The sequence below is a fragment of the Bacillus sp. 0209A genome, from assembly GCF_036765095.1.
Classification (GTDB): domain Bacteria; phylum Bacillota; class Bacilli; order Bacillales; family Bacillaceae; genus Bacillus; species Bacillus subtilis_G.
Window position 1 is genome coordinate 689792 of the sequence record NZ_JBAIZV010000003.1, and the last position, 56680, is coordinate 746471.

Here is a 56680-nt window from a genome sequence, read left to right on the forward strand (position 1 = left end):
TAATCTAAGCATGTAGCTCACCTCCTATATTATGTTTGTGGTCACACGCAAGTTATCTTTGTAATCCCGTTCAATTGTCTCCAACGAAACAATCATGCCTTCAATCAGCAGCTGAGCTTTTTGGCGCGCCTCCGGATCAAGTGATTCAGGGAATTCAAAGTAAAAATAACCCCCGTCCTCCCCTATATCAAGAAGCGGCTCGAAGCCCGCGAGCACAATGACTGCGTTAACAGCTCCAAACACAACGGCTGTTACTCCGGCACAAACAAGATCTTGTCCATGTTCAGCAAAATTCGCATGGCCTGTCATTTCAAAAGACAATATGCCTTTATCATGAGACCTTCTGATTGTTGCCTGAATCATGCTTACGCGTTGATTTTTTCGATCGTCACTTTAGTGTAAGGCTGACGATGACCTTGTTTTTTATGAACGTTTTTCTTTGCTTTGTATCTGAAAACAGTGATTTTTTTCGCGCGGCCTTGTTTTTCAACTTTAGCCGTTACTGTCGCGCCTTCAACTGTAGGGTTGCCGACTTTCACGTTGTCTCCGCCAACAAACAAAACGTCTTCAAAAGTAACTGTTTCACCTGCTTCAACAGCAAGTTTTTCGATGAAAACAGTTTGGCCTTCTTCAACTTTGATTTGTTTACCGCCTGTTTTAATGATTGCGTACATTCTCTGCACCTCCTATTAGACTAAGACTCGCCAGATACCAGGGGGCTTTAAGCTCTTAACACCTGTACTGAGCGGTTGTAGCAATGGTGCTACATCCATAACATTAAAAAATATACCAAAACACAAGACGTTTGTCAAACCATTTTAGTAAGGCAGCAGCAGTTCTTCCATGGAGGAATTCGTCCGCTTATCGGCAAAATAAGCATGCAGCACTTCATTCTCGTCAAGCTGACTGAGTTTCTGCCCTGATTTCTCTATAATAATCGGATGTTTGCAGCCGCGCTTGAACTCGGCCATCACATGATAGACTTTGTCCTCTGCCTTTACATTGAGCGGCAGCAGTTTTTCGAGCTCACGGTTTTTTCCGTAATACCGTTCAAGCAGAAATCTCACATGGATATAGTGCCTTTGCCTGTATTCCTCAAACAAAGAAACAGCCAGAAAGACAAACAAAATCCATGCACTGATTTGCAGAGGAACCACAAATAAAACCCAACACCCAAGCAGCAGGCAGAAGCAGAGCGATGTTTTTAAATTCAGCCTGTGAGCTCTTTGAAAGGGAAGCTGCTTGGAAAACAACAAAAATAACAGCTTTCCGCCATCAAGAGGCCAGATCGGCAGCAGATTGACAAATAAAATAGAAAGGTTATAAAAGGTGAAGAGTTCAAAGGTATGCTGATGAATCAATGAGAATTCTGCAAACATCCAGGCTGCAAACTGAAGCCAGATGTGCTGAAGAGGACCGGCAATAATCACCGCAAACTCTTCCTTTAACGGCCGATTCCCGTGCTCTTCCACTTCAACCGTCCCGCCAAACGGCAGCAAAAAAACTCGCTTGATTCTCCAAGAAAAAAACACGGCCAGAGCAGCATGCCCCAGCTCATGGATCAGCACAATCAGAAGCAGGCATAACAATGCTTTCATATGGCCTGTGACTAGCCCCAGCGCAGCGATAATCCAAAGAAAAGGATGCACATGAATTTTCAAGATAAGGTCGAGCCATTTATTCAAATGAAATCACCTGAATCGGATCAATAAATTTATCGCCGTCTTTCATGGCGAAATAATAGACCCCTTTATTATGATCATCCAGTTTAATCGAACCGAGCTTTTTGCCTTTATCTACAAAATCATATAACGCAACTTCGACATCTTTGAGCTTGCCATAAATACTATAGGTGTTGTCAGCATGCTGCACCTTAACTGTCAGTCCCGTCTGGCTGTCTTTGCTGACTTCAACTACATAGCCTTCTTTTATGCTATCAATTGTATCGCTGCTTGTTTCAACTTTAATCCCTTCCCCATTGTCCTGAAAATCCTGCTGCACTTTCCCGGATGCAGGCGCGATCAGATCTTGTCCCACTGCGATCTGCTGTTCCTTATTTTTATGTTCAGGAGCCAGAAAAGCAAGCGGATTGCCAAATTTCGTTTCAAACCAATGGCTTGCTGAGGCAAATTGAAATTCAGTTTCGAAGGTTTTGGCAACGACGGGTTTAATCTGGCTGACGGGTCCCATATTCGTTTTATAGACTATGGCGGAAACGAGAACAAGGCAGGCCGACAGAAGACATTTTAGGATAATTGAATCTGTTTTAACCAAAGGGTGTTTTCCGTGGAATTTCGAAATGTTATCTTCATAGACCGGAAGAGTTCCATGCTTTTCCTGATCCGTTACCATTACCCAAGACGGGGGTTTCTGTTTTTCAGAAACTGTCTGAGTAGAGAAACGTTTTGAGCCGGAAAACTGTTTTCTTCTTTTCTCTAATCGTTTTCTGATTTCATCTGCTCTGTGACTCATTGCCATCATCCTTTGCATTCGTTGGGTTTGTACATCATATGTCTTGTCCAGGGCAAATATTCATTTTACTCTTACTCAAGCACAAAGCAGACAAAAACAAAAAAATCTGACACAGCATTTGCTTTGTCAGATTCTTCTCTTTGATTCTATCACATTAAGATCTTACTCCGAAAAACGACTTAATCTTAGCCATCATTCCTTTGTTTTGCTCTTCAAGCACCTGCAAAGGAACAGATTCGCCTAAAATGCGGCGGGCAATATTGCGATATGCAATGGAAGCGCGGTTTTTCGGGTCCATTGCAATCGGTTCGCCATGGTTGGAAGCTTTAATGACTTCATCATCATCAGCCACGATTCCGAGCAAATCGATCGACAAATGCTGTGCAATTTCGTCGATATCCATCGTATCACCGTTTTTCATCAGGTGATTTCTGATTCTGTTTACAACGAGCCGCGGCGGTTCAATGTTTTCCTCTTGCTCCAGCAGCCCTATAATACGGTCAGCATCACGAACAGCTGAGATTTCAGGCGTTGTGACCACAATTGCTTTATCAGCTCCGGAAACGGCATTTTTGTATCCTTGTTCAATTCCGGCAGGACAGTCTATGATGACATAATCAAATTCCTGTTTGAGCTGTTGGACCATATTTTTAATTTGTTCAGGAGCAACAGCCGTCTTATCGCTCGTTTGAGCAGCAGGCATTAAATAGAGCAGATCATCGAAACGTTTGTCTTTTACGAGCGCCTGATGCATTTTGCATCTTTCCTCTACAACGTCTACAAGATCGTAAATAATTCTATTTTCAAGCCCCATTACAACATCTAGGTTGCGCAGCCCTATATCAGTATCTACTAAGCATACACGCTTCCCTAAAATGGCTAAGGCGGTACCGAGATTCGCAGATGTTGTCGTTTTACCTACTCCGCCTTTTCCCGAAGTTATTACGATAGCCTCACCCAATTCACATTCCTCCCTCAAGCCTTGTTAGATCAGGTCTTAAATGAGCCAAATGTTGAAGGCGTTCAATGACCATATTTCCGTCTGTATCTAAGTAAGCACATTCCATTTCGTTCCCTTTTTGAATGTGGTCTGGGGAGCGATTTAACACGTGATTGATTCTTAATTGTGTCGGCAGCATTTCAGAGGCAGCGATGACCGCTTGATTATTTCCGTTAAATCCCGCGTGCGCGACACCTTTCAGTGAGCCCAGAACAAAAATGTTCCCTCCGGCCCTGACTGTTCCGCCGGGATTCACATCACCGATCAGGAGCAAGTCGCCTTTCACCTGCAGCACTTGGCCTGATCGGACAATTTTTGAAACAGAAATAATTTCAGCTTCCTCTTTCATACGCTGTGCTTCTTTTTTAGTAATGACTTCACTGTCAATAGAATGAACAAACAAATCCTTCTTTGACGCGATCAACTCGGTCAGCTGTTCCTCTTGCTCTTTATATAAAAAGCGATTTCCCAGCTTAACATGGACGCTGATTTTCTGGCCTTTACCATCCGTATATTGTTCAATTGACAGCATATTCTGAAGACCATCGAGAAGCTCATCAAAAGAACACGCATCATCCAGATGCAATGTTAACCCGTTCTTTGTTCCTTTTATTGTTACATATTGCTGCTTTTTGGTCTTCACAATATCACCTCAACAACATACTTATTTCGTCAAAAAAAGATAAAATCCTTTTTACTCATCTCTCAATTCTTTCTTTAGACTCATAAAAAATAATCTAAATGGCAGAACCAGAATAAGAGCGGCTGCAATATTTAATAAAACTGTCGGTATAAACCGGTCAAGCACAAATCCGTTAAACGTCATGATGTCTTTATGAATCAAAGACTGGATGCCGAACACGAAAAACTCGAGCACGCAGACAGCGAGAACAGCTATTAATATTACCACAAATGCGTTTGTATGCAGTACTTTAAACGCTTTTGAAGCCAAATAGCATAACCCGGCAAACCCAAACATATAAACGCCTAATAGACTTGTATAGTTCATGTCATATAGAAGGCCAAAAATAAATCCGTAAATCATCGCGTGTTTTTGATTGATGAAAGCCGACATGAATATCAATACTAGCATCAGAAAACGCGGGACAAGCACCTGATCATCTGTAACGAACGGAAAATGCACCAGATCTGTAAAAATGCTTTCCGCAGAAAAAACAAGCATCATAACGAAAGGGAGAAGGAAACGTTTCACGATCCTTCCTCCTCTGTATCGACTGTCGGCACATCACGGTTAACAACGATCACATTATTTAAATCGGTAAGATCAGCCGCAGGTTTTACATAAGCAACTTTCGTTAATCCATAGGAATCTGACTCAATATCCGTCACTTCACCGATTGTCAGCCCCTCTGGGAAAACTCCGCCTGTTCCAGATGTTTCAATAAGATCGCCTTTTTTCACGTCTTGTTTATCCTTGCGCTCAATAATTGACATCTTAAGCCGTTTCTTGTCTCTGTCATAGCCTTCGATCAATCCGTAGCCTTTGCCGCCTTTTTTTCCGGAAATTTTCGTCGCGACTCTGTTATTGCGGTCAGTATCGCTTAAAAGCTGAACAGCAGACGTAAAATTGTTAAGTCCGGAGCTTTTGATCTTGCCGATTAATGCGCCTTTTTCGTTTGTAACAGCCATATCTTTCGCTACGTTTTGCTGAGTCCCCTTATTAATGGTGACCTGTTTCGCCCAATTGTCTGGGCTTCTGGCAATGACCGTCGCTAAAATCGGCTTGTAATCTTTAATCGAATTGACATGGCCAAGCTCGTCACGCAAGGATTTGTTTTCTTCTTCAAGTTCTTGAAGTTTGGCTTCATATTGTGTCTGTCCGTCAAGCTTCTCTCTCAGACGCTCGTTTTCTTTGTATGTGTTTTTTAAATCATTAATGTTCTCAAATATCCCTGCAAAAAATTCGGCAGGCGTATGAAAAATATTTTGAAATACTCCCGTCGTATCGCCGATCACTTTCTCAGGCCAGGTGGTATTGCGGCCGCCCTTCAGCGAAAATCCAATCATAGCCACCAATATGATAATACACAGAAGTAATAGCATTAACCGTTTATTCGGCATCGTGTTACACCTCTTCTATTGAACTCCCGATTATCTAGTTTTCCCTTTGAAAAGATGGATGTGCTCCAGTGCTTTTCCTGTTCCGATCGCTACACAATCAAGCGGGTCTTCGGCGATAAGGACCGGCATTTTTGTTTCTTCGCTGATGACTTTGTCCAAGTTGCGAAGAAGCGCTCCGCCGCCGGTTAACACAATGCCTCTGTCCATAATATCAGCTGCAAGCTCAGGCGGTGTTTTTTCAAGTGTGCTCTTCACCGCTTCCACAATTGTAGATACAGTGTCGCGCAGAGCACCAGAAATTTCTTTTCCTGTAATTTCGATTGTTTTCGGCAGACCTGTCAATAAATCGCGTCCGCGGATTTCCATTTTATCGGATTCTTCAGGAGCTTCTGCAGATCCGATCTCCATTTTAATCGCTTCAGCCGTACGGTCACCAATCATCAGGTTGTACGTTTTTCTGATGTAGTTGATAATCGCATCATCCATCTCATCACCGGCTACGCGGATTGACTGTGACGTTACAATGCCGCCAAGGGAAATAATCGCAACCTCTGTCGTACCGCCTCCGATATCAACTACCATGCTTCCAGTCGGTTCCCAAACCGGCAGATTGGCTCCGATTGCTGCGGCAAACGGCTCTTCAATCGGATACGCGTCACGCGCTCCGGCCTGTCTTGTCGCATCGATGACAGCGCGTTCTTCAACAGCTGTAATGCCTGATGGGACACAAACCATGACATATGGTTTTCTGGCAAACATGCCTTTATTTTTAATGGCTTGATTGATGTAATATTTCATCATTGTAGCCGTTGTTTCATAATCAGCGATAACGCCGTCTTTCATCGGGCGAAGGGCCACCACGTTGCCCGGTGTCCGTCCGATCATATTTTTCGCATCATTTCCGACAGCAACAATCGACTTCGTATCCGTTTGCAAAGCGACTACTGACGGCTCTCTCACGACAATTCCTTTTCCTTTTACAAAAACAAGCGTATTCGCAGTTCCAAGATCTATACCAAGGTCTCTTGCACCAATTCCAAACATATGTATGTATCTTCCTTTCTTAAAGCAAAAATACCCTAAAGGGAAAAACTCATAAACTCTATTATAGCTTAATTCGACGAAAAAAAAAGTGTTACAAATATCCTTTTTCCTTTAAACTCACAAATTTTTTATCCCCGATCACCAAATGGTCAAGCAGCTCGATGCCAATCAGGTTTCCGCATTCAAACAGGCGTCTTGTCACTTCAATATCTTCCCTGCTCGGCGTCGGATCTCCAGAAGGATGATTATGAACACAGATAAAGGAAGCGGCAGATCGTTTAAACGCTTCTTTAAACACCTCCCGCGGGTGGACAATAGATGAATTCAGGCTTCCGATAAATACGGTGCGTTTATGGATGACTTGGTTTTTTGTATTTAAGTATAAACATGTAAAATAGACATAAATACAGAAATTATCTAAGGATACGTATGTTAGACGCACAGCTGCACAAAATGTTTCAAAAAAATTTTTCTGATTTTAAAAAAGGTTTATAATTTAAGTAGAAATAACCAGGGAGGCACTTATGAACATTAATAAAATAAGATCAGCGCTCTACAAGTCGGCTAAAATTTTAGGGGATGTTAATGCTGCTAAAAACGGCACTCTCGGGAAACGTATTGCCCGCCGTGCGGCCGGTAAAGCAACAAATAAACTATTACGGAATCTATTTAAATAAAAAAGGAGAATTTGGGAAGATGCAGTATTTGTTATTCATAGAGAGGAGTGATCAAGATGAAAATTCAACGTGAGTTACCTGTAGGAACACATCATGACCCACCTGTAGGAATGGAGTTAGGTCGCGAAATAAGAGTAGGCGCATAAGTAAAAAGGCCTTTCGTATGACGAGAGGCCTTTTGTTTATTGATGGACACGGCAGCCGCAATCACAATGGAAATGCACATGCCTGTTACCGTACCAATCGCAAACATAATTAGTCGATTCTTTACGGCATGATGGGCAAGTGATAGCCGGCTTTTCTGCTGGCTCTCCTTCGTGCTGCTCGTATATCTCTATAACTTCATTAATTAGGAAGGTAGTTCTTTCAAGTTCTTCAAGTAGCTCTTTTGGCAGCTCTTTCACACCTATCACCTCAAAAAGAAGATAACAGAACATTTGTTCCTAAACAATTAAAAAACCCTCAGTTCGAGATAAAGGGGAGAAAAGTACCATGTGATTCCTAGATAAGTAAAAAAGCCCTGCTCATATGAGTGGGCTCAATTATTATGGGGGCGATATTTTTTATTTGCTTCAAGTTCTTCTTTTAAAGCCTCCGCATCCTGGCGTAAAAACAAACTTGTGTTCCCTATCTTCTTTACAGCTTCGATGCGCTTATCACTTATCAATTTACTCATGCGTTGCTTATTTACCCCTAAAATCCCGGCAACTTCGGAAGTGCTGAGGACCTCAGTTTTTACGAAGCCCTCAACCTCCTGGCGACCTCTTAAATGAAATTCCATGTTATTTTCTCCTTAGAGCCATGTCTTTGAGAACAGCATAAATTGTCAACGCTACAATTATAGCCATTACAGACGTTGTAAATGCGTTTGTCCAAAAGGAGCGCACGCCTATCGCTGCCGCACTCAAAAGAATTAATGAAAAGATGAACTTTTGGTTTTTCTTCATTTTTTATGCTAGACTGATTATAATGTTATTGAGAAGCGAGCTCCCACTCGCTTCCCTGCAATCGTTAATCCTTCTTATTATCTTTCTTGTTACTATCGTGGGACTGCTGAAAAATCCAACCGATAGAAACAACATAGAAGATAATTTGAAGGATTTTTATTATGTTGTCTAGCATTTCCTCACCTCCTTATATATTTATTATAGCATATGTGTAGACATAAGTCTATACATATTATAAAAAATTTCCCTCCCTTGGTAATAAGAGAGGGATTTTCTATTATAGTAGGGCTTCCAATTTTGCTTTTGTTTTCGACCCATAGATTCCGTCAGGCGTCAATCCGTTCATCTTTTGGAATCTTTCTACTGCATTTGCTGTTTTCGGACCATACACACCGTCAATACCGTTATTCTTCGCCCCTTTGTCTGGGTAGAAATAAAGAGCCGCCAGAGCATTTTGCACCTGTCTTACTTTCGTGCCTTTCGTCATCGGACGTGTCACTTTAATAACTCCGGAAGGCAGAGCATATGACGTTTTTTTACTGCTTGGTTTAGTGCTGGAAGTGCTTGAGCCTTCAAACTTTAACTTTTGGCCAACCGTGATTTTATTTGGATCCTTAATGTTATTCCATTTCTGAAGGTTTGACACAGTTATCCCTTTAGCCTTTGCGATTCCGGAAAGTGTATCACCTTTTTTCACTGTATATGTTATTCCGGATCCTGAAGAACCGCCTGAAGATGCTGAATTTTCACCGCCGATGTTGTGTAATTCATCAGCAATAGCATCTTTTACTTCATTCCAACGTCCCTCATCTAAAATACGGTGTGGGCAATACTTGCCGTTCCAATCCTGATGCTTGCGGACACGATCAATTCCCCAGCCGCGTTCTTTAAGCAGCTGCGCCACAAACTTGATTGCCAGTTTTTCTGCCGCCTCATATTTAGCACCTCCTGACTTGCTGTAACAGATTTCAACGCCGATAGACTTACGGTTCCCGGTGCCGTTTGTGCCGTCTCCTGTGTGCCATGCATTGCGATTTGTAGGGATGCCCTGCCGCACCTCTTTGTCATCGACTGCAAAGTGAAAGCTTGTCGAGCTTGTGTTATTGATCATGTAACTGATCTCATTGGCAGCTGACGCGTCATTGGCTGTATTGTGGATGGTAATGTACTTCGCCGTCATTGCGTTCGGGCATTTCAAACCGTATTTAGATTTTGATACAAGATTCTTTTTCACTGTAATTGTCATAAGTGATCTCTCCTATTCTGTTTTTGATATAGAAAAAGCCGCCGGTTTATCCAGCAGCCTGTTCATCCTTTTCATTTGTTTGTTCGTTGTCATTTTCGATTACATGAAGCCGGTCAGTAATGGCAACCGGAATCTTAACACCGATCTGTGCAAGGTTCTCCGTAATGGAAAGCCCCTCATTGGCGATATAAAAAAGAACGGTCCCAAATGTCAGGACGCCGTTCAGATTGAGGATTGTATCTATGATATTTGCCACAATGACCACCGAAAAACTAAGCATTTTCCGGACATAACCAAACCAAGCGCTTCGGCTCCGCAGCTTCTTAAATTTCCAAGCCTTGATGACGCCTGTTATGACGTCAAGAATACTAAGAACCAGCAGTAAATCAAGATATTTAACACCTCCAAACAGGTAAACTCTCGCTAAATCCAACGTTTCAAAGTTAATAAACACACTTGTTTCCTCCATTTCGTTTGTTCCCCTCCTTAGAGGCAAAATAAAAACGCCTATTAAGCGCTTATCCTTCTTTATTCAATTCAACCCCAGCAGGCTCGTCAGTCTCCCCAGTAGGGACGTCACTGGGAGAAGGGTAATCCTTTCCGGTAATTTCTTTGTATTGTTCTGTGGTAATCCATTCAATCTCAACATATTCCTGTACCTTTTCGTCTGTATAGCATTTCCACTCATAAAACTGTTTAATGTCAGCTACTTCTGGATAACGAGTCATTTAGTTTGCCCCCTTCAAATCTTCAATTTGTTTTTGCATCTGTGCAATGGCTAAAGCCTGTTCGGCTTCCCTCATACGTCTTTCTTCGTTTTCCTTCTCTGACTTTGCAATTTGCAAGGAAAGTGCTGCATTCTGCTGCTTCAAAAGGTCAACTACTGAGATTTCTTTACCGCCTGAATTTAAAATAGCCTCGATCTCTTCCTGTGTGGCTGTCTCTGTCCATTCCTGCTTTTCTGCATCAAACTTTGGTTTGAATAAAGAAGGAGAGTCCGGCAGCGCCACTGTCGTACAATCAGCAGGGATAGCATAATTCCCTGTATCGTCCATTTCTGTGACTAGAACTGGCTCAACAAATAGATAATTTTCATCATATCTATAAACCTGTAACATTCTTTACCTCCTTAATTTAATGGGATAACAGCATCCATATAATAACCTGTAACAGCACTGTCATTATTTGAATGAATGCCGGTTAACTTCATATCGCCACTTGAATAAACAAATAGCTTACTGTAGCCCGTTGTGCCAGAAACCAGAACCATCGCAACCGCACCATTTGTCGGCAATCCGTCAGACGGGATAGAACCGCACACAACCTCACGTGTTGCTGTGATATGCCCGCGCAGTAAAAGAAGGTTTCCCCATTTCGCATACTGAAATGTTCTGTCTCCTGTAGATGCGCCGTTTTTCAGGGTAACATTTTGCCAGATTGCATTTTCAAAATTTTTGCTTGTATCCAGCTGTTTCCACCCTGTCCAGCCCGAAGAATTACCATCATAATAATTTGTAAAAACATTATTTCTGTAGTCCATCGCATAAACCCAGCCATACATACCCTTGCCATCAGTTGATTGACTTGTCATTTGATAAAACCCTCTTGTAGAGGCGCTAGAAGGAGAATTTACTGCTTTTCCATTTGCATAAAAGGTGCCCATGCTCCTACCTCTATTTACAATTGCCTGAAGCATGTCTTCGCCTTCATTTACTGCAAAAGCTACACCCCCAACATCATTTGTGATTTTCGTTAATTGACCGCCGTTCCATTTCTCTCTCTCAATTTGTGTGATGTGACGAATAGGATTGTAATTATGGGCGTTAAACTCCGTTAAAGGTGCCTGCTGAACATTATCCACCTTATCCAAGCCTACTTGCGCTTTTGTTACGGCGTGCGGGTTGTCCTTTCTATTTGCGTGAGCATCTACCTTCGACTGAGCACCTGTGATGGACTCTGCAGGAAACCAATTGATCTTGGTATGGCTCGAATTGTAATAGAACCACCAAGCATTCCCATTCACGTCCACGGCGTACCCCATGCCAATCCCTGGCTGTCCTACAATCTGCATACCGCGCAAGCTTGATGATGACGGGTTATCTGTGACAGCGTTGGTCCCGTAAAAAGAGACAGTCCCGACATCTTTAAGCGAATCATAAAAAGAGCCTTGTGTGAGGTTGTATTTCTGTGTCCCGTTCTCTGCCGTTATCCTGAAAGTTTGGCCGTTATTCCACTTTGTTCTCTCGCTAGAAGAAATGTGTTTGGCTGCATCTGATACATGCAGGTCAAAATCTTGTTTAGAAGCTTGCTGCACATTGTCCACATTGCCCAACCCTATTTGACTTTTTGTAACGCCGTGAGGGTTGGACTTGTCTCTTGTGTGAGTGTCTAGGTTCGTCTGGACAGCGTCGGCTTTCTCTTGTGAGCCCGCCTTTGTCTCAACATTATCTAAGTCTTTAAATTTTTCCTGAAGGTCCGCCACTATTGCCTCAACCGACTGCCTCAACGTCTCAAAATCCTCAATATAATACTCGGCAATTGGTACAATATCCGAGTCAATGAGGTTTTTGTCTATCTGGAAAGTAAACTGAGTAATGCCCAGAGACTGTTTATTGTCATAATACAGATTAAGAGACGCCTGGACCTTGCCGTAATGCTTGATTTCCTCACTTGTCAAAACGTATTCCGCAATGCCTTTCAGCCTATCGACGATCGTAATATTCTTGATGAACTTACTGCCGTCGGTCATCACCATAACAAGTTTCCCAGTAACCGCGGACAAAGGTAAAGGGACGCCATCTTTGAACACTTTAAAGATCAATTTGGCCGTCCCTATGTCTTGCGTACTAAAATGTATGTTTGTTGTCCTGCTGCTTGAGCTAGTGCCTACATTGGCACTTATCGCAGCATCTTTATAGATCATGAATCTCCCTCCTTACCCTATCGGAAAGCTGACATTGACGTATGTGTAAGTGACCGAGTCCATACTGTTTACCGCAAAGCCATAGGCAACAACTTCCCCGTTTGCACGCACGTCTATTTTGCGCTCTCCTGTTGTTCCAGCCACCTGACAGCCATCATACCAAGCTTTACTTGGTCTAGCTCCTGCCGGTAAAACTGCAAATATTACCCCGTCTGTCACCGGAATTTTAACCCTTCCGCGCAAATGAACGAGCCCGCCGTTTATGGCATATTGCAATTTATCATTAGAATCAGGATTCGAAGCCCCGTTTTTCAAGGGAAGATTCGTCCAATCCAAATCTTGACTGGACATAAGCTCCGCCCATTCCCCGGCAACCCCCGAGCCAGTTACAACCCGAGTGAAAATTTTAATTGATCGCCCTGTGGAATTTCGTGTAAGCGTCTGAATAACAGAACCGGAACCGTCGGCCGGTGCAACTTGAAGCCACCATCCCGCATCGCCGCCGGCCGGATGATCCGTCATCTTGTTTGCTTCTGCTGTTTTCATGTAATAGTAACCCACTTGGCGAAAGTCTTTGAGTTTTGTCAGTCCATCAGGCAGGCTCTTTGCGAATCCATTGTTTTTGGTCAATGGATAGCCTTGAAACCCTTGTGATAAGTCTGTGGCAAATGTAGCCGCATTATCTTTGGAATGATACGCATAGACTTTTGCCAGGCGCTTTCCCACTGTACCGGTTGCAATTGCCGCGAATAACGATTTCTTCCCGGTCTTCGGGTCCTTATAAAGAAAAATGGATTCCGGCTCACGAAAATCCCCCTCGTATTTCCCATCAGGTCCCCGGCCAAAATCACATGTAATTCGTTTCTTGAGCTTTCCATCTTTGAAGCTGAACAAAGACAATTCAGCCGGATAGGTGACGCTGTTAGTGTCTCCTGTGTACCAATACAAGTCGTATCCGTCGATAGTAAAGCCCTGCAGGTAATGCAAATCGTTTGGAACTGTCACTTCTCCCAGCAGTTTATCAATACCGTTTTTCACATCATTCAATTTACGCAGCTGCACAACGCTGTCATCGTTGCTGTCTTTTAAACGCAAGGCAATCAAACCGTTTTGTTGATCAATAACTGGAATCGCATATAGATCAGTGAATTTATTAAACCGTTTGATGCCGCCATTTCCTCCGTTAATCGTTGCCCCGGCTGTGTAGGGAAACCGAACTAGGTCATGACCGATTGAGCTACCATGTGAATCAACCACCTCATAATTTGACCAGATATACATTCTGTCGTTTTCTCGTTCAAGCCCGATTGTGGTGCCATGCCCGCCGTGAACGACTGTCATGCTATCAAGCATTACGCCATTTTTATTCATCCGGGTAATGACATAGTTTTGACTTTGATCTGTGTTGCCACTTCCCACCTGCGTCGCGTATATATCGCCTGTTTTCTCGTCGATTACGAAACACTGCAGCACCGTTTTATCTGCAAGGTTCAAACTCGTATGATAAACGGGCGGGATTGTCGTGTAATCGAACCCATATTCTTTTTGAACAGAGGCATCAAGGTCAGAGAGTGATTTTTCAATCTCCACAACACGCTCATTTGCCGTGTCAAATTCTTTACCTTCTCGGTTTATACGGAGGTCCAGAACCTCTTTTACATTTGTGCCGTCTGCTTTGGTAATCACGTTGGCGAAACGCTTTTTCATCGTTTCTAATTCTGTAGAAACAGAAAGACCACCGTGATCAATTTGACTTGATTTGTGGGCGGTCTGTGAACTTTCATGATATTTAAGTTTATTATTTATCAGATTGACTTCTGTCTCCGTTGCCTTGGCGTTGTCATCCAACTGAGTGAACAGTTTGGCATTCGGTGCATCCCCATGCCTCTTATTAAGATAAAGCGTCATGTTTTCACCTCTATTTCTGTCCTACTATGAGGATTTTTACTTTTGAACCTTCTGGAACATCCAGAGGATCACTTATTTTTCCGTCTTTATAAAGGGTTATATTAATGATGTTTGTGTCTACATCTTCCGCGTACAACGTATAGCCCGCCTCTTTCATAATAGAATTGGCATCGCCGGTCACATACTGGATCGCATAATCATCATCCGTATTCAATGAAAGAATGCTCGCCGCCAAGGAAACAAAACCATCGCCAAAAGAGACAGACCATTCACCGTTTAAAAATTGCAAAGAAAACGTATATGTGGTCTGCTGTGAAGCCTGCGTATTCGCCAGACTTTGCTTTATTTGATTGATCTCAGCAAGCCCTGAAGCCAATTTATTTTGATAATTCTTGATGGCCTGCTCCTGATTCTTCGCACGCTTTTTCTCTTCGATTTCCATGTCTACACGGCTTTTTCGTTTCCCGTCAATTGTCAGGTCAGAGGGCTGTTCTGGTCTTAATGGGTTGTATGAGGCCCCTGTAGCTCTCAGCTTCCCATCAAATGTGATCCCGTTCAAAGGCGTATCAGCATATACACGAATAGTGTCCCCCGCCATAACCGGCTCTTCTATGTCAGCCAGGGCCTGATCTAGCAATTCCACATAGTCGGCATCATAGGACACCTCTGCATAAGGATTGACTTTAGTTTTAAGCAGTTTAATCATGTCATCCTTTGTCGTGATTGAATCATCCGTGACCGGTTCCGCCCAAGATGGCTGCCCGTTTATGAGAAACTTTTTTTCCTCTGGATGAACATAGGTAACCGGAGGAAAGACATACTTTTCATCCTCATTCTTGAAAGTCCTGTACACCCCGATAATGTTGCCGCGCAGAAGGTACATGACCGGATCGGCTTTCTTTGCGCCTTTGGTATTTGGGTTATTGCTGTCCCTGCCTTTAAAAGTAGCAACTACCTTATAAGTCTTGCTGTCCAGGCCGCGAATGATATCAAACTCTTTTTCTGTCGGGGCTGAATCTTTATAGACAGAAATGGCTTTCGTCTGATCGCCTATTTTAAATTCCCATTTACCGCCCAGCTTCGACACTAGGGTTTTAAATTTAAAACCTGTCCCTGTGAAGGAGAAAGAAAACGTGGCTCCTATTTTCTTCGTATAATCAGCTTTTAATGAGCTATCATACGCCCAGGTTCCTGTTTTGGAATCGTAGGGGATCGACTGATCACCCAAGATGTCCTTATCTTCTTTGAGCTTCCCGTATCCTTTCACCCGTGTTGTCGTGTTATCTTCGCTTGTTGTGATCTGTAAAGACGTAAGATTCGAAAGGTTATCCAGCCTTTTTACAATCTCTTTGCCAGCTTTTTTGTAGATATATAAATGCGTGTTATCCGGTATGATTTCAACCCCAAAGGTAGAAATGATTTCATCCATCAGTTCAGAGGTCTTTTTATTGCCGAATCCCTCCAGTTTTTTAGCTCCGATTCCCTTCGCATCCGGCATAATTGTAAATGTGATTTCACTGCCTTTTACTGCGTGCTTAAGTGCTTCATTGAGAGTTTTTGTACCTTCTATCGTCTCGTGAACAACATGCTTGATCGCCCTAAAGGAATAGATATGCGTGGCTGTAATGTCTTTCGTTAGCAGGGCGCCTTCCTGTTTGATCGTGGGCGTGTTAATGAAATACTGCTGCTTTTTATACCGCACCTCGTCGATAATAATAAAATTTCTTCCGACTAAAGCATTGAAAGGAATCTGATTGTATTCTGTTAAAGTAATTGAGAAAGACAAATCCTTTTTCCCAGTGATATCATCATTCACTTTGGGCTCAACGTGAATCAACTCATGCTGTTGCCCTGTGTTAATATCATGTACAAACATCTGATTCAAAGAGCATCACCCCCTATTTATAATAAAAGTGTGTAATGAATCGGATATCGCTGTAGGTAGCGCCGGCAATCCTAAATTGATTCTGGCCGGCTGCAAGAGTCGGGAATCGCCCACTTCTATCGGAAATAGGCGCAGAGTTCTTCAAAATGTGATGCTTCAAAAGCGTTATCTTATCCGTTTTTGAAAATTTCCCGTTCAGTGTCAGGGTTTCGTTTGTCGTGATATTTGTAATTGAAATATCCGTACCCTGCAGGTACATTTCAACGTTGTAATTGTAGTTAATCGGATCCAGTTTTACGTCCCCTATGTTATCCACTACAAAAGAGTTTTTATTTTGAAAGTGAAACACAGGTGTTGAGTCCCGTCGGATATTCATGCCCAAGTGAAACTTTTCGTCCTTCAATTCCATAGATGCAGTGCTGTCATTTAAAGACTCAGCAAGCCCCTGAATAGCCGTTAATGTAATATCCACTTCCTGATACTTTTTGCCGTTTTCTTGATAGATGGAAAATGCGTCATCACACGTAACAAGCCATCGTTTATAAGGCTGCTGAGTATTAATTACATAGTAGGGGTCCTCTCTAACAAAAAGATTGTAAACGGCATCCCTTTTGATCTGGAACTGAAAAGAGCTATTCGCCTCCACAAGCACTTTTGTGTTGATTTTTCGTTCTGTGTATCTCCCAGCGTTCCCCTGCTTAAGCATCATCGTCCCGTTAATGAGCGCGCTTGTTCCTGCCGTCTGCCTTTCAAACACTGGCGCCTCCGGTCTAAATGAAGAAAGCGAGACACCTGAAAGAGTCTCGCTTAAATACTTGCCGTCTATTATTAGATCATAATTTATCAACCTACCACTCTCCTAAGAGAAGCTTACATTGTTCAGCAATCCCTTTTGATTCCTTTCTTTGTTGTAAACATCGTCTTGGACTTTGTTTAATTCTTGTACGCTTAAAACCATCTTAGGGTCCTTTGCCACAAGCTGCGTTAATAGTCTCACCGTTTGGCTTAACAGATTAATCTCGGCTTGCTGATTGCTGTTTTGTTGCTGCAGCAGAGTGACCATCTTTTGCAATGCGTTTGCATCGCTTGTGTTTGACCGATTTTCCGGCTCATACCCGACCATTTTACCCGCCTGACTGAGAACCTTATGAGCTTGGCTGCGCCTAAATTGACGCAACGGCAGCAGCATTTCCCCTTTATGGACCTCGGCCATGTGATCTCGTGTAATCAATCCGCCTTTATCGTATCCGACATAACGGCCGCCGCGCGCCATAGACTTCAAGCCGGGATGATTTAAGATTCCGCCGTATCTGCTGTTCAGATAGTTAATAGAGGCAAGGATCTGGTCAACTGGATTTTTGATATTTCCGTGCCCTGGTTCCTTATTGGCGTTGAAGGTACTCGGGATAAACTGCATCAATCCTTGTGATGGGTGACCGGCTTTCGCGTTTGAATCCCATGTGTTAACGACATTTGGATTGCCGCCTGATTCCTTCATCGCTATTGTCTCAAGCGCCGAGGCATACTCTGATCCCAGCCCTTTTATCTTTAAGGCTTTAGCAACCCACTTTTTGACGGCTTCCGTGCCGCCCTCACCAAAGTTGCTTGATTCTCCAAACTTATCTTTGATGAAATTGACAAAATTCTTTTTAATAAGGGAGAATGAACCCTTTAAGACATCGCCGGTAATGCCTTTCACCTTAGGCAGTTTCAGCCCTAGCTTTTCAATAACCTTTTTGACGAGTTTTGACGGGTTGCTGATATAGTCAAACACATCTAAAGCAAGGTCCTTCACTTTCCCAACGGCTGCCTTTGCTCCATTCCACATCTTTGAAATAAAGCCTTCTTTCTTCTTTGTTCCGTTTGCATAAGCCGGAACCCCTGAAAGAAAAGCTTTAGTGTCAATCGCTGACATGACTTGTGTTCCTTGAGGAAGGTTCATCAGCGTATCAGTCGCAGGGCTCAGTCCCATGTGACCCGAAGGGGTTATAAAAGCTTCTGGCCCAGCATTTGAGCCTCTACCATCACCAAGAATGGCTAGGCCTCCTGGATGCCCGCCTGTACCATTTGCATACTGCGGAACTTCCCATTTAGGGATTTTAGTATCAACCCCAATTTTTCCTAGAATCCAGTTGATACCCTGCTGAGTAAAGCCGTTGATGATTTTACCGAATCCGCGAAGCGTTCGGTTACCAAACGCTTTAATTCCGTCCCATGCTTTGCCTGCCATGCTCTTAATTCCGTCACCCATTTTCTTAGGCAGCGCCTTCGCTCCATCTACAATGTCAGTGAATTTTTTAGAAATACTAGTTTTCATGTCAGTGACAATTTTTAGAGCTTTATCTTTCAAGAAACTAAACATTTTTCCCGCATTTGTGGCGCCATCCTTAAACAAACTTTTGATCCAGCCCCACATTTTTGGGAAAATGCCTTTTAAACCAGCGCCAAGAGCCTTTGCCCCGCCGAGAATCTTGCCGAAAAATGAAAGTTGGATTGCATTCCAGACCACTTTTATCGCGCCAGAGAATATTTTTTTAATCCCTTCCCACATTTTTGAGAAATTCCCTGTCAGTAACCCAGAGAAAACGAGGATAACGCCCTGAATTACAGACATTGCGCCAGTAATTACGCCCTTTATGTTGCCCCATACAGATTTAATAATCGCAAGTACGGCCGGCATGACAAATTGGACAACGGACCACACATTTTGAAGGGCCTGAGAGATCACAGAACCGTTTTGCTCCCAGAAAGACTTCCACTGCCCAGTGAGTTGACCAATGAACGACATCACGCCGCCTAGTGCCTGTTTGACCAGAGGACCAAGAGTTCCAAAAACTTGGGATGCAATAGTGCCGAGAGTCGAAAAGGTCGGCTTCATGGCGTCAAAGCTTGCTTTCATGTTGGATATGATAGGCTGTGCCTGCTGCTTAAAGCCGGAAAAAGCAGTCTTGATATTGTTTATCCCGTCGATAATGGTTTGGACCGTTAACACCGGGAAAAAGTCCATCAGTTTATCGGCACCTTTTGACGTATCACCATTGAAAACGTCCATTATGCCAGAAAAAATAGTCTTTAGATTCTTTCCGGCATTCGCGATATTGTTAAAAGTCGGTTCAAGGCTTTTCATGCCAGACTCTAAGCCAGACATGACCGGCTCCAATACGTCTAAAAGGCCGTTGCCGATCGGAAGGAGAGCCGACAAGGCGGAACGACCTATCTTTTTCAGCCGTGCCCCGAAGTTATCTTGGAGAGCTTTTCCGGCCTCTTTCGTTTTCCCGTTCACATCGCCAATCTTTCCATTAATGCCGCCGAGGGCATACATCGCGTCAGCCTCAAGGTCTTCCCATTTGGTGCCGTACAAAGCTACCCCGATATTATTCGCCTTGACTTGGTCTTTCATCCCTTTCAGCTCACCCAGAACTGCGTTAGAAACGTCTTTAACCGTCCCTTTTCCTTTTAGAAATTGGCTCCATACTTTCTGAGTGCTTCCGGAAAGCTGCGCCATCGCTCCGGACGTCGAATCGGAGCCGTCTTTCACTCTGATCTGAAATTCTTTCATGACGTCATTAATGTAGTCGAGATTATAAACCCCTGCTTGGCTGCCCTTCGTTAAGAGCTGGAAGTATTCTTCCGCAGAAAAACCCATTTTGCCGAATAAAGGCGCGTACTCGCTCAGGTTATCAAACATTTCGTTTGAAAAGTTTAGCCCCTTTTGGGCACCGTACGTCATCAAATCAAAAGCCTTTTGGCTCTCAACACCGAAACCTTTCATGATATTGTTGCCAGCTCGGGTGACTTCATTTACATCTGCGTCAAAGGTTTCTGAAAGAGTAATAGCCCCTTTGGTTACATCCTTTAAATCCTTGTCGCTGAGCCCCCTGATATTCTGACGGACCTGTTTCAGGGCGTCTTTGACTACATCCATATTTTCGCCAAAACCGTCTTTCCAAACGCTTGTAGCTGCTTTCGTCAAATCTTTCGCTTCATCTTTGGTAAGGCCCAATTGAGCCCTGAATTCACCCTGTGATTTTTGAGTATCAAGCGCCATTTTAGCGCCCATTGCTCCGACTGCGGCAGTTAACCCGGTTACTCCCGCAATCCCGGCAGTCAACGCGCCCACTAGCCCCACTTTGATAAAAGAACTGAATTTGGATACTTTCCCGCCAGCGTCTCCACTTGCATCGCCAATCTCCCTTTGGCTGTCCGTCAACTCATCAGCGCTCTCGCTTGCTTGGCTTTGGGCTTGTTCCAGCCGTTGGTATTGCATCTGTGCGCGCCCCAGAGACCCTTCAAGAGAATGATATGATTGAATCTGAGTATTGAGCCTCTGGGCGTATTTCTGGGCCTCCTGTGAGCCTTCGCCGTATAGCTCAACCTGTTTCTCGTAAGATTTCCGATACTCTTCCACAATCCTCTCTTGAATGGAAAGCTCATTTGATAAACCTTCAACCTGCTTTTTGCTGGCCGTGAGTTCGTCACCCATCGCTTTAAACTCTTGAACAGTTGCTTTTGTGGCTGTCCGCGCTGTTTTGAGGTTATTTCTCAGACCGGTTATCCCTCTGTTTACTCCTGCATCGTTTAGCGTGGTATTAATGACTAAATTTCCTATCGGTCTACCTTCTGTCGCCAAATAGTTACCTCCCTTCTATCGTTTTTTAGAAACACAAAAAGAGCGCCTTTACAGACACCCTTCTACAAAGTTGCACCGAATATTTGATAAGCCGGGACCAATTTGTTCTCTTCCTCATGCTTGTAAGCTGCAAGATCAAAGAATCGTTGTATATCCATATCATCTATTTCATGAAGCTTGTAACCATTTTCCATCAAGTCAAGATACATTTGCTTCATCCTGTTAAGGTAGTCCCTGTAGGTCATTGGCTTCCCTGTTATTTTTGAGCTTTCTCGGCCTTCTTCTTCAATTGAGCCTTTTTTTTATCTTTAACCATAACCTGATCAATAATATCTCTGAGCCAGTCAAATAAATCATCAGATTGGACACCGTCTAAAATATCATCAAAGGTAAATTGATTTTGGAATATGTCTAAAACAAGAGTCATCATGTCATCCATCACATCATGCTCTGTCATGCCAGATTCTTCATCCATTGCCTTTGCATGTATTTCTAAAGCTCTATACGTATATCTTGCTGTAACAAGTGGCTGAACAAATGTTTTTTCTGGGACAGATAAAATTTCTCCGTTTTCATCTAATTCAGCAAGGGCATAATCTCTCAAAACTGCTTTAACCATTGTAAAACCCACCTTTTAATTTTTATAGAAAAAGCAGCCTCTGTCAGGCTGCCGGTTTTATTTTCCTAAATCTGCGCTCACTTCTTCTGTTGTCATTCCATCTGGAAGCACCCCGTAAGCACGTTGATAGAACTTTTCTAATGTGAACCCATCGTTCTGATCATAACCAATTAGGAACACAAGTCCGTCCGATTTACGCGGCAAGAATTGTCCTTCGATTGCATCTGTTTGATAGTCCACTTTATCTTCTTTCGTTTTTCCTTCCACTGAAGGGATTCCAAATTTACCTTTTAACAGGGCATAGTACACATAGCCTTTTTCATGGTGTTTCTGCCGCCATGTGATGCACACGTAAGGAGGCTCCATATCCTTATGGTACTCCTCAATGCCATCAACAACCGGCACACCTAAAAGAGTTCTTTTCATTTCTGTGGTAAGGTCTGCGACATTTAATTCGAGTTTTGTTTCACTAACTCCTGAACTCTTTACCGCATAAATGCCGTCATCCGCATAAAGAGGTGTTAATTCAGAAGAAACATCTAACTTGGCTTCAATTGCCCCTGGCATATCTACGATCCCAGAGGCTTTTTCATCAACAAGTTCGGCATATTTAATGCCACTTAGCCCCGTCTTAGCCATTCATATCATCCTTTTCCATGTTTATTTTTTGTATATCAATTAATTTCGTGGCCCTGTATCTCCGGGCGTACCGGTACAGAGCAATATCTGGGTCACGGTCAAAGGCTGACGCATATTGCTTGTAGTCGTTCTCTGCCATGATCTGATCAATCACAGGCTGAATAGCCTGGGCGTCCTTTATTGTTTTGGTCCATAAATCTATTTGAATATCAACCTCAAATGTTAGGGCCCTATCATCCGCATAGTCTTTTCTGTGACTCTCAAGCTCGTTAATGCGAATCATTGGGGCCTTTTCTATATCTCGGTCTTCTTCCGGAACAAAGACCAGGAATATCCGGTCAATGTCCACAAGAGAAGTAAGGGTTTCGTTTTCACTTAAAAGCTTTTCAACTTCCTGAATGGGAAGCATCATAGTCCCAGCTCCCTCATGTAAACTTGCTGCACGATCTGTAAAACCGTCTGCTCCATCTCGTTTGATGTCCTCTCAATGAAATGCTGCGGGGGCTGCTTGATCGTTCCAAAGTTAGAGAAGTGTAGGCGGGATGCTGTTTCTTTCCCATAACCCACACTTGCATATATCTCCCCGTCTTCCTTCGCCTTTGTGTACACCACATTATCTTTCATGTGTACTTTGTGGGGGTCGTGGTCGCTTTCTCTGCCTCGGGGCGTATTACGTTCCAGAGCCTCAGCAAAAACCTGAGCGCCTGCCTGCACGGCTGTTTTGGCAGCCCTGGTATTTTTTCTTGCAAGTTTATCAAGCTCTTTTTCTATACCGCTGATACCGTCATCTTGTCGGGCCATCAGCTCACCTTCTCCGCAAAAACATTGATCAGGTTTTTATCCTGAGAGTTTGGGAGAATATCTTTTATTTCGTAAAGCTCATCATCATGAAGAACGTGCATGTTATTGGTCGCCTTCTTAACTTGCTGATAGCGAATAATGAACGTAATGCTGTTCTCTAAGAAGGTGCCAGCTGTCGTGAGCTTTTCCCTTAACTTCTGTTCTCTTATCTCAGCCCAGCAAGAAAATAAGGGCTCATTTACCACAATATTCTCCCTAGTTTCTGGATCCTTCCCATTCTTTCGTGTAACAAAAGTGATGCGTGTATTGAGTCGGCTAAATTCCATCTGTATACGCCCCTCTGAATTGCTGAATAAAGTTTGTTACGCCGAAAGGTATTTCTTGCAATGCTTTGTCCATTGAGGATACGCGCTGTTCATACCAGGCACCTACCAGAAACATGACAGCCGTATCAAACTTAGAGTTGTTTTGAAAGAAAGCATCCCTGTTTGGCGAAAGCGTTACGGCATCTTTTATATATTCTTCCGCAGCATCTTTCAGCTGCTGGATAAACCCATCATCAAAATTGTGATCTATACGCATCGCAAGCTTTAATTCTTCAAGCGTCATTCCAACACTCCTTTACAAACAAAAAGGGACGCCGGTATGCGCCCCATTATGCATTATTCTGTTGGTGTTCCTTTCAATTCATCAATTTGTTTTTGCATACCGTCAAGTAGTGACTTTACTTCACTGTTCAGGTTATCCAATTTCACGCTGCCCTTTCCGATGTGATTACTTCTAACTGAGCCGTCGGCCAACATTTCATACGTGATACTTCCCTTTTCAATAACTGCCGGGTCGCCTTTTTCACCCTTTGGTCCGGCCGGTCCGGTTTCTCCTCGCAACCCCTTAATGTACAAAGGATTTTCTTCACTGTTTCCGCCAAGGTAAACCCGTGTTGTCGGTTTACCGTCCGTGTCCATTTCCGATGCTGTCCAAACGTTTCCGCTTTTATTTAGAAATTCTTTCTCCATTTTTAATCATCCTTTTCAATTATTTTTTATTGGCCCACGTCTACCGCTGACTGATCTTCTGTGCTAGGTGTCGGTTGATTGATAGTGACATAATAGCCAGCTTTATCATCAGCTTTCTTCACGTCGAAACGAATCGCCAGAGAAAGGACCTGTCCATAAAGGTCATTTTCCACCCATTTTGCTGTGGCTTTTAATCGGTTCGCAAAAAGAACAGCACGTTTTAAATCTCCAATAAACATAACCGCGTCGCCATCTTTTTCACCTAAGACAGGATCATCTACAACTGTGTTCGGTCTTCCAAACAATACTTTTCCAGATGGGGATGAAATATTTTGCTGTAAAATGTATTGCCCGTTTTTATCTTTGAGCGTATCTAAGAATTGAAACGCCGAAGAAGTTGCGACAATATCACGCTTATAAGCCTGTTTTAAATACACATTGAAAATCTTTTTAAGCTCGTCAGTTCCTGATACTGTCATCGTTGTGAATGTGCGTAGAACTGCAGCAATTCTAGAATTTCGTGTATTGCGTTCAATCTGTTGCAAATAATTTGCTACAAGGGCCGTTAAGTCAACGCCTGAATCGTCAATGGCCTCCTGAGAAATTGGCAATTGACCGCGGTATGTTACAACCTTCCACTCCACCTTCTTAAATTTTGGTTTCGCTAACTCTGGATTTTTCTCTAGTTCTTCCACAGAGTTTAGTTGAGTGCTAGCGTTCTCCAGAACTGGATAAGTACCAGATGAAGTTGTAACAGAAACGTTATTTACCATTGTGCCAAGGTCAACAACGTCTTCCAGTTCCTGTTGTGGCTTAGTGATTACATCAATTGGAATTAGCACTTCTGCACCATCAGATTTCAGCCCGTCGCGCTTTTCCCCTTTTGAACGCAGAAACTCTTCAAAGGCTCTTACTTCTTCTGTCTTCCCAGGTTTAATAATTGTACGGAAGCTAGCTCCATGCATTGATCTTTTTTCATCATCGTCTTCATTACCACCAGCCGGTGCAGGATTTTCCGGCTTAAGCCCCGCTAACTCTTCATACTCCGCAAGCTTTTTCTGCAGGCCGTCAAGTTCTTCTTTCAAGGAGGTAATTTCACCTTTCAGAGCTGTAGCTTCATCCAGCTTGTCTTCCTCTGCTCGTTTTTGGGCATCTGTGATTTTTGTATTAATGGCCGTTTGTTTTTTTGTAATCTGTGATCGTAGTTCCTTAATTTTTTCAGTTAACATGTGTTTGCTCCTTTTCAAATAAAATAAGCACCCGATTTTCGAGTGCTTTTACAATCCCATTTTTAATAAATCCAGCTGTAGCAGCAGCTTTTCTTTTTCCGGATTCCGGTTTCTTTCCTCATACTGCTGTAAATTCCGTTTGGCAATTGTTACGTCAGTGTCTTCATAAGCCGGATAAGTAACGACTGACACATCTGTAAGCTTTGAAATGTTTCTCAAGCTCCGCAACGGCAGGCCGGTTTCCTGGTCACGAGTAAAACTATCCCCATCCTTCCCCAGCATGAAGCCGAAAGAACAATTTGAGATATTACCAACCCGCAGATTTTCGTATAAATCTGTTGCGTACTGCGTATTCGGTAAAGTAACGTCGAATCTTAAGCCGATGTCATCAACTTCAAGCTTAAGCGTGCCGGCAGACGTACGCCCGAGAATCTTGGACGGGTCATGATCAATTAATGCCCGCACATCGCTCATGTCTGTCTGATCCAGAGCCCTTTTATCAATCATTTCAATAAAACCGCCCAAATTGTGGCTGCGGGTGCCGAATTTTAAAGCATAACCGCTAATTACTTTTGGGCCGTTATCGTCTGAATGAGCTTTTAAGGCCCCTTCCTGCCACGTTCTAATCTCTACTTCCTTAGACATTCCCCTCACCTCCTTCACCTGCTGACGAGATCGGCAGGCTCTTTGCTTTTGCTTTCTGAATCTCGTCCATTGAATCAATGTTCACATAGTTCAAACTCATGTAACGCTTGTCCCCATTTGGTATTGGCTCGTAACCATACTCAGCCAGCGCATTGTTGAGAGAGAAAATGCCGTTTTGTAGCAAGGCAATGACATTTTCACGCTTCGTTTTTGCGTCCGTTTCCCTAAACCTCCGCGTATCGAATTGAAATTTCCGTTGCAGGTTTAAAGGATACGGCAACATTTTGAAATTAAGCTCTGAGGCGATGGCCGCAAAATAGTTGGATAGTGTATTTGTCAGATAGTCCAAGTTAGCTTGTTCAAGTGACGTGTTGACTTGCTCAATGCCCAGCTTGTGCGCCGGCAGCCCGAACACTTTGGCTATCTGTTTCGTTGAATGCGTGTAGTTATTCACGATCTCAAGCACTTTCGTATTGATTTCTAACTGGCTAAACTCCATGTTTTCATCGAGCACAACAACCCGCTGTTGATTCTTTATGCCAGAGTTTGCTTTTTCAAATTCATTACGGATTTTGTCCTTTGCCTCAGGAGACAAATGACCTTTTTTCATGTTTACAATACCGCTTAAGTTGACGCCTCTTCTGAAAAAGTCTGTAACAAGGCGCTTCCCAGCCTCCTGGCTTTCAATCTCATGCTTAAGGCTAGAAAGAGGACTCATACCCGTTATTCCGTCCACGCTGAAAAATTTAATGTGCAGTACATTTTCCGGCTTCAAGACTCTTTCTTTGCCGCCAGACGGATAATACCTATACAGTATTTCATTTCGGTCCTGTAGCTGCTCAGCATAGACTTCACTATTCAATAAATGAATAAGCTCTAATGGTGTTCCCTCTTTGTCCCGGACTATTTCCGCATAAGACTGGCCATTCATTAGAGCGTTGGCCACAAGAATGAATTTAAAAAAGTAACCCGAATAATAATCATTGGGCTTCTCATTCAGTAACCTGAACAGATCGGAATCCTTTTCCTCAACACCACTTTGGTGAACCATAATTGGCGATGCTGCAATATCAGAGGAAAGAGTAAGAACCGCCGTGAACACGTCGCTATTTTTGATCGCACTGACAGACGTGTAAGATAGCCCGTCCAAGCCAAGAATGATTTCATTGAACTCTCGGGCCCCTGGGCTCTGCTTATCTAATGATCGAAAGAATGCCACTTAATCACCCCCCTTCCTCTTCTTTTGGATTCAGCAAGAAGGCAATAAGAACGAGAAAAAGACCTGTCACAATAAAGCCGGCTACAGGGTGAAGATAGAAAACCCCATAGTCGATAACAAACAGCCCCGCTAAAAATAAAAGAGTATGCAAGTTCAACTGAATAAACTGACATACTCCCAACAAAAATGTATTTATTTTTCCGATTTTCATGGCTCCCCCTCCTTCCCTAAAGAGTAAATTCTTCGCTTTCATAATAAGAGTTCCAATCAAATTCCTCTTGTTTGTAATGGTACATAGCGCCCGTGTGTGCGTTCATCATTGCCGCTGCAGGGTCAATCTTTTCCCTGTATAGCGCTTTGTCAATCTGAATCGTATCATTCACTTTTTTCAGCATTGCATTGTGCATCGCCGTATCAAGTAATGGATTCTTACTGTGTATGATTTTCCCGTCGAATACATTCAAACGAAAATCTTTTGTTGGTTCAGATAATGTGCGAGGACCTTGTCGGACTTCAATCAGCACATCCTCATAGCCGTATTTCTCAATTTCATTTAAGAATAAAGAGATATTGTAAGGGTCAAAGAAGATTCCTTTTACTTGTAAATCAAATTCTTTAATATGATTAATCATATAATCCACAACCTGCTGCAGATTAATGATCCCAGATTTTTTGTCAGTAATTGTACAGTATCCGGCTTTCGCAAGAGTGCGATAGTCCAGTTTGTCACGCTCAATTTTATTATCCAGTCCGCCTTTTGTTCCAACAAACGAGTGACTGTCCACATAAAATGTCTCTTGTTCATCCTCTAACGGATAAATGAAGCCAAGGGCTGATAAATCATCAGTTCGTGATAAGTCAATCCCTATGTAAACCGGCTTCCCTGTAATGTCAGGCGCAGCATCCACACCGCGCTTTTTCCAATCGTTCCCGTTGATAAAACTTTCAGAGGAAGCAGACTGCCATATATTAAAGTTTTTTACGAGTGTACCGTTTAGATCATCTTTATCAAGGGCCTCTTTCAATTTCTTGCGGAGGTTTTTCAAGATTTTCTTTTGTAGACCCTCCACCTCAAGCAATGGATTGCTTTTTATCCAAGTGCTTTCGTCGTAAATTTCCTCTTCGTCATCTTGTTCGTAGACAATTGCAAAATAGTTTTCATTTTCCTTACGGCCACTGAGAATATCATCAACATAAGGATACTCCTGCGAATACATGGGACCGTTCAGCTTAAAGCCAGCAGTACTGATGATTAAGATAAGGCCCTGGTCCTGCTGACCTTGGGAAGACTCCAGGACTTCCATCATTTTTGTGTTGGACGCCGTGTGGTACTCGTCGAGAATTCCAATAAGAACATTCAAGCTGTCCAAGTTATCGGTATCCCTTGATAAAGGCATAATCACACAATCATCTTTCAGGTACCGAATTTCATTTTGTATGAGCTTTGTCCATTTTCTCATGAATTTCGATTTACTTCGTATCTTCTTAAGCTGCATCGAGATCATTTTAAAGACGGTTTTCGCTTGGCCTCTTGAATTAGCTGTTGCATAAATTTGCCTGTCAAACTTAGGCGCTTCGCCGTAAATCAGCTCATACAGTGATAGACCCGCAACGAGTACAGATTTACCACCCTTTCTCGCCATGCTTATATACGCTTTGGTGAATCGTCGGAAGCCGGTCTCTTTATTCCTCCAAGCATAGAGCATGTACACAATGAACTTTTGAAACAAAGCCAGTTTTGTGGGCTTTCCCGTTGATATATCTGGCAGCATCTCAAGAAACTTAATGACCTTTTTTGCCTTTTCTGGTCTGTATTCATATTCATAAGACGGGTCAGCTGCTCTTTCCAAATCTCTCAGGTGACGCTGACAAGCTTTTATGACTTTCTTGCATGCCGTTATTTCTCCGCTGACAACCTTTTTCGCATAAAGCGTGCCGGGGTCAAGATTTTCAATCGTCATCTATCGCCATTGCTCCAAACTCATCATGTTCCTCGCTGTCGCTGTCGAGGCCGACGATTCGCAGACGTGAATCCAGAGACAGACCAAGCTGGCCGGCAATGCCCCGGATCTCTTTAGACATGCTGTTCATTATATCCACAGATGGATTTTTCTTTTTTACCGTCTCACCCCGGCTGTTTTTTTCAAACATGACTTGGCCGTCTTTGGCTATATCGGCCATTGCTTCCCGATACTGTGCATAGCTGTTGCAATAGATCGCAAGCAATGTCGAATCTAATTCAGAGATTGGCAAATTGATAATGTGCGGGTAGATACGCCGCCATTCATTCTTCGCCATAGTGGACAGCCAGTATGGTGGCTTTTCTTGCAAGGGCGAAAAATCTTTCAGTTTTTCTTCCTGCTGCAGACGCTCTTCCCGCTCTTCGTTGGTAATTTGTCCTTTTAACGTTTCCGTTAATTGTTTTCGTCTCGCCAATCAAAACCACCACCTTTCGTCCAAAATACATCACATAAATTTCGGTAAAATCAGCGAACGACAAAAACGCCGATCAACTCATACGAGATAAGGGATCGCGCGTAATATTCCAGTATTCAAAATCCGGCTAAAATAGTAAATCTCAAAATTTCATTTCAACATTTTTTACAAAGTTGAGGGGGCGCCGATGCCCAGGAAAAATTTTTTGGTACCCGGTTAAAGTTCGGGGGGACTTAATTCATTTTCCCGTTAAAAATTTTTGATTCTCCACCCACAATTGGGGAAAGACCATGATACTCTCTAACTTCGTTTACTGTAAGTACGCCACACCGCATAAGACCTGCAAATTTATTTGGATTCATAGGCTCTTTTTTAGGAACCTTTGGTGCTCTAATGGTTGGTCTTGAAGCATATCCCATTTGTTATTCTCCTTTCCCAAACGTGACTTGGTTATGATGATACTGACATAACACCTCAAGATTATTTAAATCAGTACGTGCCTGATCATCGTTTAAAACGTCTCTAAGCTCTTTAAACTTATGATGGACTACTAACCTATTAGACTTATTTAAACGTCCCTGTGAGGCGCAGACGGCACAATGATAGTTACTTTCTCTTAGCTTCTGTTCTCGAAGAAGTTTCCACTCTCTCGAATGGTAGTAAGAATAGAGTTCATTGTTCTCCCTGTTGTACCTCACATCTTTGTTGTATTGCTTGTCAGCATAGCCCTCGTGCTTCTCACAATAGCGTTGTGTCCAGTCCACATAGTTGCGGCAGGCTGGTGCGTTACATCTTTTTAACGGCAGGACTATCACTTCCTTTCCTTTTATCAACTAGAAAAATATAACACTTCAATTCCCAAATACGATATAATTTAACCAGGAGGTGATAAATATGGCAGATATATCTACTAAACCGAGTCCAATTCAGCGTAATCAATATGATGTCGCTGTAGAATTAACCCAATTACACGTAGAAAAATATGGTGTCTCTAATCCAAACGATATAGCTGACGCATATGCAAAATATTATGCATTAGCTTTTATTTTGCATAGAGATCGAGGGTCCCAACTAGTAACGCTTCTTCCCGAAGAAATCAAAAGCAAATTAAAATATTAAACAGATATGATCGTGCCATCTATACTTTAATGTGTAGATGGTTTCTTTTTTTATTAATTCTACCCCTCCTATATATTCTTTCTAAACTGCCGCCGTACTCAAGCCGTTAACCGCCAATAGTCCTCCCTGAGATTTACCGGAAGCAGTTTACAAAAAATATCTCCCGATACCAAAGTCGCAAGACTAGCGCGATCCAGCTCAGAATGATCACTCATTCCTCAACGCTTTAATTTGAGTATCCGAATTCGCCTTGATAAGGGATAGGCGCTTTTCCCGTGCTATGAAGTTGTTCTTGATAAGTTTGAAAATCCACACTCCCACGAAGTTGATAAGAAAAGTTTATCGGTATTTCAAACATAAATAGTCTCCTTTTTTGGGCCCCTTTTTGTATCCTTAAAAGTCCGTTTTTTGTCCAAAAGAAAAAGCACTCAGATAATCCCAAGTGCTGTAGCAAGGCGGTATATCGCCCTTTTTTTCAGTTCATAATAAGTGTTTTTCTTGATACCTAAATCCATGTATATACTTATGTCCTTTACTGCAGATGCCGTAAGATACTTCTTCTCAATGATTAAACGTTCTAAGTCATCCAGGCTATTTTGTAACGCCCGTTCCATCTGCTTCACCTTTAGCTCATTGATATTATGCGAATCCCTAAGAGAAGGAAAGAGACTCATGCCCGCGCTTTCGCATTCTCTCTTGTTTTCAATTTGTACTTTTAAGGCTCTATAATCTTTTAGCTCTTTGATGACTATTTTTCTTACGGCTCTTGCATCCACTGGACTCATAAATGAAAGCTGTTCTGCTGTCATGTTAATTTCTCCAATCTTGCTTTGACTGCCTCCATTAAAGCATTTTGCCCGACGGCTTTACCCTCTAAAGCCCGCATAACATCTTCATCCACAGTGCCCTCTGTGACAAGATGGTTCACGATTACACTATGTTTTTGCCCTTGACGGTCAAGTCTTGCATTTGCTTGCTGATACAGTTCAAGACTCCAAGTCATCCCAAACCATACAATGATATGGCCTCCATCCTGTAAATTTAGTCCGTGCCCTGTAGATGCTGGATGTGCTAAAAGCATTTCAATTTTTCCTTTGTTCCAGTCAGCTATCTCTTTGCTGCTGTCTAACGTCTTTGCCTTCTTAAATTTTTGCTGAATGCGTTCAAGATCGTGCTTGTATGAATAAAAGACAAGAATAGGCTTGCCGTTGGCTGCTTCCACTATGTCCTCTAAAGCATTTAGTTTTTCATCATGAAGTTTTTGAATTTCTCCACTTTCGTCATATACGGCACCGTTCGCCAGCTGCAATAGTTTGTTTGAAAGAACTGCTGCAGTATCAGCCACAACATCGCCATCTAAAAATGGAAGAAGCAAATCCTTTTCAAGTTGTTTGTATTTCGCTTTAATTTTGTCAGGCATTCGTACTTTCACAACATTGTCTATTCGTTCAGGCAGTTCAAGCCAGTCTCTAGCCTGCATACTAATGCAAATGTCAGACACTTTTTTATGAATGGCTTCTTCGGCTCCTTCTCTAAGCTTCCAGCTGTATATAACAGTTCTATTTCTTTGATCAGGCTGAAAGTATTTCTCTCTATAACTGGTGACGGTTTTACCCAATCGCTCTCCCTGATCTAACAAATACATTTGCGGCCATAAATCAATCAAACTGTTTGGGGCGGGTGTTCCTGTCAGGCCCACAATTCTTTTTATAAAAGGCCTAACTTTCTTCAAGGCCCGGAACCGTTTTGCCTTAGATGATTTAAAGCTGGAAAGCTCATCTATCACCACCATGTCAAAGGGCCATTCTTTGCCATAAAAATTAACAAGCCATTCAACATTTTCACGGTTAATAACGTATATGTCAGCTTTAGTATCTAGGGCCATAATTCTGGATGATTCAGGGCCCAACACCTTCGATACTTTTAAATGGGAAGTGTGGTCCCATTTTTCTGTCTCTCTTGACCAAGTATCCTCTGCCACCCTTAAAGGCGCGATTACCAAGACCTTTGATACATCAAAATAGTCATATAGGAGGTCCGATACTGCTGTTAATGTACTTACGGTTTTCCCCATTCCCATATCAAGAAAAAGACCTGCTGCCTCAGTGTCAATTATGTGTTTGATTGCGTGCTCTTGATATTGATGCGGTTTGAACTCCATGAAATGCCCTCCTAACAAAAGCTTTTACTGTATCTGTAGAATCTAATACTCGAACCTCAAAGCCCAATGCTTCCAAATCTTTTTTACGTTTTACCTGTAAGGGCCTCAACTTTTCTCCCGGCGCTTTCATTTCCGCAAAGACAGCCCTTCCCCCAGGTAAAAGCACAAGCCTATCAGGCACCCCAGATAAACCTGGGGATACGAATTTCATCGCCTTGCCTCCATACCTTTCAACCTCCCGTTTGAGAAGTCGCTCTAATTGACTTTCCTTCAAAACTGCCTTCACTCCTTTTAACCGGTATCCATAGTTGCCTTAATTGCCATAGCCTATCTATGTTCATGAAATAAAGAGATTATAGGGATTTTCTTACGTGTGTACGCTATATTCTTTTATTTTTATATTTATATAGATAATATGGATACCATGGATACCAATATAGGCTGGGCCCTTGATACTGCTGGATTTATTACGGTATCCATACTCTTAAATTATGGATACTAGTATGGATACCATGGATACCGTATTTAGATTTTCATAAATTAGTATGGATACCGTTAATTCACTCTTACAAAAGCTCTTTGCACACCATACAAACGGCCAAATTTCATCCTGCCACGGCTCTCAGTGTATGGCGCCCAACCTGGAAGCCTTCGCAAAATATCGTTTATCTCACGAGCCTGAATAGGGGTCATTTGCTTAGGGTCGCCCCCAAATAGTTCAACCCACACCTCCATGGCACAAACTCTTTCACGCTTAACGGTCCCTTTCGTCTCTCCATCGAAGTCGTAACCTTGTAGAAAATTCCTTCTTTCGCTAATGTCTTTTTTGTCCCAATCTTCGGGAAGAAGAGTGTTTAAATATTCTTCAATCAGGCCAGCTTTTGCACTGTCTTCGGTGTGAAGCTCTTGGGCTTCTTTGGCGGCCTCTTCTAACTCGCCTGTGAGATAAAGGGGCTCTTTTTCATGCCAGCAATCAACGGCCTCAGCCCATATCTGGTCAATCTCATATTGGTTAAGGTCTTTCCAAATGCTTTTTGTTCTTTCCTGGGCTGCCACAACAACGGGCCAAAAGCGTCGGTTCCCTGTTCTGTCTTTCAAGAAAGTCACATCGTTAGTAGAACCAAAGAAAACGCACTGTCTCGGGAAAACAGATATTTGTCGGCCGTATGCAACCCTATAGCTGTCCTCCTGCTTGGAAATAAAGTGCTTTACTGCCTCAGCTTCTGCTTTTCGGGTCGCAGACAATTCGGCCAGCTCTATCAGCCAGGCACCTTGCAATTGTTCATAGGCTTCTTTCCCCTGAACTGTTGTAATTGAGTCAGAATGCCAACCCATCCCAAGTTTTTTAATGATGAAGCTTTTCCCCACACCCTGGGGCCCTACCATGACCAGAACGTTATCAAATTTCACGCCTGGCTTAAGAACGCGTCCAACGGCTGCAGTGAAAATCTTTCGAGTAACTGCCCGGACATATTCCGTGTCCTCAGCGCCCAGGTATTCAATAAAAAGCGTATCGAGCCGGGGCAGCCCGTCCCATTCTAAACCGTTTAAATAATCTTGCACCGGATGAAATTTATTCTTCCCTTGGACCTCCATTAAGGCATCATGAACCTTACCTTGTCCGGAAATTTTATAGATTGTCTCTAAGTAGTTTCTTAAAGAGGCATCGTCCCTGTCCGTCCAGTAATCTCCCTCCGATAATTTACGCCAAGGCAGATCACCCAAAACGGCAGCCCTATGTGAAAAGTCATTCCATGCGATTTTCCCAGCAAGCCGGGGGTCATTCTGCAGAATCAAGATAATGTTTTTGGCCGTCGAAAGAACATCGCCGTTTTTCTTTACGTCCAGATGCTCCAACCAATCCATATCCGTATCTTCAACGACCCCAAACTCTTCACTTGCCTGGGCCAGCTTTTCTTGTCCGATTGTACGTTTTACATTTTTATCATTTAAAGCAAAATCGGACATGGCCATAAATGATGGCAGGCGGACAACCGGCGTATTTGGGTCAGCTTCTTCATCACGCATGCCAAACTTATGGATTCTGACTAAATCAAAAGCATTGACTAAAAGACCTCCGACCGGGTCAGTTCCATGATGGGAATATGCAAATTTTTCGTCATCGTAGAGAATTAAACCGCCATTAGTGGACCCTTCCTTATAAGTGAAGCGCCCTGGCCCGGCTTCTTCATAAACGTCAGATAAAAACGTTTCAATTGCTTCCGGAATCGAATATGTTCGGCAGAAGGCCCCGACCATTCCGTTTTTCTCATGGGGGTCACCTTGCTTATCCGCAAGCTTTTGCCGGCTCTTTTGAATCCTAGATGATTCCGGCCAATATGACGGGTCGGTCCAGTCTTCATAGCTGGCTAATACTTCGTCGGGGTCAAGCCAGGCTTCATCTTGCAATTTAAAAACGTATTCACCGTCTTTAGACGTTGACGGCCAGTACATCAACCGGTGAGGCTGATAAGTCGTATCATCGAAAAAATCAATACCAATATCAGCTGCTAGTTTGCGGGAGACTGCCTGGTATTCATCAGGTGTAACGGCCCGCCTTAACGGAATCACAAGTCTCAAGCGTGGCGTTTCTTTGCTGTGCTTATGTGTTGAATAGGCTGCACATGCAAAGTCGTACATCATTTCTACTGACGCCCAGAGATCGCCTTTTATAAAATCAGCGTCGAGGGTGACAATTTGACGCCAGGCTACTGTATCAGTTTTCCGGCGGCCACCTTTTAAAGAGCCCCCAACAAACCCGCCAACATCTTTTATTTGGTCCTGCTGTGACTTGGACATTTTTTTATATTCTGCATAGGTTTCATTCGTGTAATTTGGTGTTGATAATTTTTTCAGCAGATCGGACCATAGCATGTCTTTGTTTTTCCAAGCCTTATCCCAACGGTTGCGCCCAATTGCTATGGTGATAGACCCGTCATGCTGCACTCGATTTTTTAAAGCTGTTTCCATCACCGGACACTCCCCCCTTTTCATTCTGCTAAAGGTACTGATTTTCGAGGCTTTTCAAGTACGCCCTCTAAAGTATTTAAAACTGATTCAAAGCGCTCATTACCCCAGGGCCCATAAATTTTATTTTTGATGATCAAAATAAACTCGGTTTCGGTCCCGATGCAGCCAAAATCCCCAAGTGAATAATTTTTAATAATAGCCATCACTTACCATCCCTTTCTATCCATTCGCAATATTCGGCTTCCTTTTTCCTCACTGAGAATAAAAGCCCGAATACGGCTATTAGACTTCTTATAAAACTCATAATCTCAGCCCCTGCTATTAATCTTTTTTATAGTAATCTGTGACAAAGCCGTCAGCCGTCAAAGGTAGACCTTTAGCCCAAGATATAGGCTCTCCCATAATGGCCTCTACTTTATCCAATTCATTTTTCCCGCGGGGAACATCCAGGACAGCTTCATCATGAACGTGCATGACAGTTTTATAGCCAGCATTGTCTAAACGTATAAGGGTAATAGCCAGACAATCCCGTGCAGTTGCCTGAACGATATTCTCGACAAGCTTGCCGCCGTATGTGTTCAACCGCCCCCACTTACCAGACTCAAGTTTCCCTTCATAAGTAAGTGCTTCTTTTCCAAAGCGTTCATCCAATTCAAGTTTTGGCTTCGCATATGCCAGGCGTCTGCCTGACGGTAGCTGTACAAACAAAATGCCGGATTCATATAAGAAGGTTAGGCCGTGCTGAAGCTTAACTGGCTTTCTCTCTTTAACTGCTTTAATTGCTGCGGCTTCTACGTCATACCAGAACTTAACTATCTTTTTGTTTGCTGTCCGCCAAGCTTTTACAAGCTCAGGAAGTTCATCCTCTGCTAAGCCCATGTTTAGGGCACCCATCTGAATAAGCGCACCTTTTCCGCCCTGGTAGCCCAAAGCTAACTCGGCAACTTTACCTTTTTGTCTTAATGGGCTGCCTTTAGTGATTGACTCAACCGGAACTTTGAACATTTGTGCTGCCGAAGCCTCGTAAATCTTCCCGTGAGTGTTGAACACTTCCAGACGCCATTCTTCTCCTGCAAGCCAAGCAATTACACGGGCCTCGATGGCCGAGAAGTCAGAGACATAAAACTCATTACCTTCTGACGGGATAAAAGCTGTTCTAACAAGCTGAGACAGTACAAAAGGAACTTGGCCGTATAGCAATTCGATGGCTTCATAGTGACCGCCCTTCAATAAGTTCCTGGCTGTGTCCAGGTCCTCTATCTTGTTTTGCGGCAAATTCTGAACTTGAACCAAACGTCCGGCCCATCTGCCAGTACGGCTGGCCCCGTAAAATTGAAGTAAGCCGCGAACACGATTATCAGGGCAAAGAGCTTTCTCCATTGCCAGATACTTTTTAACTGAGGTTTTCGCCATTTCTTGCCTTAATCTCAAAACCCTGTGAACAGTTTCATCGTTTGTGTTTTCAATAAGTTCCTCTATTTTGTCTTTAGCTAGACTGGAAACAGCAAGCCCCTTCTCTTCAAGCCATTTTTTTAATTGCGCCGTACTGTTGGGATTGGGTAGACCAGTCAACTTCTTAGCCTCTGCCATTAAGCTGGCCTGGTATTGTTCATCACAGGCTATTGCATGCTTGACCAGGTCCACGTCTATCCGAACGCCCCTATCATTTATCTCCTGATCTAACGCCCATAATTTATGTTCAGATTCCAAAGGTTCAAACTTGGAAATACGATTTTTAATTGCACGTTCCACTTCAACATCCTGGATACAATAGGCTTTGAATTGCCCCCACTTCTCCGGATCATGTTCGGGTAGATTCCTAACCCTTTGCCCATTCGCCTTGGTCGGTTTACATGGTACAGAAAAGTAACGAATAAGGGCTTTACCTGCTTTATCCTTCTGTGCCGATAGCTTTAACGCTTTGGCAACCCCGTCAAGATTCCCAGGAAGCCCTAAAGTAGTAGCGTGGACAGCTGTACACCTCCACTGTGCCGGCGGCAACATTAAATTAAAATGCTTAGCGATACACGTTCTTTCAAAGTTAGCGTTATAAGCTGTCTTGATTACCTGCGAACTTGTCAACGCCACCAAGACCTCATGCGGTAACGTATCCCCTTGGGCCAGATCAATTATTTTTATAGGGTCGTCATCGAAAGCATAAGCAAATAGCAGAATTTCAAAAGATGGAACCTCCGTGTACGCGTAAACGCCTGCTTTTAGAAGATCAACGCTTGAGAATGTTTCTATATCAATTGATAAAGTTTTCAATTAGTAGCCCGCCTTTTTTTAAAAAAATAGCCCGTTTACATCCCCGTATTTTTCTTGGAAAGCTTTACGGCCGAGTTGGGCAACCTCTTGACGTGATCTAAGGGGTGTAACTGCAGCTTCGTAAGGGTCCATTCCGCAGTTATTGACCCGATTAATATAGGTCAGGTATTTAATGCCGTTCGACTCAGCAAGGGCTATCAACTCAGGGGAGTGGCGATGGTGTTTATTACGAGACGAATGCTTTTGCACTTTTCTCATGTTCTCCCTTACGTCAGTTGCTGGGGTTGTCGCGGCCTTTTCTTCATCCCAGCCCAACCTATTCACACGTGCAAAAAATAAGTTTCGGTGAATCCCGTTTGATACTGCAACATCAGCCCATTTTGACTTTGGCTTGCGTTTTTTTACGGGTGTTGTTATGGCCTTTTCTTTATCCCATCCTGAGAAACGTATTCTTCTTTCAAGTCGTATCTTGTCAATACCGTTTTTAGCTGCCCGTTCGTATTCTTGAGGTGTGATATACCAGTCTGATGGATTAAACATGTTTTCACTCCCAATCTACTAAAAAGGGGAAACTCTCGTCTCCCCTCATAGTTCTTTTAATCTAAGAAGCTTTCGCCATCGTCTTCAAAGTCATCAACTGCATCAAAGTCATCTTGAGCCCGTGAGCGACCGCCCAGGTAATCTCCATCCTCAAGTTTTTGAATGTTATTTAAGCCACAAGCAATTCCTTTGTTTCCGGCTGTATTGAACGCGTAGAAGTTAATTGAAACGCGGCCATAGCAACCACTGTAAAGTTCTTCTGAATCAATAATGTCATTTAGGTGTTTATCTACAATTCCAGGCTTAGTCTTGCTTGAGGCATTCAAGAAATAGCACCCCGCATATTCCTCCTGGTCTGATCTTTCTTCATCCCCATCGCGCAAAGGTGTTTTGAGGTTTGCTGGGATTTTACCTCCCCATTTGCTGGCGCCAGCTTGTTTAGCTGCTTCAATTGCGGCCTTGATTTTTCTTAGTGTGTCCTTATCAGTTTTCGGGATAAGAATTGCAGTGCTGTATTTTGGCTCTTGGCCGTCCTCGATTGCATGAGGTTGAAAAGCATGAAGATATGAAAAGCGAACCTTTCCTGTTACTACCTTTGTGTTTGTGTTTTTGTTAACTGCCATTTTGCATGTCTCCTTTGGTTTAAGTTTTTTTTATTTGAAATCAGCAATAGCTGACTCAGTTGAATTTAATTCAGGCCGTTTGTCCGATTCAGGGACAAGTGTTGGCTTCCCTGCCGGCTTTATAACCAGGTCTTGCAGTAATTCATTAAAAACTTTTTTGCCTATACTTTTTTCTAAGGCTGACACTCCCAGAACCTCCGGTTTTGTAAGCACTTGTTCCGGTTCGTAACCTTCGGCCAAGAGTGTATTTTTCACTGCGTCTTTGTCCGCGTATTTCCGGTTGCTTCTACCCTCAACAAGTTTCCAGCCCGGTATCTTCTCCCCATGGTGTTCGGCTTGTGCAAGGGAATATTCTTGCACATCCTTAACCCACCTTTTGAGCTCTTCTGCTTCGTAGAGAATTGCCCCTAGGTCCTCCTTTGATAGAAGCTCAGGCTTTTGAAAATCAAAACGCGCTAACTCTAGATTTTTCTTAGCCCTTGCCGCACAGGTCGCTTTTGCCCTGCAGAATCTGCAATGTTCACCGGCTTCAAAGTCACCCTCACCCTTCCAGGCCATTTGCGCCCGGGGTTTAACAAATTCATCGGCCCATGCCATAAGCTCAGATACTGATAGCTCATATGTAGATACGCTATCTAGTCGCGGCTGTACAATAGTCATGCGAACAAATTCAATATCATAAAGAGCGCCAAATTGATTTATAGCCCCTAATGCATAGAGCATCATTTGGGTGTTTCCTTCTGCTTCCACGGGTACGCCTTTCCCGTATTTCAGGTCTATTACTTCCATAACTTCATCAGCTATGATCAAAGCGTCACCAGTCCCAAATCCTTCAGGAACCCACTCGCTGAAATCTAAGCGCTGTTCAAGTAAGATAGTCGCGTCGCCTTTGTCCGCCTCAAGGGCATTAAATTTTTCAATCACTAAATCTGAATAGGTCGTGACATATTCAAGCATTGAATCAGAATATAGCTCGTGCTTTTTTAGCTTGTTTAGTCGCCGCGTCCGTGTAGCTTTAGAAATTTGTCCAGTGTGATATTGAAGCAGCACCTCTGACACTTCGTGTGCCAGGGTCCCCTCTTCTGCAAACTCGCTTGTCGTTTCTTCAAACTGATCTTCTAAACGCGCGCTTGGCGTACAGGTGAGCCAGCGTTTTGAGCCTGACGCAGATAACTTCGCGTGGGCTCTATCGGCATGCCCCTGCGTCATAGCTGCTCCGCCAGTTCAAGTAATTCCGCGTAATGCTCTTTTGGAACCTCGGTCAGCTTTTTAGCGCCGTATTTCGCGAATAGCTGCTTTATCTCGGCTTGTTTGCCTTCCTGGGATTTTTCAGCCAACTTTTGGCGAACGACTTTAATATCAATTTCCTGCGCGTCTCCCTGGGCTGCTTTCTGGTTTGCTTCGGTTTCAGGCTTCGCAAGCTCCTTTTTAACTTCAACCGGCTTTTTCTCTGCAGGTTTTTCCTTTTCGACCTTAACCTCAGCAGCCTTATTGACGGATAAAGGGCTGGCAGAAAGTGCGTCTGCTAATGCTTGGAGCGATTTAGCAAGCTCCGGTGCTTCAATTTTTAAAGTGATATTCATAAGTGCAACCTCCTATTTTTGATTGCGGAAAGCCGCAATTTCTTTCTTTTTTGCTTTGCGAATTTTTAATTTGTAATCCTCTTCCTCGTATTGGCAGTCTTCGACCTGGGCCGCAGTGACTTTGCCCTTTTCAACGAGTTCAGCAATCGTGATAGGATTTAACTTTGACGCTGGCAGGCCTACGATGTTTCCAAGCTTTGCCTTATCGAATTTAGTAGAGACTTTTTTGACGGCTTCGATTAGCGTCGCCTTGTCATCACGGTAAACAAGTACAGGACCGTTCTGTCTTAAGAAAGCGACCAAACGAGCTGTCCGAGCGTTAATACTTGAAGCTAGTGCCGAACGGTCTTTCTTTGCCTGGTTAAGGTCTTGGAAAAACGCGTTCGCTTGAGAAACTGAGCTAATGGCTGACATGGTAAAACCTCCGGTTTCATATTTTTGGTCCGCGTGTTATAATTGCGGCGTTATTTGTTTTACAATGGGTCGCCTCGGCAAAGGCGGCTTTTTTACACTGTAGGTCTTGCTACAAGATAAGCCCTGCAGTATTTAAGCATTTGGTTGTGAGAAAAATCCGCAATTTTGGGTTTATTCATTTTTCGCATCTTCTGCTCAAATTCAGCGAAGAAGGCTGCAAGTTCAATAGCCTTTTCCCTCTGCATTTGAACCCCCTCCTTTCTCCAAGGCTTCTTTTTCAAGCAACCTTGGAACTGATAGCTTCATAAAAAACTCATAAAGCTTGTCTTCTACATGTGCCGGAAGCTCTTTCATATCCACCCTCCTTAACTACTTGTATTTCCGTCATTTTTAACACATTTAAATCCAGATTTATAAAAATCGCTATTCTGGAAAGTGTCTTTGTGCTCGGCAGATATCTTCCGTTTTCGATGTCAGAAAGGTAAGTCCTAGACAGGCCCAGTGCCTTCGCCATTTCTGTCTGCTTCAAGTGCCTTTCTTTCCTTTTATGCTTGATTAAAGCTCCAAGCTTTTTCCCATCCAGCATGTTTATCACCTCCCGTTAAGGTATGGCTAAATTGTACGGTATTCACGACATTTTGTAAAAGTCGAAATATGACGAAATTCAAGCATTTTAAAGATTTAGAGAGTATTTAGCTTGTATTTCCGTCATTTTGCTAAAAAATACTTGTATTTCCGTCATTTTTAGTATTGTATTTCCGACATTTGGGTACTATAATTGTGTCATACTAAACGACACGCGACACAATGGGAGCTTTTTAGGCCTTACTGTGTTGTAAAGGAGATAAAATCATGACTGTAGGGCAGAGAATTAAAGCTATTAGGAAGGAACGGAAGTTAACTCAAGTACAACTGGCTGACAAGGCAAATCTTTCTCGTTCATACCTTGCAGATATTGAAAGAGATAGATACAACCCAAGCCTTTCCACTTTGGAATCTGTAGCAGGGGCACTTGGTGTGCAGGTCTCTGCAATTGTTGGTGAAGAAAACCTTATAAAAGAAGAGCCTGCAGAATATAACGCTAAAGAAGAAAAAGACATTGCAAAGCGTATGGAGGAAATAAGAAGGGACTTAGAGAACTCGGACGGACTAAGCTTCTCTGGTGAGCCTATGAGTCCCGAAGCCGTTGAGTCTCTCATGGAAGCAATGGAGCACATCGTTCGTCAAACACAAAGAATCAATAAGAAATACACACCAAAGAAATACAGAAAAGACGATCAAGAATAGGGGGCCTTATACTTTGATAAAAGCAGCTGTACAAAAACTAATTAAAAAGTATAAAACCAGTAATCCTTATGAACTTGCATCATATCTAAATATTAATGTCATTCAATGGGACTTACACCATGAAATAATGGGGTTTTATAAATACGACAAAAGAAACAAATACATCGTTATCAATTCAAACTTAAGCCAGGGTAAAAAAACATTTGTCTGCGGTCATGAACTTGGGCACGCACAATTACACCCTCGCGCTAATACCCCGTTCATGAAAGAGCATACTCTTTTCTCAGTTGATAAGGTGGAAGTTGAGGCAAATACTTTTGCCGTTGAACTTCTTCTTCCAGATTGGGTTATAAGCCAGTACAAAAATACGAATTTTACCCTAAAAGATGTCGCTGTGATGAATGGGGTGCCTGCAGAGCTAGCGCATTTAAAGGATTTATCCGAGTTTAAAAATTTTTAACCTCAAAACAGAACATACGTTTCTAGAAAGGAGCTTAACTTGAATCTAATGGAAGAAAGCAACCAAAAGAGTGTCGGGATATACGTTAGGGTTTCGACAGAAGAGCAAGCAAAGGAAGGCTATTCAATAGCTGCCCAAAAGGAAAAACTAAAAGCCTATTGCGTTTCCCAGGGATGGGCAAACTATAAATTTTATATAGACGAAGGAAAATCAGCTAAAGATATACATAGACCGTCACTGGAATTAATGCTTAGACATATAGAACAAGGCATAATTAACACAGTTCTAGTCTATAGGCTCGACAGGCTGACTCGGTCTGTTCGTGATCTCTACTCTCTTTTAGACTACTTTGACAAGTACAATGCCGTTTTCAGGTCCGCCACTGAGGTCTATGATACGGGGTCAGCAACTGGCCGTCTTTTTATCACGTTAGTTGCTGCCATGGCTCAATGGGAAAGAGAGAATTTAGGGGAACGGGTAAAAATGGGCCAAGTCGAAAAGGCTCGACAGGGACAATATAGTGCTCCTGCCCCTTTTGGTTTCACAAAAGAAGGTGAGTACCTGGTCAAGAATCCTCAAGAGGGTGAAATACTCTTAGATATGATTGATAAGATCAAAAAAGGTTATTCACTTAGAGAATTGGCAGACTATCTCGACGAATCTGATGCTATGCCTAGAAGGGGATATAAATGGCATATAGCCTCTATACTCGTAATGTTGAAAAATCCGGTACTGTACGGCGCTTTTCGGTGGGGTGATGAAATAATTGAAGATGCTTTTGAGGGCTATATCTCTAAAGAGGAATTTGATCAGCTACAAAAAATATTACACGACCGGCAAAATTTTAAGAAAAGAGAAACCTACTCAATTTTCATATTCCAAACAAAAATAATCTGCCCAAATTGCGGAAATCGGCTTACAAGTGAGCGCTCTAAGTATTTCAGGAAAAGAGACAATAAACACGTTGAAAGTAATCATTATAGGTGCCAAGCTTGTCTTTTGAATAAACGCCCCACTATTGGGGGCAGTGAAAAAAAATTTGAAAAAGCTTTAATTGAGTATATGCAAAATTTAAAACTTAAGCGTGTACCGAAAATACCGGAAGAGAAACAACAGGACTATGAAAAGCTTCATCAAAGAATAATCAGTATTGAAAAACAAAGAAAAAAATATCAAAAAGCTTGGTCTATGGATTTAATGACAGACCAAGAGTTCGAACAGTTGATGTCAGAAACTAAAGAAGCTTTACAAAAAGCAACTGCTGAACTCGAAAAAGAGCAGATTTCCCATCCCCCTAAAAAGCCTATTGATATTGAACGAGCTAAAGAGCTAGTAAGGATGTTTAAAGAAAACTGGTCTGTCCTCACCAGTGAAGAGAAAAGACAATTTGTCCAAGAAATGATAAAACAAATTGAATTCGAGAAGAAAGACGGTAAAATCAAGGTTTTAGACATTCAATTTTATTAGTGTTTATGTAAAGTATGAGCAGACAAAATGCTCCTGGGTTAAAAAGCGCATATCCTCCATGACAAGATTTGCGCCGTCTTCCGGGGAGCGAATGACGAAATGTTCTTCGTTGGCTAATTTATGAATACGGCTTCCAAGCTCAACTGCCGCCAGTATTTGAACCGCTTTTACCATACCGATTCCCGGGATGCTCGACAGCTCTTCAACTGATGCTTCTTTCAGCAGACGCAGTCCGTCAAAAGTGAGCAGGAGCCGGTTTGACAGGTCCATAACAGATTCGTGTTTCGTGCCTGTCCGTAATAATATAGCCAAAAGTTCATGATTGGCTAAGTTCTCGGCTCCGACTTTCAGAAGCCGTTCTCTTGGCTTATCTTTCGTTGGGAAATCTCTAAGTTTTAATGGCAGATCGTGTATGATCAAGCACTCCTTTTCTTTCCCTTCCCGTTTATAGAACCGTCATGCCTTTATATCAAAATGGCGAAGAGCTCTCATCGTTTTTGATATAGGCAGTCCCATGACTGAATAATAATCTCCGTCTATTTTCTTTACAAAAAGCGCGCCTCTTCCTTGGATGCCGTATGCACCTGCTTTATCCATCGGCTCTTTTGTTTCAATATAAGTCCAAACCTCTTCTTCACTGAGGGGCCAAAACACAACTTCTGTCTTATCATAAAACGTCTCGCTGTGATTTTCAGCTTGTATACTGACCGCGGTGATTACTGAATGACTTCGGCCTGAAAGCCTCCGCAGCATAGAAGCAGCTTCTTCTTGATCTTGCGGTTTGCCGAGACATTCGCCGTCTAGGCATACCATTGTATCAGCGCCGATAACGATTGCATGCGGGTGGAGATCAGATACAGCCTTAGCTTTTTGTTTTGCCAACCATTGGACGTTTTCTTCTGGTGAAAAGTTTCGATTTAATTTTTCCTCTACTTCACTGACAATAATGGAGTAGGGCAGCTGGAGAAGATCGAGGAGTTCTTTCCTGCGTGGAGATTGTGAAGCAAGTATTAGCGGCTTTGTCATGTTCGTCATCCTTTCAGGGTTTGCTTAAGAAAAAAAGATACTCGTTTATCCTATCAAATCATGAGGCTTGTCACAATTTCAGAAAAATAACTTTTTCATGACAAAATAAAAAAAGCCTGTCGCTAAAGGACGAAGGCTCAGGTACTTTCTCTTATTTAATGACGGCTAACAGCTGCTGCTGAGCCTTCCACCCGGCTTCAGCACTTGGGTCCTCTAATTCCTTTAATGCCTGCAAAATCGCTTTTTTCTCTCCTTCTCCTGATGCTTCTGTTTTACCAAGCGACTTTTCTATTTTTTCTACACTCGCTTTTGTAATGTCTTCGCCGAGAATCGCCTTTGCTGCAAGCTCAGCTGTTTCCTTGAAAGAATCTGTCATATCTGACTCTATTGATAAGGAAAGCTCCTTGCCTCCCCAGGCTTCAAAATCACTGTCGATTAAAAGCTGCCCCAATTGCTGTGACACGTCCTTATCACTGGCTAAACCTGCGATGACATACGTATACCCGTCATCCTTTGACAGTGACACTGCGGAATAACCTTTTTCGGTCAGTTGTTCTGTTAACGTTTCGGCACCCTTTTCATTTGAGAATTTTCCGGCTTGTACAGCGTATGTTTCATATGTACCTTCAGCTGGTGCCGCCGGTTTTTCTGCGCCTGAGCTTTGTTTATCAGCAGAAGCATCTCCGGCTTTTGCCGTTTGGCTGCCTAGTGAATCATCTAAAGAGGCCGGGGCTGACGCTTCTTTATTGCCCGAGATGTTCAACGCGAATAAGCCTAATCCGGTGCCTATGACAGCTGCAAAGGCAATCGTCGCCGCCACTCTTTTTACGGGTTTGGCCGTCCCCGCTTTTCCTTTTGCATACAGCTTTGTTTTCTTCTTTTGATAGGGCGGAACGACTTTTGGATCCTCTTTAAACACCTTGTCCTCTTCGGAATTCCAGTTAAATTCATCTTCATCAGGATGTTCATGGGATGCCGCGACCTCTTGTTCTGCTTTTCTCTTTTCCTCCCAATTTGAAAATGTCATGTTTTTTTCCATCTCAGTTTCAGGCGTTTCTTGTTCGTAAACCGTCTCTTCTTTTCCATTAATCGTCACCTTGAGGGCTTTTTCTGCGGCTTTATTGTTTTTTTTATTCTTCCTTTTTTTCAATTCCGCTTCCTCCCTTTGTTTGCTTGACCGTTCATGTCGGCTTTTCATGCTACACACTTTAGCACAGGCGAAAAAAAAAAGAACAAGACTTTTGTCGTCTTGTCCAAAAAACGTTCGTCAAATTTTTCAGCGGTCAGCCCAATGCCACCTTCATATAAAAAGAAATAATAGAGTCGCCGTATAAATAGGCTAAAATGCTCCCTGCCGCAATTGCGGGGGCAAAGGGAAGCGGCTGCCCTTTGGCGAGTCTTCCAGTCAGGACGGCTGCCGCTCCATACACTGCACCTATCAAAATAGAAAAGAAAAAGGCAGCTGCCAGCACTTTCACACCAAGCACGAAGCCAATCACCGCAAATAATTTAATATCTCCTCCCCCTATTCCCCCATGGGTGAGTAAGGCAATTAAGACCAGGAAAAGAAATCCGGCTGCCGCACCTAACAGGCCGGCATACCAGGAATCAAGCGGAGAAATCAATCTGGCTGCCGCTAAAAAGGGGAGAAAGAAAATCAATATTCGATTTGGAATCAGCATAAAATGAATATCTGTCACTGCAACAATGATAAGAAGAGAGGTAAACACAACAGCGGGAAACAGCTCCGGAGACGGGCCAAAGCGTATTCCTGCAGCGGCAAATAAACACGCTGTCACAAGCTCTGCCGCGGGGTACATAAAAGAAATCCTATGCCCGCAGCTTTTACATTTGCCTTTTTGGAAAAGGAATGACAGGATGGGAATTAGTTCTGCGGGAGTTAATGTCCGCCGGCAAAACGAGCATGCCGAACGAGGCTTGACAATAGATATACGCAAGGGGATACGGCACCCGGCCGTATAATAAAACGAGCCAAGGATCAGCCCGAGGATAAATAGAATGGGAAGCATAGACAACACACCTTTACAAGATACTGGCATGGATTGTAGCAGAATGAGCGCCTAAACTCTAATCAGGAATTTTCGATTTCACGCGTAAAAAGCCCCGGCAAAATCTCATTTTCGATACTGCCGGGGCTAGACCTATTATTTTAACCTTTTGCGAATGTCAGAAATAAAATAGAGCGATCCGGTAATCAGCACAATTTCATTTGAGCCCTTTTTGCTTTCTATGAATCCGATCACATTGTCCGGATCTTCATCCCAGCTTTTATTGCTGATTTCACTTACATCATAGAGATCTTTTGCAAGAGAAGCACGCGGGAAATCAAAAGAAGCAAAATGAATCGCATGCGCTATGGTTTCCAATTTCTTAATCATATCGTGATACGGTTTGTCCTTTAACGCGCTAAACACCACAGAAATGCGGGAATCAGGGAAACGCTGTTTCATCGTTTCCGCCAGCTTTTCAACGCCTTCTTCGTTATGTGCACCGTCTAAATATACCGGCGGATGTTCTTGAACAAGCTCTAACCGTCCCGGCCAAGCAGCCTTTACCAGCCCGCTTCTTAACGCTTCATCACTGATATGAACAATCTTCTCCCTATTGAGACACTCAACAGCCAAAATGGACAAAGCCGCATTTTGTCTTTGATGGGTGCCCATCAGAGATGTCCGAATATCGTCATAGCACTTCTCGCCCGTTTTAAATGAAAACTGTTCTCCGGCAGGCAGAGCCAGTTCATTGAAAATAACACATGTATCATGTAATGACTGAAACGGCGCAGCATGTCGTTCAGCTTCATGACGAATGACCTGTAAGGCTTCCGGCTGGGTAACAGCTGTAACGATTGGAATACCTTCTTTAATAATTCCGGCCTTTTCTCCTGCAATTTCTTCAATGGTGTTTCCCAAAATGTTCATATGATCGTGCCCGATGCTTGTAATCACTGTTAAAAGCGGTTCAACCACATTCGTAGAATCGAATCTACCGCCTAGACCTGTTTCAAAAATAACAAAGTCGACCTTATGAAACTCAGCAAAATATAAAAACGCACACGCCGTCATAATTTCAAATTCGGTCGGCTGTCCGTATTTCGTTTGATCAAGCGCTTCAACGTGCGGTTTCATCTGATTGACAAGTGCTGTCCATTCCTCATCTGAAATCGGTGTCCCGTTAACGCTGATCCGTTCATTAAACGTAATGATATAAGGTGACGTAAACGTTCCAACCGTATATCCGGCTTCTTGCAGCATAGAACGGATAAAAGCGACAGTTGATCCTTTACCGTTTGTTCCTGCGATGTGGAACGCGCGGATTTTCTTTTCAGGATGCCCTAACCGCGCCATCAGCTGCTCCATTCGGCCGAGTCCGGGCTTCACACCGAATTTCAGCCGCCCGTGAATCCAGCTGCGCGCTTCTTCATATGCACTAAACAATGATAATCCCCTCTTTTATAAGACAAGGCGGTTTCTCTAGAAACCGCCCCGGCTTTTCATTAGCCCTTCAGCTCAGCCATTCGTTTTTGAACAGCGTCACGCTTTGCCACATAATCTTTTTCTTTTTCACGCTCTTCATCAATTACGTGCGCAGGCGCTTTTTTCATAAATCCTTCATTTCCAAGTTTCTTTTGGACGCGCTCGACTTCTTTTGTCAGCTTATCGAATTCTTTTTGCAGACGAGCAATTTCTTCATCAATATTAATTAAGCCTTCAAGCGGAAGAATAACCTCTGCTCCTGAAACAACAGCCGTCATCGCCTTATCAACGGCCTCGATATCCGTGCCGATTTTAAGTACGCTCGGATTCGTAAAGCGTTCAACGTATGAACGGTTCGCTTCGAGACGGGCTGCTATTTCGTCTGTGCTTGTTTTAATATACAGTTCAACCTGCTTGCTCATTGGCGTATTGACTTCACTGCGGATATTGCGCACAGAACGAATCAGCTCAACAAGAAGCTTCATGTCAGCTGCCGCTTCAGTATCGGTATGCTCCGGTACTGCAACAGGCCATTGGCTTACTGTAATGGATTCGCCTTGGTGAGGAAGGTGCTGCCAAATTTCCTCCGTTAAAAACGGCATAAACGGGTGGAGCAGACGCATCGTTTGATCCAATACGTAAGCAAGGATGGAACGGGTTGTTTTCTTAGCCGCTTCGTCTTCTCCGTAAAGAGGAAGCTTCGCCATTTCAATATACCAATCACAGAAATCGTCCCAAATAAAGTTGTATAAATGGCGGCCGACTTCACCGAATTCATATCGATCAGCAAGCTGGGTCACGTGCTCGATCGTTTCATTTAATCGCGTTAAAATCCACTTGTCAGCAACTGATTTTTCGCCTGACAAATCAAGCTCATCGTATGTCATGCCATCCATGTTCATTAATGCAAAACGGGAGGCATTCCAAATTTTATTGGCAAAATTCCAAGTCGATTCCACTTTTTCATAGCTGAAGCGCAGATCCTGGCCAGGAGAGCTTCCAGTCGCCAGGAAATAACGCAGAGAATCGGCTCCGTACTTGTCAATGACATCCATCGGATCGACACCGTTGCCAAGAGATTTACTCATTTTCCGGCCTTGCTCGTCACGGATTAAGCCGTGGATTAAAACATCTTTGAACGGGCGCTCGCCTGTAAATTCAATGCCTTGGAAAATCATGCGTGACACCCAGAAGAAAATGATATCGTACCCTGTCACGAGAACGTCTGTCGGGTAGTAGCGTTTAAAGTCTTCAGCTGTTACATCAGGCCAGCCCATCGTGGAGAAAGGCCAGAGCGCAGAACTGAACCATGTATCCAGTACGTCTGTATCCTGTTCCCAATTTTCGCTGTCCTCAGGCGCTTCAAGCCCGACATATAACTCGCCCGTTTCTTTATGATACCAGGCAGGAATGCGGTGGCCCCACCACAACTGACGGGAAATACACCAGTCGCGGATGTTTTCCATCCAGTGTAAATACGTTTTTTCAAAACGGTCAGGCACAAAGTTGACTTTCTCGTCTTTCTTCTGCAGCTCAATCGCCGCATCAGCAAGCGGCTGCATGCGCACAAACCATTGTGTAGATAGATATGGCTCAACAACAACCCCGCTTCGTTCACTATGGCCGACCGAGTGCATATGATCCTCGATTTTAAAGAGAACTCCTGCCTCCTGTAAATCTTTCACGAGTTTTTTGCGGCATTCAAAACGATCCATACCTTGATATTGCAGAGCGTTTTCATTCATCGTTCCGTCTTCATTCATGACAAGAATGCGTTCTAAATTGTGGCGGTTGCCAAGCTCGAAGTCGTTCGGATCATGAGCAGGCGTAATTTTCACAGCACCTGAACCAAATTCCATATCAACGTAGTCATCACCGACAATCGGGATTTCACGATTTGCAATCGGCAGAATCACCGTTTTTCCGATCAGGTGCTTATAGCGCTCATCTTCAGGGTGAACGGCAACGGCTGTATCACCGAGCATCGTTTCAGGACGTGTCGTCGCAATTTCAATTGAGCCTGAACCGTCAGCGAGCGGATAGCTCATATGGTAGAACGCGCCCTGAACATCCTTGTAAATGACCTCAATGTCGGATAGGGCTGTTTTTGTCGCAGGGTCCCAGTTAATAATATATTCGCCTCTGTAGATCAAGCCTTTTTTATAAAGCTTAACGAAAACTTCACGAACCGCTTTGCTCAGGCCTTCATCCAGCGTGAAACGTTCACGGGAATAATCAAGGCCAAGACCTAATTTCGCCCACTGGCTGCGAATAAAGTCAGCATACTCTTCCTTCCACTTCCACGTTTCTTCGAGGAATTTCTCGCGGCCCAAATCGTAGCGGGATGTGCCTTCTTCACGAAGTTTCGCTTCCACTTTAGCCTGTGTCGCGATGCCGGCATGGTCCATACCCGGAAGCCACAGCACATCATAGCCCTGCATGCGTTTCATTCTTGTTACAATGTCTTGCAGCGTTGTGTCCCACGCGTGGCCAAGATGAAGTCTTCCCGTTACGTTCGGCGGCGGAATGACAACAGAATATGGCTCTTTTGTCTGGTCACTGCCCGCTTCAAAAAATTTGCCTTTCAGCCAAAAATCATATCGGTCTTTTTCAATCGCTGCCGGATCGTATTTCGTCGGCATTGTTTGTTCATTCGTTTCCATGATAACCCTCCAGCATGTTTAAAAATGACTGAGAACGAAAAAAGAGCTCTTCATCCCTGTAAAAGGACGAAAAGCTCTTTCGCGGTACCACCTTTTTTCATGAACTCTAATCAGTTCATGCACTTACAACGGATAACGGGTGTTTCCCGAATTTCTCTACTCTTCTTTCAAGAAATTATGCTCCCGGGCGACCTTCCAATCAGACAACATAAGAAGCCTTTCAGCAAACGGCTTCTCTCTCTGCATGCGCCTTTTTTGTACTCTTCCCGTTCTAAGCAGGTGTATTTATCAGCTCATTATATACATTATTTATGTACTTTATTATAGTAAAAGTGTTTTTGATTCGTCAATCATCTTTTCCAAAAACGCCGCTTTCTATACAGATAGGCAGGCACCTATTGCCCAAGTTTACATATGATGCTTGTAAATGCGTAGAGGAGGATGCACCGTGAAGAAACGTTTCAGCTCTTATTCGCTGCCGCCGTGGGTCAAGCAAATTCGGCTTGTATCCGCGCAAGTGATTATCCCCATTACAATTTTTCAAGGAATCAGAACCATTTTCTTTCCGACAACCTTTGATGTTTTGCTGCTCGCAATCCTAATCTTTTTAGCTTGCGCCCTTCATTTAGAATGGATATAAACAAACAAGTCCGCGCCATTAAGACGTGGACTCGTTTTCAGCCTGGAATTTTTTCTCTTGTTCAATCTGATGAATTTTAATCACAAAAGGCTCTATATTTTTCATTTGCCAGTAAGCCTTTAATAATTGCGTACATTCATCTTTTTCAAGTTGTCTTTTCCCTGTTTGATAACGGTTGAGCACCTTGTACATCGCTGCCGGGTATGCCATATAGCTAAGAAAAAGGCTGACTTCCGCTTCACGCAAAGGGAATGATTTCGTATATGCATAAAACCATTCGACGCATTCCGGACAAGCTTTTGGAAAGCCTCTGAACATTTTTGTATAAAAACCGAGCAAATCGTTTTGCGGCGGGCCGACAGACGCTCTTTCAAAGTTTGTCAAATACCCTGTCCCGGCATCATTATATAGAAAATGGTGAATAGACAGACTGCCGTGGTTCATGACAACCCTTGAGACACCCTTTTCTTTAGCCGACTCATACCAGTCCTCTATCCGCTCCAGTGCAAAGTTCACCGCGGAAATGGTTTCTGAAAAATAGGTTGCGGCCTGCAGTTCAAAAGGGGAAAGGTACCATTCCTTCTCAGCTCTGTCTACAAACTGTTCATAGAAAATTTTATCATGTTCCCACTTTTTTTTCGTTTGTCCGTAATAACGTTCAATATCATCACGTCTGACCTTCATTTCCTGCGCGGTTCTCTCGTGAAGACGGGCTGTTTCTCTAAATAAATAATCATGTTTCTGATCCCGTTCTTCCTCCTGGTCAAATTGAAGCCAAGGCATTAAATAATAGGAATCTCCTGATTGTAAGCCGGCTGAGAAAAACTCTCCGCTATTTGTTCTGTAAACGGGTACAAATGAACGAAAACCTTTTTCCTCTATCGCCACCATATGATCTGTAAACTGTTTGCCGCGAACCGATTTCAATTTTTTCAGGGCAAATACGCCGTAGTCTGTATACACTTTCCACACAAGAGGACTGACAGGCTCAATAAATTGAGCAGTCAGTCCGTACTCCTGAAGAACCGATTGGGTATCTTCCATTCCATTCACCACATTTTCCGATCGCTTACGGCTTACGCATGGCTGTTGTTATATTGCGGAATATAGAGGATCTGTCCTGCTTTCAATTCATCGTCCAAGGCTAATGAATTCATTCTGATCAGCTGCTGGGAAGTAATTTCATACCGTTCGCATAAACGTTCGATCGTATCTTCCTGCTGAACAATGCATATTTTCATTCTCGAAAACTCATCCTCTTCTCTCGTAAAGAGTTTTGTTAAATAAAGAGAATTATCACTTTCCTTTGTTTGAGGTTCCTTTGTTTTAGCAGCAGGAGCAACTTTAGGAACATCATCCGCTTCCTTCCTTTCTGTCTCAGAGGTCTCAGGCAGCTGGAAGGAATGAAAAGGTGTTTCTTTCTCAGGCTCTTCAGCCGGAGGTGTTTTTCTCACTTCAATTTCAAAGCTTTCTTCCTCTTGTTCTTCCTTTTCCAGCAGTTTTGGCGCTGAATAAAAAGAATCTTCCTCTTCTTGTTCGGGCAGGAAGGTACGGTATACTGGTGTAAGCTCTTCTTGAGGTGTCTCCTCCGAGCTGTCTTTTTGATTGAAATGAAGGTGTGAAACGGATTCGTCATTCTCCACATATGCAGCTGACGCTGGTTCCTTCGTTCTGCTTTCTTCTATGGACAGAACGGTCTCAGACACAGTCTCCGGAGCTTTTTCCGTTTCTTGACGAAGTACAGGTTCAGTGTACTCCGCTTGGTCTGCTTCTTCCGGTTCTTGACGAAGTACAGGTTCAGCGTACTCCGCTTGATCTGCTTCTTCCGGTTCTTGACGAAGTGCGGGCTCAGCGTACTCCGCTTGGTCTGCTTTTTCCGGTTCTTGACGAAGTACAGGTTCAGTGTACTCCGCTTGATCTGCTTTTTCCGGTTCTTGACGAAGTGCGGGCTCAACGTGCTCCGCTTGATCTGCTTTTTCCGGTTCTTGACGAAGTGCAGACTCGTCGTGCTCCGGATGGTCTGCTTCTTCTGTTTCTTGACGGAATGCGGACTCAGCGTGCTCCGGTTGGTCTGCTTCTTCCGGTTCTTGACGAAGTGCGGGCTCAACGTGCTCCGGTTGGTCTGCTTCTTCCGGTTCTTGACGAAGTGCGGGCTCAACGTGCTCCGCTTGATCTGCTATTTCATTTTGAGCCTCTTGACGCAACGCATATTCAAGAATATGAGCCACTGGTGTTTCTGCTTTTCCCTCAGCAATCACAGTCTCTTTATGTTGCTCAGCTTGCAAAGCCGGCGATTCTTCCGCTCCAGAATTTTCACGAAGCTGAGCCTCCGCTGGAGAGACCGCTTCTTCACGAACATCTGCTATTGCAGCTGCTGGCTCTGGCGTTTCTTTTTTGGCATTAACACTCTCTTGAACCTCTTTTCCTGATGCATCAGATTCTGGCTCAGCTTCTTCTGTTTCCAATTCCGCACGAGTCGCTGCTTCCGGCACCGCAAGCTCTGGATCGTCTTCCCCTTTCACATCTTCTCGCGCCTCTGGTTCTAAAGCAACTGATTCCGGCGGTGCAGATTCTGCTTTTTCTGTTTCCAGCTCTTCACGGAGCCCCGCTTTCGAGACAAAAAGTTCTGGCGGTTCGGCTGGCGGTTCATCCTTTACAACTGCTTCCCCTGCCGGAGGTGCACCCGTTTCTAATACACTTTGGATCGGCGGTTCAGAAAGCTCTTCCTCCCTGAATGCCGCAGGAGCTTCATATAGAGGAATCTCCGGCTCTTTATCTGCCGTATCATCCAAAAGCCCTTCGATCGCTAAATCAGCCTGAATCGTTAAAATGCGCGAATCCGTTAATTGATAGTCAAATGCGTCAATAAAGACGAAGACATCCTGTAAATGGCTCACTTTATTTTTAGGAATGGTAATATCCACAGGAAAACAGTGAGTCAGTTCCGCGCTCCCATCCTCTCTCTTTCTGACTTCTTCAACAAACCGCTTATCGGTATAAAACTCTTCGGTATGTTTGTTTTGATCTATGTTGTACTCACCTGTAAGTTCAAGCGATCCTCTGATTGATACATAATCATTGACTTCCTGAACCCTAATGTCAGGATCTAATGAAATAGAAAGCAGTTCAGAAACTTCCTGTCCTTTTTGGAAATAGATCGATTCTTCTACAGAAAATTGCAATCGATGATTTTGCGGCAAGTTCATATCCTCCTTTCATCTAATCCTTAAAATTAGATGTCACTAAAGGTGTATGTATGAACTGGGGGAAATATGAGTGGGCGAGCACAGAAAAAAACCGGTACAAGGATGTCCTTGATACCGATTTTCACTCTTATCCGCGGCTGATCTCAGCGAATACTTTCTCAGCTGCCTCGATTGTTTTTTCAATATCTTCACCAGTATGGGCCGTTGAGAGGAAAAGACCTTCAAATTGTGAAGGCGGAAGAAATACACCTGCATTTGCCATCCCTTTATAATAGTTAGCAAACAGCTTCAAATCAGATGATTTGGCTGTTTCATAATTGATAACAGGTTCGTTTGTAAAGAAGAAACCGATCATTGAACCTGCGCGGTTAAAGGTATGCGGAATGCCATGAGCCTCGGCGGCTTTAGAAATGCCTTCTTCCAGCCTGTCGCCTTTTTTGATGAAATTCTTGTAGGATTCAGGTGTCAGCTGCTTCAATGTTTCTAAGCCAGCCGTCATCGCAAGCGGGTTGCCTGACAATGTGCCGGCCTGATAAATCGGACCGCTCGGAGCGATCTGCTCCATGATTTCAGCCTTGCCGCCATAAGCGCCGACAGGAAGCCCGCCCCCGATCACTTTTCCTAAACAAGTCAGATCAGGCGTTACCCCAAAATAACCTTGAGCACAGTTATAATCAACCCGGAAGCCTGTCATCACTTCATCAAAAATCAGCAGGGAACCATATTCCTCAGTGATATCACGCAGACCCTGCAGGAAACCTTCTTGCGGCGGAACAACTCCCATATTTCCGGCAACCGGCTCAACGATAACACCTGCAATGTCTTCACCGAATTGCTGGAAAGCAAGCTTTACACTTTCTAAATCATTGTACGGGACAGTAACGGTGTTTTTCGCAATGCCTTCAGGCACACCAGGGCTGTCAGGCAGACCGAGAGTGGCCACTCCTGAACCCGCTTTAATCAAGAGGGAATCGCCGTGTCCGTGGTAGCAGCCCTCAAATTTCACAATCTTGTTGCGGCCCGTATAGCCTCTTGCCAAACGGAGAGCGCTCATTGTGGCCTCCGTTCCGGAGCTGACCATTCGCACAATTTCTACAGATGGCACACGATCAATAACGAGCTTTGCCAGTTCATTTTCAACTTCAGTCGGAGCACCGAAGCTTGTCCCGTATTCAGCCACTTTTTTGAGGCTCTCTACGACGCGGTCATTTGTATGGCCTAAAATTAAAGGCCCCCATGACAAAACGTAATCAATATATTCATTTCCGTCAATATCGAAGATTTTTGAGCCTTTTCCGCGCTCCATAAAAATCGGGTCCATGTCTACCGATTTAAATG

At 43.4% G+C, this 56680-nt stretch carries 62 protein-coding genes, 2 pseudogenes and 2 other annotated features (2 of these 66 cut by a window edge); of the genes and pseudogenes, 6 read left to right on the forward strand and 58 right to left on the reverse strand.

Going from position 1 to position 56680, the window contains the following annotated elements; genetic code table 11:
- From rpmA to radC (V6D44_RS14485), 11 genes and pseudogenes are all read right to left on the reverse strand, one after another.
- A protein-coding gene (gene rpmA / locus V6D44_RS14435; protein ID WP_003152662.1) for a 50S ribosomal protein L27 crosses the window boundary here: on the reverse strand, positions 1-12 show its 5' end (the start). 273 nt of this gene lie to the left of the window's left edge; only the first 12 of its 285 coding nucleotides appear in the window; its start codon is at positions 10-12; the stop codon falls past the left edge of the window.
- Positions 13-24: 12 nt separating this feature from the next.
- Entirely contained in the window at positions 25-363 is a 339-nt protein-coding gene (locus V6D44_RS14440; protein WP_003229669.1) for a ribosomal-processing cysteine protease Prp, read from the reverse strand.
- Positions 364-365: 2 nt separating this feature from the next.
- Positions 366-674: a 50S ribosomal protein L21 gene (gene rplU / locus V6D44_RS14445; protein ID WP_087992308.1), complete on the reverse strand. Its 309-nt coding sequence runs from the start codon at positions 672-674 to the stop codon at positions 366-368.
- Between the two features lie 13 nt (positions 675-687).
- Positions 688-761: a sequence feature (ribosomal protein L21 leader region), on the reverse strand.
- Between the two features lie 57 nt (positions 762-818).
- Complete coding sequence (gene spoIVFB, locus V6D44_RS14450) at positions 819-1685, reverse strand: stage IV sporulation intramembrane metalloprotease SpoIVFB (protein WP_087992309.1); 867 nt, start codon at positions 1683-1685, stop codon at positions 819-821.
- Entirely contained in the window at positions 1678-2472 is a 795-nt protein-coding gene (spoIVFA, locus tag V6D44_RS14455; RefSeq protein ID WP_087992310.1) for a stage IV sporulation protein SpoIVFA, read from the reverse strand. The genes spoIVFB and spoIVFA overlap by 8 nt, the downstream gene beginning before the upstream one ends.
- A 154-nt stretch (positions 2473-2626) precedes the next feature.
- Positions 2627-3433 (reverse strand): septum site-determining protein MinD, encoded by an 807-nt coding sequence (gene minD, locus V6D44_RS14460; protein WP_087992312.1) that lies wholly within the window; start codon positions 3431-3433, stop codon positions 2627-2629.
- A gap of 1 nt (position 3434) precedes the next feature.
- Complete coding sequence (gene minC / locus V6D44_RS14465; protein WP_087992313.1) at positions 3435-4115, reverse strand: septum site-determining protein MinC; 681 nt, start codon at positions 4113-4115, stop codon at positions 3435-3437.
- Positions 4116-4166: 51 nt separating this feature from the next.
- Positions 4167-4685, reverse strand: a complete 519-nt coding sequence (mreD, locus tag V6D44_RS14470; RefSeq protein ID WP_087992314.1) for a rod shape-determining protein MreD — start codon at positions 4683-4685, stop codon at positions 4167-4169.
- Positions 4682-5554 carry a rod shape-determining protein MreC gene (mreC, locus tag V6D44_RS14475; protein WP_087992315.1) on the reverse strand — a complete coding sequence of 291 codons (873 nt, stop codon included), beginning with the start codon at positions 5552-5554 and terminating at the stop codon, positions 4682-4684. The genes mreD and mreC overlap by 4 nt, the downstream gene beginning before the upstream one ends.
- Positions 5555-5584: 30 nt before the next feature.
- The gene (gene mreB / locus V6D44_RS14480; protein ID WP_087992316.1) at positions 5585-6598 is read right to left on the reverse strand and encodes a cell shape-determining protein MreB; all 1014 of its coding nucleotides are present in this window, start codon (positions 6596-6598) and stop codon (positions 5585-5587) included.
- A 91-nt stretch (positions 6599-6689) separates the two neighbouring features.
- Positions 6690-6992, reverse strand: a pseudogene (gene radC / locus V6D44_RS14485) (RadC family protein); the annotation flags it as partial.
- 130 nt (positions 6993-7122) lie between these two features.
- Here radC (V6D44_RS14485) and V6D44_RS14490 point away from each other — a divergent pair.
- The gene (locus V6D44_RS14490; RefSeq protein ID WP_042975112.1) at positions 7123-7275 is read left to right on the forward strand and encodes a hypothetical protein; all 153 of its coding nucleotides are present in this window, start codon (positions 7123-7125) and stop codon (positions 7273-7275) included.
- A 538-nt stretch (positions 7276-7813) separates the two neighbouring features.
- Here the strand turns inward: V6D44_RS14490 and V6D44_RS14495 are convergent.
- The 25 genes from V6D44_RS14495 to V6D44_RS14615 form a co-directional block, all read right to left on the reverse strand.
- Positions 7814-8056 (reverse strand): helix-turn-helix domain-containing protein, encoded by a 243-nt coding sequence (locus V6D44_RS14495; protein ID WP_106044017.1) that lies wholly within the window; start codon positions 8054-8056, stop codon positions 7814-7816.
- 443 nt (positions 8057-8499) lie between these two features.
- On the reverse strand, positions 8500-9468 hold the full coding sequence (locus V6D44_RS14500; RefSeq protein ID WP_333516627.1) for an N-acetylmuramoyl-L-alanine amidase: 969 nt from the start codon (positions 9466-9468) through the stop codon (positions 8500-8502).
- 46 nt (positions 9469-9514) lie between these two features.
- Positions 9515-9937, reverse strand: coding sequence for a phage holin family protein (locus tag V6D44_RS14505; protein ID WP_333516628.1), 423 nt, complete (start codon positions 9935-9937; stop codon positions 9515-9517).
- Positions 9938-9986: 49 nt separating this feature from the next.
- On the reverse strand, positions 9987-10196 hold the full coding sequence (locus V6D44_RS14510) for an XkdX family protein (protein WP_333516629.1): 210 nt from the start codon (positions 10194-10196) through the stop codon (positions 9987-9989).
- Positions 10197-10586 (reverse strand): hypothetical protein, encoded by a 390-nt coding sequence (locus V6D44_RS14515; protein WP_333516630.1) that lies wholly within the window; start codon positions 10584-10586, stop codon positions 10197-10199.
- An 11-nt stretch (positions 10587-10597) separates the two neighbouring features.
- Complete coding sequence (locus V6D44_RS14520; RefSeq protein WP_333516631.1) at positions 10598-12391, reverse strand: phage baseplate upper protein; 1794 nt, start codon at positions 12389-12391, stop codon at positions 10598-10600.
- Positions 12392-12403: 12 nt separating this feature from the next.
- Positions 12404-14299, reverse strand: coding sequence for a phage baseplate protein (locus V6D44_RS14525; protein WP_333516632.1), 1896 nt, complete (start codon positions 14297-14299; stop codon positions 12404-12406).
- A gap of 10 nt (positions 14300-14309) precedes the next feature.
- A complete protein-coding gene (locus tag V6D44_RS14530; RefSeq protein ID WP_333516682.1) occupies positions 14310-16175 on the reverse strand; it encodes a prophage endopeptidase tail family protein in 1866 nt (621 codons plus the stop codon).
- Between the two features lie 22 nt (positions 16176-16197).
- Positions 16198-17031: a phage tail domain-containing protein gene (locus V6D44_RS14535; protein WP_333516633.1), complete on the reverse strand. Its 834-nt coding sequence runs from the start codon at positions 17029-17031 to the stop codon at positions 16198-16200.
- Between the two features lie 12 nt (positions 17032-17043).
- A complete protein-coding gene (locus V6D44_RS14540; RefSeq protein ID WP_333516634.1) occupies positions 17044-20814 on the reverse strand; it encodes a phage tail tape measure protein in 3771 nt (1256 codons plus the stop codon).
- A gap of 62 nt (positions 20815-20876) precedes the next feature.
- Positions 20877-21023 carry a hypothetical protein gene (locus V6D44_RS14545; RefSeq protein ID WP_442893322.1) on the reverse strand — a complete coding sequence of 49 codons (147 nt, stop codon included), beginning with the start codon at positions 21021-21023 and terminating at the stop codon, positions 20877-20879.
- Between the two features lie 47 nt (positions 21024-21070).
- Positions 21071-21433 carry a phage tail assembly chaperone G gene (gpG, locus tag V6D44_RS14550; protein WP_333516636.1) on the reverse strand — a complete coding sequence of 121 codons (363 nt, stop codon included), beginning with the start codon at positions 21431-21433 and terminating at the stop codon, positions 21071-21073.
- Positions 21434-21490: 57 nt separating this feature from the next.
- Positions 21491-22072, reverse strand: a complete 582-nt coding sequence (locus tag V6D44_RS14555) for a major tail protein (protein ID WP_333516637.1) — start codon at positions 22070-22072, stop codon at positions 21491-21493.
- A complete protein-coding gene (locus V6D44_RS14560; RefSeq protein ID WP_333516638.1) occupies positions 22065-22484 on the reverse strand; it encodes a hypothetical protein in 420 nt (139 codons plus the stop codon). The genes V6D44_RS14555 and V6D44_RS14560 overlap by 8 nt, the downstream gene beginning before the upstream one ends.
- The gene (locus tag V6D44_RS14565; RefSeq protein ID WP_333516639.1) at positions 22481-22873 is read right to left on the reverse strand and encodes an HK97-gp10 family putative phage morphogenesis protein; all 393 of its coding nucleotides are present in this window, start codon (positions 22871-22873) and stop codon (positions 22481-22483) included. Before V6D44_RS14565 ends, V6D44_RS14560 begins: the two co-directional genes overlap by 4 nt.
- Positions 22873-23199 carry a phage head closure protein gene (locus V6D44_RS14570; RefSeq protein WP_032731906.1) on the reverse strand — a complete coding sequence of 109 codons (327 nt, stop codon included), beginning with the start codon at positions 23197-23199 and terminating at the stop codon, positions 22873-22875. Before V6D44_RS14570 ends, V6D44_RS14565 begins: the two co-directional genes overlap by 1 nt.
- Positions 23189-23482, reverse strand: coding sequence for a head-tail connector protein (locus V6D44_RS14575; RefSeq protein WP_333516640.1), 294 nt, complete (start codon positions 23480-23482; stop codon positions 23189-23191). Before V6D44_RS14575 ends, V6D44_RS14570 begins: the two co-directional genes overlap by 11 nt.
- 53 nt (positions 23483-23535) lie before the next feature.
- Positions 23536-23889, reverse strand: coding sequence for a collagen-like protein (locus V6D44_RS14580; RefSeq protein WP_333516641.1), 354 nt, complete (start codon positions 23887-23889; stop codon positions 23536-23538).
- 26 nt (positions 23890-23915) lie between these two features.
- Positions 23916-25118: a phage major capsid protein gene (locus V6D44_RS14585; RefSeq protein WP_333516642.1), complete on the reverse strand. Its 1203-nt coding sequence runs from the start codon at positions 25116-25118 to the stop codon at positions 23916-23918.
- Between the two features lie 48 nt (positions 25119-25166).
- Entirely contained in the window at positions 25167-25763 is a 597-nt protein-coding gene (locus V6D44_RS14590) for an HK97 family phage prohead protease (RefSeq protein WP_333516643.1), read from the reverse strand.
- Positions 25756-26982, reverse strand: a complete 1227-nt coding sequence (locus V6D44_RS14595) for a phage portal protein (RefSeq protein WP_333516644.1) — start codon at positions 26980-26982, stop codon at positions 25756-25758. Before V6D44_RS14595 ends, V6D44_RS14590 begins: the two co-directional genes overlap by 8 nt.
- A 4-nt stretch (positions 26983-26986) precedes the next feature.
- The gene (locus tag V6D44_RS14600) at positions 26987-27193 is read right to left on the reverse strand and encodes a hypothetical protein (RefSeq protein ID WP_333516645.1); all 207 of its coding nucleotides are present in this window, start codon (positions 27191-27193) and stop codon (positions 26987-26989) included.
- A gap of 16 nt (positions 27194-27209) precedes the next feature.
- Positions 27210-28943 carry a terminase large subunit gene (locus tag V6D44_RS14605; RefSeq protein ID WP_333516646.1) on the reverse strand — a complete coding sequence of 578 codons (1734 nt, stop codon included), beginning with the start codon at positions 28941-28943 and terminating at the stop codon, positions 27210-27212.
- A complete protein-coding gene (locus V6D44_RS14610) occupies positions 28933-29418 on the reverse strand; it encodes a phage terminase small subunit P27 family (RefSeq protein ID WP_003237412.1) in 486 nt (161 codons plus the stop codon). Before V6D44_RS14610 ends, V6D44_RS14605 begins: the two co-directional genes overlap by 11 nt.
- Before the next feature lie 233 nt (positions 29419-29651).
- Complete coding sequence (locus V6D44_RS14615; protein WP_046160698.1) at positions 29652-29837, reverse strand: hypothetical protein; 186 nt, start codon at positions 29835-29837, stop codon at positions 29652-29654.
- Positions 29838-30312: 475 nt separating this feature from the next.
- Between V6D44_RS14615 and V6D44_RS14620 the strand changes: the two genes are divergently transcribed.
- On the forward strand, positions 30313-30537 hold the full coding sequence (locus V6D44_RS14620) for a hypothetical protein (RefSeq protein WP_333516647.1): 225 nt from the start codon (positions 30313-30315) through the stop codon (positions 30535-30537).
- A gap of 428 nt (positions 30538-30965) precedes the next feature.
- On the opposite strand, the gene V6D44_RS14625 is transcribed toward V6D44_RS14620, so the two are convergent.
- From V6D44_RS14625 to V6D44_RS14685, 13 genes are all read right to left on the reverse strand, one after another.
- A complete protein-coding gene (locus tag V6D44_RS14625; protein ID WP_042975080.1) occupies positions 30966-31346 on the reverse strand; it encodes an ArpU family phage packaging/lysis transcriptional regulator in 381 nt (126 codons plus the stop codon).
- On the reverse strand, positions 31343-32698 hold the full coding sequence (locus tag V6D44_RS14630) for a DEAD/DEAH box helicase (RefSeq protein ID WP_333516648.1): 1356 nt from the start codon (positions 32696-32698) through the stop codon (positions 31343-31345). The genes V6D44_RS14625 and V6D44_RS14630 overlap by 4 nt, the downstream gene beginning before the upstream one ends.
- Positions 32646-32972 carry a VRR-NUC domain-containing protein gene (locus V6D44_RS14635; protein WP_213376749.1) on the reverse strand — a complete coding sequence of 109 codons (327 nt, stop codon included), beginning with the start codon at positions 32970-32972 and terminating at the stop codon, positions 32646-32648. The genes V6D44_RS14630 and V6D44_RS14635 overlap by 53 nt, the downstream gene beginning before the upstream one ends.
- 281 nt (positions 32973-33253) lie before the next feature.
- Entirely contained in the window at positions 33254-35668 is a 2415-nt protein-coding gene (locus tag V6D44_RS14640; protein ID WP_333516649.1) for a virulence-associated E family protein, read from the reverse strand.
- Positions 35669-35688: 20 nt separating this feature from the next.
- Positions 35689-35871 carry a hypothetical protein gene (locus tag V6D44_RS14645; protein ID WP_306372547.1) on the reverse strand — a complete coding sequence of 61 codons (183 nt, stop codon included), beginning with the start codon at positions 35869-35871 and terminating at the stop codon, positions 35689-35691.
- Positions 35872-35989: 118 nt separating this feature from the next.
- The gene (locus V6D44_RS14650; protein ID WP_333516650.1) at positions 35990-37936 is read right to left on the reverse strand and encodes a DNA polymerase; all 1947 of its coding nucleotides are present in this window, start codon (positions 37934-37936) and stop codon (positions 35990-35992) included.
- A gap of 18 nt (positions 37937-37954) precedes the next feature.
- Complete coding sequence (locus V6D44_RS14655; RefSeq protein ID WP_333516651.1) at positions 37955-38476, reverse strand: hypothetical protein; 522 nt, start codon at positions 38474-38476, stop codon at positions 37955-37957.
- 56 nt (positions 38477-38532) lie between these two features.
- On the reverse strand, positions 38533-39099 hold the full coding sequence (locus V6D44_RS14660; protein WP_333516652.1) for a DUF2815 family protein: 567 nt from the start codon (positions 39097-39099) through the stop codon (positions 38533-38535).
- A 30-nt stretch (positions 39100-39129) separates the two neighbouring features.
- Positions 39130-40308: a DUF2800 domain-containing protein gene (locus V6D44_RS14665; RefSeq protein ID WP_333516653.1), complete on the reverse strand. Its 1179-nt coding sequence runs from the start codon at positions 40306-40308 to the stop codon at positions 39130-39132.
- Complete coding sequence (locus V6D44_RS14670; protein ID WP_306372543.1) at positions 40305-40682, reverse strand: hypothetical protein; 378 nt, start codon at positions 40680-40682, stop codon at positions 40305-40307. The genes V6D44_RS14665 and V6D44_RS14670 overlap by 4 nt, the downstream gene beginning before the upstream one ends.
- A gap of 12 nt (positions 40683-40694) precedes the next feature.
- Entirely contained in the window at positions 40695-41096 is a 402-nt protein-coding gene (locus V6D44_RS14675) for a hypothetical protein (protein WP_326216797.1), read from the reverse strand.
- Positions 41097-41188: 92 nt separating this feature from the next.
- A complete protein-coding gene (locus V6D44_RS14680) occupies positions 41189-41341 on the reverse strand; it encodes a hypothetical protein (protein WP_179289453.1) in 153 nt (50 codons plus the stop codon).
- 68 nt (positions 41342-41409) lie between these two features.
- On the reverse strand, positions 41410-41682 hold the full coding sequence (locus V6D44_RS14685; RefSeq protein ID WP_095374955.1) for a helix-turn-helix transcriptional regulator: 273 nt from the start codon (positions 41680-41682) through the stop codon (positions 41410-41412).
- A gap of 266 nt (positions 41683-41948) precedes the next feature.
- Between V6D44_RS14685 and V6D44_RS14690 the strand changes: the two genes are divergently transcribed.
- The 3 genes from V6D44_RS14690 to V6D44_RS14700 are packed head-to-tail and all read left to right on the forward strand — an operon-like array spanning position 41949 to position 44310.
- Complete coding sequence (locus V6D44_RS14690) at positions 41949-42383, forward strand: helix-turn-helix domain-containing protein (protein WP_041345303.1); 435 nt, start codon at positions 41949-41951, stop codon at positions 42381-42383.
- Positions 42384-42396: 13 nt separating this feature from the next.
- Positions 42397-42843 carry an ImmA/IrrE family metallo-endopeptidase gene (locus V6D44_RS14695; RefSeq protein ID WP_041345305.1) on the forward strand — a complete coding sequence of 149 codons (447 nt, stop codon included), beginning with the start codon at positions 42397-42399 and terminating at the stop codon, positions 42841-42843.
- 48 nt (positions 42844-42891) lie between these two features.
- Positions 42892-44310, forward strand: coding sequence for a recombinase family protein (locus tag V6D44_RS14700; RefSeq protein ID WP_042975137.1), 1419 nt, complete (start codon positions 42892-42894; stop codon positions 44308-44310).
- A 12-nt stretch (positions 44311-44322) separates the two neighbouring features.
- Here the strand turns inward: V6D44_RS14700 and radC (V6D44_RS14705) are convergent.
- The 6 genes and pseudogenes from radC (V6D44_RS14705) to valS form a co-directional block, all read right to left on the reverse strand.
- Positions 44323-44730 (reverse strand): annotated as a pseudogene (gene radC, locus V6D44_RS14705) (RadC family protein); the annotation flags it as partial.
- A 36-nt stretch (positions 44731-44766) separates the two neighbouring features.
- Positions 44767-45336: a Maf family nucleotide pyrophosphatase gene (locus V6D44_RS14710; protein ID WP_087992318.1), complete on the reverse strand. Its 570-nt coding sequence runs from the start codon at positions 45334-45336 to the stop codon at positions 44767-44769.
- Between the two features lie 151 nt (positions 45337-45487).
- Entirely contained in the window at positions 45488-46486 is a 999-nt protein-coding gene (locus tag V6D44_RS14715; RefSeq protein ID WP_202327048.1) for an SPOR domain-containing protein, read from the reverse strand.
- 133 nt (positions 46487-46619) lie between these two features.
- The gene (locus V6D44_RS14720) at positions 46620-47366 is read right to left on the reverse strand and encodes a prepilin peptidase (protein WP_333516654.1); all 747 of its coding nucleotides are present in this window, start codon (positions 47364-47366) and stop codon (positions 46620-46622) included.
- A gap of 135 nt (positions 47367-47501) precedes the next feature.
- The gene (locus V6D44_RS14725) at positions 47502-48794 is read right to left on the reverse strand and encodes a bifunctional folylpolyglutamate synthase/dihydrofolate synthase (RefSeq protein ID WP_333516655.1); all 1293 of its coding nucleotides are present in this window, start codon (positions 48792-48794) and stop codon (positions 47502-47504) included.
- Between the two features lie 59 nt (positions 48795-48853).
- Positions 48854-51496 (reverse strand): valine--tRNA ligase, encoded by a 2643-nt coding sequence (gene valS, locus V6D44_RS14730; protein WP_333516656.1) that lies wholly within the window; start codon positions 51494-51496, stop codon positions 48854-48856.
- A gap of 59 nt (positions 51497-51555) precedes the next feature.
- Positions 51556-51779: a binding site (T-box leader), on the reverse strand.
- A gap of 165 nt (positions 51780-51944) precedes the next feature.
- Here valS and V6D44_RS14735 point away from each other — a divergent pair.
- The gene (locus V6D44_RS14735) at positions 51945-52136 is read left to right on the forward strand and encodes a hypothetical protein (protein ID WP_087992323.1); all 192 of its coding nucleotides are present in this window, start codon (positions 51945-51947) and stop codon (positions 52134-52136) included.
- An 18-nt stretch (positions 52137-52154) separates the two neighbouring features.
- Here the strand turns inward: V6D44_RS14735 and cotN are convergent, their stop codons facing one another.
- The 3 genes from cotN to hemL form a co-directional block, all read right to left on the reverse strand.
- Positions 52155-53180, reverse strand: coding sequence for a spore coat protein CotN (cotN, locus tag V6D44_RS14740; RefSeq protein ID WP_333516657.1), 1026 nt, complete (start codon positions 53178-53180; stop codon positions 52155-52157).
- A 32-nt stretch (positions 53181-53212) separates the two neighbouring features.
- Entirely contained in the window at positions 53213-55336 is a 2124-nt protein-coding gene (locus V6D44_RS14745) for a LysM peptidoglycan-binding domain-containing protein (RefSeq protein ID WP_333516658.1), read from the reverse strand.
- Between the two features lie 133 nt (positions 55337-55469).
- Positions 55470-56680 carry the 3' portion of a glutamate-1-semialdehyde 2,1-aminomutase gene (hemL, locus tag V6D44_RS14750; RefSeq protein WP_087992326.1) on the reverse strand. Its footprint extends 82 nt past the window's final position, so 1211 of the gene's 1293 nt are visible here — the last part of the coding sequence; its start codon lies off the right edge, out of view; it ends in the stop codon at positions 55470-55472.

Excerpts from the sequence above, each read along its gene's own strand:
- V6D44_RS14530 (WP_333516682.1), bottom strand. The coding sequence starts at position 16,175 with ATGTTTGTACATGATATTAACACAGGGCAACAGCATGAGTTGATTCAC.
- V6D44_RS14615 (WP_046160698.1), bottom strand. The coding sequence starts at position 29,837 with ATGGGATATGCTTCAAGACCAACCATTAGAGCACCAAAGGTTCCTAAA.
- V6D44_RS14625 (WP_042975080.1), bottom strand. The coding sequence starts at position 31,346 with ATGACAGCAGAACAGCTTTCATTTATGAGTCCAGTGGATGCAAGAGCC.
- V6D44_RS14500 (WP_333516627.1), bottom strand. The coding sequence starts at position 9,468 with ATGACAATTACAGTGAAAAAGAATCTTGTATCAAAATCTAAATACGGT.
- V6D44_RS14495 (WP_106044017.1), bottom strand. The coding sequence starts at position 8,056 with ATGGAATTTCATTTAAGAGGTCGCCAGGAGGTTGAGGGCTTCGTAAAA.
- V6D44_RS14680 (WP_179289453.1), bottom strand. The coding sequence starts at position 41,341 with ATGCAGAGGGAAAAGGCTATTGAACTTGCAGCCTTCTTCGCTGAATTT.
- V6D44_RS14710 (WP_087992318.1), bottom strand. The coding sequence starts at position 45,336 with ATGACAAAGCCGCTAATACTTGCTTCACAATCTCCACGCAGGAAAGAA.
- V6D44_RS14660 (WP_333516652.1), bottom strand. The coding sequence starts at position 39,099 with ATGGCAGTTAACAAAAACACAAACACAAAGGTAGTAACAGGAAAGGTT.
- V6D44_RS14585 (WP_333516642.1), bottom strand. The coding sequence starts at position 25,118 with ATGTTAACTGAAAAAATTAAGGAACTACGATCACAGATTACAAAAAAA.
- V6D44_RS14720 (WP_333516654.1), bottom strand. The coding sequence starts at position 47,366 with ATGCTTCCCATTCTATTTATCCTCGGGCTGATCCTTGGCTCGTTTTAT.
- V6D44_RS14575 (WP_333516640.1), bottom strand. The coding sequence starts at position 23,482 with ATGACGCTTGAAGAATTAAAGCTTGCGATGCGTATAGATCACAATTTT.
- V6D44_RS14560 (WP_333516638.1), bottom strand. The coding sequence starts at position 22,484 with ATGATGCTTCCCATTCAGGAAGTTGAAAAGCTTTTAAGTGAAAACGAA.
- V6D44_RS14590 (WP_333516643.1), bottom strand. The coding sequence starts at position 25,763 with ATGTCTAAGGAAGTAGAGATTAGAACGTGGCAGGAAGGGGCCTTAAAA.
- V6D44_RS14520 (WP_333516631.1), bottom strand. The coding sequence starts at position 12,391 with ATGATCTATAAAGATGCTGCGATAAGTGCCAATGTAGGCACTAGCTCA.
- V6D44_RS14690 (WP_041345303.1), top strand. The coding sequence starts at position 41,949 with ATGACTGTAGGGCAGAGAATTAAAGCTATTAGGAAGGAACGGAAGTTA.
- V6D44_RS14545 (WP_442893322.1), bottom strand. The coding sequence starts at position 21,023 with ATGTATCTTGACTTGATGGAAAATGGTTACAAGCTTCATGAAATAGAT.
- V6D44_RS14570 (WP_032731906.1), bottom strand. The coding sequence starts at position 23,199 with ATGGAATTTAGCCGACTCAATACACGCATCACTTTTGTTACACGAAAG.
- V6D44_RS14675 (WP_326216797.1), bottom strand. The coding sequence starts at position 41,096 with ATGTCAGCCATTAGCTCAGTTTCTCAAGCGAACGCGTTTTTCCAAGAC.
- rplU (WP_087992308.1), bottom strand. The coding sequence starts at position 674 with ATGTACGCAATCATTAAAACAGGCGGTAAACAAATCAAAGTTGAAGAA.
- V6D44_RS14440 (WP_003229669.1), bottom strand. The coding sequence starts at position 363 with ATGATTCAGGCAACAATCAGAAGGTCTCATGATAAAGGCATATTGTCT.
- V6D44_RS14640 (WP_333516649.1), bottom strand. The coding sequence starts at position 35,668 with ATGGAAACAGCTTTAAAAAATCGAGTGCAGCATGACGGGTCTATCACC.
- V6D44_RS14700 (WP_042975137.1), top strand. The coding sequence starts at position 42,892 with ATGGAAGAAAGCAACCAAAAGAGTGTCGGGATATACGTTAGGGTTTCG.
- mreC (WP_087992315.1), bottom strand. The coding sequence starts at position 5,554 with ATGCCGAATAAACGGTTAATGCTATTACTTCTGTGTATTATCATATTG.
- V6D44_RS14620 (WP_333516647.1), top strand. The coding sequence starts at position 30,313 with ATGGCAGATATATCTACTAAACCGAGTCCAATTCAGCGTAATCAATAT.
- V6D44_RS14555 (WP_333516637.1), bottom strand. The coding sequence starts at position 22,072 with ATGGCTAAGACGGGGCTAAGTGGCATTAAATATGCCGAACTTGTTGAT.
- V6D44_RS14600 (WP_333516645.1), bottom strand. The coding sequence starts at position 27,193 with ATGAAAATCGGAAAAATAAATACATTTTTGTTGGGAGTATGTCAGTTT.
- gpG (WP_333516636.1), bottom strand. The coding sequence starts at position 21,433 with ATGGTTAAAGCAGTTTTGAGAGATTATGCCCTTGCTGAATTAGATGAA.
- V6D44_RS14665 (WP_333516653.1), bottom strand. The coding sequence starts at position 40,308 with ATGACGCAGGGGCATGCCGATAGAGCCCACGCGAAGTTATCTGCGTCA.
- V6D44_RS14505 (WP_333516628.1), bottom strand. The coding sequence starts at position 9,937 with ATGGAGGAAACAAGTGTGTTTATTAACTTTGAAACGTTGGATTTAGCG.
- V6D44_RS14510 (WP_333516629.1), bottom strand. The coding sequence starts at position 10,196 with ATGACTCGTTATCCAGAAGTAGCTGACATTAAACAGTTTTATGAGTGG.
- V6D44_RS14645 (WP_306372547.1), bottom strand. The coding sequence starts at position 35,871 with ATGGCTATTATTAAAAATTATTCACTTGGGGATTTTGGCTGCATCGGG.
- V6D44_RS14655 (WP_333516651.1), bottom strand. The coding sequence starts at position 38,476 with ATGTTTAATCCATCAGACTGGTATATCACACCTCAAGAATACGAACGG.
- V6D44_RS14525 (WP_333516632.1), bottom strand. The coding sequence starts at position 14,299 with ATGACGCTTTATCTTAATAAGAGGCATGGGGATGCACCGAATGCCAAA.
- cotN (WP_333516657.1), bottom strand. The coding sequence starts at position 53,180 with ATGGAAGATACCCAATCGGTTCTTCAGGAGTACGGACTGACTGCTCAA.
- V6D44_RS14490 (WP_042975112.1), top strand. The coding sequence starts at position 7,123 with ATGAACATTAATAAAATAAGATCAGCGCTCTACAAGTCGGCTAAAATT.
- mreB (WP_087992316.1), bottom strand. The coding sequence starts at position 6,598 with ATGTTTGGAATTGGTGCAAGAGACCTTGGTATAGATCTTGGAACTGCG.
- V6D44_RS14580 (WP_333516641.1), bottom strand. The coding sequence starts at position 23,889 with ATGGAGAAAGAATTTCTAAATAAAAGCGGAAACGTTTGGACAGCATCG.
- spoIVFA (WP_087992310.1), bottom strand. The coding sequence starts at position 2,472 with ATGAGTCACAGAGCAGATGAAATCAGAAAACGATTAGAGAAAAGAAGA.
- V6D44_RS14605 (WP_333516646.1), bottom strand. The coding sequence starts at position 28,943 with ATGACGATTGAAAATCTTGACCCCGGCACGCTTTATGCGAAAAAGGTT.
- V6D44_RS14515 (WP_333516630.1), bottom strand. The coding sequence starts at position 10,586 with ATGTTACAGGTTTATAGATATGATGAAAATTATCTATTTGTTGAGCCA.
- V6D44_RS14685 (WP_095374955.1), bottom strand. The coding sequence starts at position 41,682 with ATGCTGGATGGGAAAAAGCTTGGAGCTTTAATCAAGCATAAAAGGAAA.
- V6D44_RS14630 (WP_333516648.1), bottom strand. The coding sequence starts at position 32,698 with ATGGAGTTCAAACCGCATCAATATCAAGAGCACGCAATCAAACACATA.
- valS (WP_333516656.1), bottom strand. The coding sequence starts at position 51,496 with ATGGAAACGAATGAACAAACAATGCCGACGAAATACGATCCGGCAGCG.
- V6D44_RS14565 (WP_333516639.1), bottom strand. The coding sequence starts at position 22,873 with ATGGCCCGACAAGATGACGGTATCAGCGGTATAGAAAAAGAGCTTGAT.
- V6D44_RS14670 (WP_306372543.1), bottom strand. The coding sequence starts at position 40,682 with ATGAATATCACTTTAAAAATTGAAGCACCGGAGCTTGCTAAATCGCTC.